This window comes from Neptuniibacter sp. 1_MG-2023 (assembly GCF_030547185.1).
GTDB lineage: Bacteria > Pseudomonadota > Gammaproteobacteria > Pseudomonadales > Balneatricaceae > Neptuniibacter.
The window spans coordinates 460,675-518,345 of record NZ_JAUOQR010000001.1 but is presented as its reverse complement, the minus strand read 5'-3'; the positions used below and the strand labels follow the sequence as shown (position 1 = coordinate 518,345).

Annotated in this window: 52 protein-coding genes (2 of these 52 only partly in view); 32 read left to right on the top strand and 20 right to left on the bottom strand. The window is 42.2% G+C overall.

Annotation, left to right across the window (positions count from 1 at the left end; translation table 11 throughout):
• Positions 1 to 1,072, top strand: partial view of a PhoX family phosphatase gene (locus Q4492_RS02405; RefSeq protein WP_303415644.1) — the 3' portion only. The gene continues 851 nt to the left of window position 1, outside the view; 1,072 of the gene's 1,923 nt are visible here — the last part of the coding sequence; its start codon lies beyond the left edge, outside the window; the stop codon is at positions 1,070 to 1,072.
• A gap of 133 nt (positions 1,073 to 1,205) precedes the next feature.
• On the opposite strand, the gene Q4492_RS02400 is transcribed toward Q4492_RS02405, so the two are convergent.
• On the bottom strand, positions 1,206 to 1,973 hold the full coding sequence (locus Q4492_RS02400; RefSeq protein ID WP_303415643.1) for an SDR family oxidoreductase: 768 nt from the start codon (positions 1,971 to 1,973) through the stop codon (positions 1,206 to 1,208).
• A 406-nt stretch (positions 1,974 to 2,379) separates the two neighbouring features.
• On the opposite strand from Q4492_RS02400, the gene Q4492_RS02395 reads away from it, so the two are divergent.
• The 9 genes from Q4492_RS02395 to Q4492_RS02355 all read left to right on the top strand — a co-directional run bounded on the left by Q4492_RS02395 (position 2,380) and on the right by Q4492_RS02355 (position 11,429).
• Positions 2,380 to 2,865, top strand: coding sequence for an FxsA family protein (locus tag Q4492_RS02395; RefSeq protein ID WP_303415642.1), 486 nt, complete (start codon positions 2,380 to 2,382; stop codon positions 2,863 to 2,865).
• A 155-nt stretch (positions 2,866 to 3,020) separates the two neighbouring features.
• Complete coding sequence (groES, locus tag Q4492_RS02390; protein WP_303415641.1) at positions 3,021 to 3,308, top strand: co-chaperone GroES; 288 nt, start codon at positions 3,021 to 3,023, stop codon at positions 3,306 to 3,308.
• A gap of 82 nt (positions 3,309 to 3,390) precedes the next feature.
• Entirely contained in the window at positions 3,391 to 5,040 is a 1,650-nt protein-coding gene (groL, locus tag Q4492_RS02385; protein ID WP_303415640.1) for a chaperonin GroEL, read from the top strand.
• 145 nt (positions 5,041 to 5,185) lie between these two features.
• The gene (locus Q4492_RS02380) at positions 5,186 to 6,052 is read left to right on the top strand and encodes a hypothetical protein (protein WP_303415639.1); all 867 of its coding nucleotides are present in this window, start codon (positions 5,186 to 5,188) and stop codon (positions 6,050 to 6,052) included.
• Positions 6,053 to 6,159: 107 nt separating this feature from the next.
• A complete protein-coding gene (thpR, locus tag Q4492_RS02375; RefSeq protein WP_303415638.1) occupies positions 6,160 to 6,720 on the top strand; it encodes an RNA 2',3'-cyclic phosphodiesterase in 561 nt (186 codons plus the stop codon).
• A gap of 52 nt (positions 6,721 to 6,772) precedes the next feature.
• Complete coding sequence (gene yegQ / locus Q4492_RS02370; protein WP_303415637.1) at positions 6,773 to 8,149, top strand: tRNA 5-hydroxyuridine modification protein YegQ; 1,377 nt, start codon at positions 6,773 to 6,775, stop codon at positions 8,147 to 8,149.
• A 23-nt stretch (positions 8,150 to 8,172) separates the two neighbouring features.
• Positions 8,173 to 9,021, top strand: a complete 849-nt coding sequence (locus Q4492_RS02365) for a prenyltransferase (protein ID WP_303415636.1) — start codon at positions 8,173 to 8,175, stop codon at positions 9,019 to 9,021.
• 317 nt (positions 9,022 to 9,338) lie between these two features.
• Positions 9,339 to 10,844 (top strand): fumarate hydratase, encoded by a 1,506-nt coding sequence (locus tag Q4492_RS02360; RefSeq protein WP_303415635.1) that lies wholly within the window; start codon positions 9,339 to 9,341, stop codon positions 10,842 to 10,844.
• A 204-nt stretch (positions 10,845 to 11,048) separates the two neighbouring features.
• Positions 11,049 to 11,429, top strand: coding sequence for a cytochrome c family protein (locus Q4492_RS02355; RefSeq protein WP_303415634.1), 381 nt, complete (start codon positions 11,049 to 11,051; stop codon positions 11,427 to 11,429).
• Positions 11,430 to 11,520: 91 nt separating this feature from the next.
• Here Q4492_RS02355 and Q4492_RS02350 read toward each other — a convergent pair whose 3' ends face one another.
• The 5 genes from Q4492_RS02350 to Q4492_RS02330 all read right to left on the bottom strand — a co-directional run bounded on the left by Q4492_RS02350 (position 11,521) and on the right by Q4492_RS02330 (position 17,854).
• Complete coding sequence (locus Q4492_RS02350) at positions 11,521 to 11,841, bottom strand: hypothetical protein (protein WP_303415633.1); 321 nt, start codon at positions 11,839 to 11,841, stop codon at positions 11,521 to 11,523.
• 226 nt (positions 11,842 to 12,067) lie between these two features.
• Positions 12,068 to 14,719 (bottom strand): EAL domain-containing protein, encoded by a 2,652-nt coding sequence (locus Q4492_RS02345; protein ID WP_303415632.1) that lies wholly within the window; start codon positions 14,717 to 14,719, stop codon positions 12,068 to 12,070.
• Between the two features lie 96 nt (positions 14,720 to 14,815).
• Positions 14,816 to 15,391: an alpha-ketoglutarate-dependent dioxygenase AlkB gene (locus Q4492_RS02340; RefSeq protein WP_303415631.1), complete on the bottom strand. Its 576-nt coding sequence runs from the start codon at positions 15,389 to 15,391 to the stop codon at positions 14,816 to 14,818.
• A 54-nt stretch (positions 15,392 to 15,445) separates the two neighbouring features.
• Entirely contained in the window at positions 15,446 to 16,324 is an 879-nt protein-coding gene (locus Q4492_RS02335) for a ribose-phosphate pyrophosphokinase (protein WP_303415630.1), read from the bottom strand.
• A gap of 3 nt (positions 16,325 to 16,327) precedes the next feature.
• Positions 16,328 to 17,854, bottom strand: a complete 1,527-nt coding sequence (locus Q4492_RS02330) for a thymidine phosphorylase family protein (protein WP_067868652.1) — start codon at positions 17,852 to 17,854, stop codon at positions 16,328 to 16,330.
• Positions 17,855 to 18,023: 169 nt separating this feature from the next.
• Here Q4492_RS02330 and purU point away from each other — a divergent pair, with 169 nt between their 5' ends.
• From purU to Q4492_RS02310, 4 genes are all read left to right on the top strand, one after another.
• Complete coding sequence (purU, locus tag Q4492_RS02325; protein WP_303415629.1) at positions 18,024 to 18,878, top strand: formyltetrahydrofolate deformylase; 855 nt, start codon at positions 18,024 to 18,026, stop codon at positions 18,876 to 18,878.
• A gap of 149 nt (positions 18,879 to 19,027) precedes the next feature.
• Complete coding sequence (locus Q4492_RS02320; protein ID WP_303415628.1) at positions 19,028 to 19,435, top strand: CBS domain-containing protein; 408 nt, start codon at positions 19,028 to 19,030, stop codon at positions 19,433 to 19,435.
• A gap of 70 nt (positions 19,436 to 19,505) precedes the next feature.
• Positions 19,506 to 20,435, top strand: a complete 930-nt coding sequence (locus Q4492_RS02315) for a DnaT-like ssDNA-binding domain-containing protein (RefSeq protein ID WP_303415627.1) — start codon at positions 19,506 to 19,508, stop codon at positions 20,433 to 20,435.
• Positions 20,353 to 21,147 carry a replication protein P gene (locus Q4492_RS02310; protein WP_303415626.1) on the top strand — a complete coding sequence of 265 codons (795 nt, stop codon included), beginning with the start codon at positions 20,353 to 20,355 and terminating at the stop codon, positions 21,145 to 21,147. Before Q4492_RS02315 ends, Q4492_RS02310 begins: the two co-directional genes overlap by 83 nt.
• A gap of 23 nt (positions 21,148 to 21,170) precedes the next feature.
• Here Q4492_RS02310 and Q4492_RS02305 read toward each other — a convergent pair whose 3' ends face one another.
• The 7 genes from Q4492_RS02305 to Q4492_RS02275 form a co-directional block, all read right to left on the bottom strand.
• On the bottom strand, positions 21,171 to 22,496 hold the full coding sequence (locus Q4492_RS02305) for a sigma 54-interacting transcriptional regulator (RefSeq protein ID WP_303415625.1): 1,326 nt from the start codon (positions 22,494 to 22,496) through the stop codon (positions 21,171 to 21,173).
• Positions 22,493 to 22,987 (bottom strand): hypothetical protein, encoded by a 495-nt coding sequence (locus tag Q4492_RS02300; protein ID WP_303415624.1) that lies wholly within the window; start codon positions 22,985 to 22,987, stop codon positions 22,493 to 22,495. The genes Q4492_RS02305 and Q4492_RS02300 overlap by 4 nt, the downstream gene beginning before the upstream one ends.
• The gene (locus Q4492_RS02295; protein WP_303415623.1) at positions 22,980 to 24,389 is read right to left on the bottom strand and encodes a HAMP domain-containing sensor histidine kinase; all 1,410 of its coding nucleotides are present in this window, start codon (positions 24,387 to 24,389) and stop codon (positions 22,980 to 22,982) included. Before Q4492_RS02295 ends, Q4492_RS02300 begins: the two co-directional genes overlap by 8 nt.
• Before the next feature lie 276 nt (positions 24,390 to 24,665).
• Complete coding sequence (locus Q4492_RS02290; protein WP_303415622.1) at positions 24,666 to 25,010, bottom strand: hypothetical protein; 345 nt, start codon at positions 25,008 to 25,010, stop codon at positions 24,666 to 24,668.
• Positions 25,011 to 25,043: 33 nt separating this feature from the next.
• Positions 25,044 to 25,334 (bottom strand): EF-hand domain-containing protein, encoded by a 291-nt coding sequence (locus Q4492_RS02285; protein WP_303415621.1) that lies wholly within the window; start codon positions 25,332 to 25,334, stop codon positions 25,044 to 25,046.
• Positions 25,335 to 25,625: 291 nt separating this feature from the next.
• Positions 25,626 to 26,483 carry a fumarylacetoacetate hydrolase family protein gene (locus Q4492_RS02280; protein ID WP_303415620.1) on the bottom strand — a complete coding sequence of 286 codons (858 nt, stop codon included), beginning with the start codon at positions 26,481 to 26,483 and terminating at the stop codon, positions 25,626 to 25,628.
• A 237-nt stretch (positions 26,484 to 26,720) separates the two neighbouring features.
• The gene (locus Q4492_RS02275) at positions 26,721 to 27,314 is read right to left on the bottom strand and encodes a TetR/AcrR family transcriptional regulator (RefSeq protein WP_303415619.1); all 594 of its coding nucleotides are present in this window, start codon (positions 27,312 to 27,314) and stop codon (positions 26,721 to 26,723) included.
• Positions 27,315 to 27,377: 63 nt separating this feature from the next.
• Between Q4492_RS02275 and Q4492_RS02270 the strand changes: the two genes are divergently transcribed.
• The gene (locus tag Q4492_RS02270) at positions 27,378 to 28,385 is read left to right on the top strand and encodes a hypothetical protein (protein ID WP_303415618.1); all 1,008 of its coding nucleotides are present in this window, start codon (positions 27,378 to 27,380) and stop codon (positions 28,383 to 28,385) included.
• Here the strand turns inward: Q4492_RS02270 and Q4492_RS02265 are convergent.
• Positions 28,375 to 28,872 carry a DnaJ domain-containing protein gene (locus tag Q4492_RS02265; protein WP_303415617.1) on the bottom strand — a complete coding sequence of 166 codons (498 nt, stop codon included), beginning with the start codon at positions 28,870 to 28,872 and terminating at the stop codon, positions 28,375 to 28,377. The genes Q4492_RS02270 and Q4492_RS02265 overlap by 11 nt on opposite strands.
• A 260-nt stretch (positions 28,873 to 29,132) precedes the next feature.
• On the opposite strand from Q4492_RS02265, the gene Q4492_RS02260 reads away from it, so the two are divergent.
• Positions 29,133 to 30,860, top strand: a complete 1,728-nt coding sequence (locus tag Q4492_RS02260; protein WP_303415616.1) for a hypothetical protein — start codon at positions 29,133 to 29,135, stop codon at positions 30,858 to 30,860.
• Positions 30,861 to 30,948: 88 nt separating this feature from the next.
• On the opposite strand, the gene Q4492_RS02255 is transcribed toward Q4492_RS02260, so the two are convergent.
• Positions 30,949 to 32,721, bottom strand: coding sequence for a lysophospholipid acyltransferase family protein (locus Q4492_RS02255; protein ID WP_303415615.1), 1,773 nt, complete (start codon positions 32,719 to 32,721; stop codon positions 30,949 to 30,951).
• Positions 32,722 to 32,860: 139 nt separating this feature from the next.
• Between Q4492_RS02255 and dinB the strand changes: the two genes are divergently transcribed.
• The 3 genes from dinB to Q4492_RS02240 all read left to right on the top strand — a co-directional run bounded on the left by dinB (position 32,861) and on the right by Q4492_RS02240 (position 36,166).
• Positions 32,861 to 33,925 carry a DNA polymerase IV gene (gene dinB / locus Q4492_RS02250; RefSeq protein ID WP_303415614.1) on the top strand — a complete coding sequence of 355 codons (1,065 nt, stop codon included), beginning with the start codon at positions 32,861 to 32,863 and terminating at the stop codon, positions 33,923 to 33,925.
• Positions 33,926 to 33,959: 34 nt separating this feature from the next.
• The gene (locus tag Q4492_RS02245) at positions 33,960 to 34,526 is read left to right on the top strand and encodes a nucleoside deaminase (RefSeq protein ID WP_303415613.1); all 567 of its coding nucleotides are present in this window, start codon (positions 33,960 to 33,962) and stop codon (positions 34,524 to 34,526) included.
• 86 nt (positions 34,527 to 34,612) lie between these two features.
• Entirely contained in the window at positions 34,613 to 36,166 is a 1,554-nt protein-coding gene (locus Q4492_RS02240; RefSeq protein ID WP_303415612.1) for a SulP family inorganic anion transporter, read from the top strand.
• Positions 36,167 to 36,287: 121 nt separating this feature from the next.
• Here the strand turns inward: Q4492_RS02240 and Q4492_RS02235 are convergent, their stop codons facing one another.
• Positions 36,288 to 36,620: a HopJ type III effector protein gene (locus Q4492_RS02235; protein WP_303415611.1), complete on the bottom strand. Its 333-nt coding sequence runs from the start codon at positions 36,618 to 36,620 to the stop codon at positions 36,288 to 36,290.
• Between the two features lie 225 nt (positions 36,621 to 36,845).
• On the opposite strand from Q4492_RS02235, the gene Q4492_RS02230 reads away from it, so the two are divergent.
• Positions 36,846 to 37,103: a hypothetical protein gene (locus tag Q4492_RS02230; protein ID WP_303415610.1), complete on the top strand. Its 258-nt coding sequence runs from the start codon at positions 36,846 to 36,848 to the stop codon at positions 37,101 to 37,103.
• Between the two features lie 43 nt (positions 37,104 to 37,146).
• On the opposite strand, the gene Q4492_RS02225 is transcribed toward Q4492_RS02230, so the two are convergent.
• Positions 37,147 to 37,392, bottom strand: coding sequence for a TIGR02647 family protein (locus tag Q4492_RS02225; RefSeq protein ID WP_067982331.1), 246 nt, complete (start codon positions 37,390 to 37,392; stop codon positions 37,147 to 37,149).
• 297 nt (positions 37,393 to 37,689) lie between these two features.
• Positions 37,690 to 39,729, bottom strand: a complete 2,040-nt coding sequence (gene metG, locus Q4492_RS02220; protein WP_303415609.1) for a methionine--tRNA ligase — start codon at positions 39,727 to 39,729, stop codon at positions 37,690 to 37,692.
• A gap of 381 nt (positions 39,730 to 40,110) precedes the next feature.
• Between metG and Q4492_RS02215 the strand changes: the two genes are divergently transcribed.
• The 8 genes from Q4492_RS02215 to Q4492_RS02180 all read left to right on the top strand — a co-directional run bounded on the left by Q4492_RS02215 (position 40,111) and on the right by Q4492_RS02180 (position 50,293).
• Positions 40,111 to 41,349: an HDOD domain-containing protein gene (locus tag Q4492_RS02215; RefSeq protein ID WP_303415608.1), complete on the top strand. Its 1,239-nt coding sequence runs from the start codon at positions 40,111 to 40,113 to the stop codon at positions 41,347 to 41,349.
• A 117-nt stretch (positions 41,350 to 41,466) separates the two neighbouring features.
• Positions 41,467 to 42,555, top strand: a complete 1,089-nt coding sequence (gene trmA / locus Q4492_RS02210) for a tRNA (uridine(54)-C5)-methyltransferase TrmA (protein WP_303415607.1) — start codon at positions 41,467 to 41,469, stop codon at positions 42,553 to 42,555.
• A gap of 220 nt (positions 42,556 to 42,775) precedes the next feature.
• The gene (locus Q4492_RS02205; RefSeq protein ID WP_303415606.1) at positions 42,776 to 46,231 is read left to right on the top strand and encodes an acyl-[ACP]--phospholipid O-acyltransferase; all 3,456 of its coding nucleotides are present in this window, start codon (positions 42,776 to 42,778) and stop codon (positions 46,229 to 46,231) included.
• Between the two features lie 115 nt (positions 46,232 to 46,346).
• Positions 46,347 to 47,498, top strand: a complete 1,152-nt coding sequence (gene apbC, locus Q4492_RS02200) for an iron-sulfur cluster carrier protein ApbC (RefSeq protein WP_303415605.1) — start codon at positions 46,347 to 46,349, stop codon at positions 47,496 to 47,498.
• Between the two features lie 157 nt (positions 47,499 to 47,655).
• Positions 47,656 to 47,835, top strand: coding sequence for a hypothetical protein (locus tag Q4492_RS02195; protein WP_067866407.1), 180 nt, complete (start codon positions 47,656 to 47,658; stop codon positions 47,833 to 47,835).
• Between the two features lie 151 nt (positions 47,836 to 47,986).
• Entirely contained in the window at positions 47,987 to 48,553 is a 567-nt protein-coding gene (gene dcd, locus Q4492_RS02190; RefSeq protein ID WP_067866405.1) for a dCTP deaminase, read from the top strand.
• Positions 48,554 to 48,571: 18 nt separating this feature from the next.
• Positions 48,572 to 49,216 carry a hypothetical protein gene (locus Q4492_RS02185; protein WP_303415604.1) on the top strand — a complete coding sequence of 215 codons (645 nt, stop codon included), beginning with the start codon at positions 48,572 to 48,574 and terminating at the stop codon, positions 49,214 to 49,216.
• Between the two features lie 270 nt (positions 49,217 to 49,486).
• Entirely contained in the window at positions 49,487 to 50,293 is an 807-nt protein-coding gene (locus Q4492_RS02180) for a hypothetical protein (RefSeq protein ID WP_303415603.1), read from the top strand.
• Between the two features lie 17 nt (positions 50,294 to 50,310).
• Here Q4492_RS02180 and Q4492_RS02175 read toward each other — a convergent pair whose 3' ends face one another.
• Positions 50,311 to 52,338, bottom strand: a complete 2,028-nt coding sequence (locus Q4492_RS02175; protein ID WP_303415602.1) for an HD domain-containing phosphohydrolase — start codon at positions 52,336 to 52,338, stop codon at positions 50,311 to 50,313.
• Positions 52,339 to 52,398: 60 nt separating this feature from the next.
• Positions 52,399 to 53,031 (bottom strand): transglutaminase-like cysteine peptidase, encoded by a 633-nt coding sequence (locus Q4492_RS02170; protein WP_303415601.1) that lies wholly within the window; start codon positions 53,029 to 53,031, stop codon positions 52,399 to 52,401.
• A 302-nt stretch (positions 53,032 to 53,333) separates the two neighbouring features.
• Here Q4492_RS02170 and Q4492_RS02165 point away from each other — a divergent pair, with 302 nt between their 5' ends.
• From Q4492_RS02165 to Q4492_RS02150, 4 genes are all read left to right on the top strand, one after another.
• A complete protein-coding gene (locus tag Q4492_RS02165; protein WP_303415600.1) occupies positions 53,334 to 53,462 on the top strand; it encodes a hypothetical protein in 129 nt (42 codons plus the stop codon).
• Positions 53,447 to 54,628, top strand: coding sequence for a transferrin-binding protein-like solute binding protein (locus Q4492_RS02160; RefSeq protein WP_303415599.1), 1,182 nt, complete (start codon positions 53,447 to 53,449; stop codon positions 54,626 to 54,628). The genes Q4492_RS02165 and Q4492_RS02160 overlap by 16 nt, the downstream gene beginning before the upstream one ends.
• A 151-nt stretch (positions 54,629 to 54,779) precedes the next feature.
• Positions 54,780 to 56,054 carry a lipopolysaccharide assembly protein LapB gene (locus Q4492_RS02155; protein ID WP_303415598.1) on the top strand — a complete coding sequence of 425 codons (1,275 nt, stop codon included), beginning with the start codon at positions 54,780 to 54,782 and terminating at the stop codon, positions 56,052 to 56,054.
• Between the two features lie 681 nt (positions 56,055 to 56,735).
• Positions 56,736 to 57,671 carry the 5' portion of a hypothetical protein gene (locus tag Q4492_RS02150; RefSeq protein ID WP_303415597.1) on the top strand. Its footprint extends 267 nt past the window's final position, so the window shows 936 of its 1,203 coding nt (coding positions 1-936); it begins with the start codon at positions 56,736 to 56,738; its stop codon lies beyond the right edge, outside the window.

The following is a 57,671-nucleotide window of genomic DNA, read 5'->3' as shown; positions in this document are numbered from 1 at the left end:
CAAGCATGATGAGCGCTTTGATTTGTCTCAAAATCCGAATGAGCCAAATCGTCACGGCTGGGTTGTAGAGATTGACCCAATGGATCCAACGTCTAAACCACAAAAGCGTACGGCTTTGGGACGCTTCAAACATGAAAATGCGGCGCTAATGATCGACAGCAGCGGCCATGTGGTTGTTTATTTAGGTGATGACGAGCGCGGTGAGCATCTGTATAAATTTGTTTCTAAAGACAAATATATAGCCAACAATAATCCGCATAACCGTCGTCTACTTGAAGAGGGTACTCTATATGTTGCTAAATTTATGGCAGCTGATGGCGAGTTAAAAGGTAAAGGTCAGTGGATAGAGCTTACTTTCGGTAAAAATGGGTTAACACCAGAGAATGGCTTTAACAGCCAAGCTGAAGTATTGATTCATACCCGTTTAGCCGCCACTCAAGTGGGTGCAACAACCATGGATCGTCCTGAATGGGTAGCAGTGCATCCTAATAAGCAAACCGCTTTTTGCACGCTTACCAATAATAAGAACCGTGGTAAAAAGGATAACCAACCTGTAGGTGGTCCGAATCCTCGCGAAGATAATAAATATGGGCAGATTGTTCGTTGGAGTCCAATGAATGGCGATCATACTCAGTCTGCGTTTAATTGGGATTTATACCTGATAGCGGGTAACCCAACATTGCACTCAAGCGGTTTGTTGGCGGGTAGTAATAATATTAACCCAGACAATATGTTCAATAGCCCTGATGGCTTGGGTTTTGATGAAAGTGGTCGTTTATGGATTATGACCGATGGTAAATACTCCAATAAAGATGACTTTGCAGGTATGGGCAATAACCAAATGTTATGCGGTGATCCAGAGACCGGTGAAGTGCACCGGTTCCTAACCGGCCCCGTTGCAGCAGAAGTGACAGGGTTAACATTTACACCTGATTATAAAACTATGTTTGTTGGTATCCAGCATCCAGGTGAGAAGTTGAAAGGTTCGCATTTTCCAGAAGGTGGAATGAGTAAACCGCGTTCAACTGTTGTTGTTATTACCCGTGATGATGGCGGGGTGATTGGCGCTTAATTAGGCTTCTAAAATTACTGTTAATAAAAAGGGCCGAAAGGCTCTTTTTTTGTAAAAGTTAAATGGTTTACCTTAAAAATTAGGTATAAAAAAACCGGCAATAGCCGGTTTTTTTTGTTCTAATTGCTCGGAATTAGATGCGTAGACCGCCATCAACTTCAAAGCAGCGGCCGCTAACGTAGTCATTTTCAAAAATGAAAGTAACTGTTTTAGCGATCTCTTCTGGTTTACCTAGACGTTTAGCTGGAATGCCGGCAGCGATTTTTTCAAGTGCTTCAGGCTTCATGCTCATTACCATCTCAGTACCGATGTAGCCTGGTGCAATTGATGCAGCACGAATCTTATAGCGGGCAAGTTCTTTAGCCCACGTAACAGCCATAGCTTGTGCGCCAGCTTTTGTTGCCGTGTAGTTAGTCTGGCCCATATTACCTGAACGCGATATTGAAGAGATATTGATGATACAGCCTTCAACACCTAAATCGATCATCTGAGCAGCGGCTTCACGTGCACATAGGAAAGTACCTGTAAGGTTTACATCTATAACCAGGTTCCACTGATCCATAGACATCTTCTTAGCAACTTTACCTGTTTCACGATCAACTTTTAGGAATAGGCCATCACGGGTAATACCCGCATTGTTTACTAAACCGTTGAGAGAGCCGAAATCTGCTACTACTTTAGCGAATGTTGCTTCAACTTCGTCTTCTTTTGCAACATTGCAAATGTAAGCACGAGCTTCAACACCTTCTTCCATGCAAAGGCCTACAGTTGTGTCTAAGTCTTCTTGGCTAAGATCAATTAATGCCAATTTGGCACCTTGAGAAGCTAGTTCAAGCGCCATCGCGCGACCAAGACCACGGCCACCGCCGGTTACAACAATTACTTTATCTTTGAGTTCCATTGAGGATTACCCTTACTTCGGTTTGACTCTGAATGTTATTGTGCATTGCGTCATTGTGCAGAATTTAAACTTATAACGCTTTTGCAAAAATGTCCACATTTAGCCTGTATGATTCATCTATCAATAAGTTTTATATACTTTTGACTGTGTATTTTTGAGCGATTACGCATCTGCTAAGTGTCTGTTTTTTCTTTTAAATACCGCACTGCGGTGTAACTTTGTACTTTCGTACTAATGCTGTTTTTTATTTATGAATATTTCATGGCTTAACAAAACTTTATGATTTTAAATGCTGATAAGGCTTGAAAAAGCAGGCTTGTGCCCATAGAAATAAGGCATATCACCGCTGACGTTGTCTTAATTTTCCCCACTGTTTAGTTGTGTTTTTATTTGCTATGAGGCGCCCATGAGATTTCTTTTTTTACTGTTTATTATTATTCCAATTATTGAAATCACAGTGCTTATAAATGTAGGTGATGCTATTGGTGCTTGGAATACAGTAGGTTTAGTGCTCTTATCAGCCTTTATTGGGGTGAATATGCTCCGTTATCAGGGGCTATCAACACTGCTTAGAGCACAGCAACGAGCTAATCAGGGAGAGATCCCAGGTCAAGAGATGGTTGAGGGAATTGTTTTGGCCGTTGGTGGTGCTTTACTTATTACGCCGGGGTTTGTCACTGATATTATAGGGTTTAGTTGCTTGCTACCTTTTACCCGTAAAGCCTTAGCTGCAAAATTAATGGGGCGTTTCACTATTATTGCCTCACAAGGACATACATCAGGCTCAGCGCAGTTTTATACCAATGACCCTTTTGAGCCTCCCCATGCCCCAAATAGTTCATCTCTGAAAAAGCATGATGTGATTGACGGCGAGTTTGAACGTAAAGATTAGTTTGGACTATAGGAACTTTTTTTCAATAAAGTGTTGAATTCATTTTTAATGCCCCAATTTAGCTATTCAAAGGGTGATTCTGTAAATGCATGAATTACTCTATTTCCTAACATAATGTTGATTTTGGTCAGATAGAGATCAGGAGAAAAAACAAAATGAAAATTCGTCCACTTCACGACCGTGTAGTTGTTCGTCGTAACGAAGAAGAAGCCACTACTGCGAGCGGTATTGTGCTACCAGGTTCTGCTCAGGAAAAACCTAACCAGGGTAAGGTTATTGCTGTAGGTGAAGGCCGACTTCTAGATAACGGTGAGCGTAGTGCGTTAACTGTTCAGGTTGGGGACACAGTGCTATTCGGTGGTTACGCTAATACTGTCAAAGTAGAAGGCGAAGAGCTGCTTATTTTAAGCGAAGGCGAAATTTACGGTGTACTAGAAGACTAATCTTCCAGTTTAACTTTTCGCAGGTATCTACGTTCAGTAGAACGTTTTTGTTTAAAAAATTTTTGAATACAGGATTTTCAAGATGTCTAAAGAAGTATTATTTGGAAACGATGCACGCCAACGTATGCTTAGCGGCGTAAATATTCTTGCTGATGCAGTTAAAACAACGCTAGGTCCAAAAGGACGTAATGTTGTACTAGATAAATCATTTGGCGCACCAACCGTAACTAAAGATGGTGTTTCTGTAGCTAAAGAGATCGAACTAGAAGATAAGTTCGAAAACATGGGCGCTCAGATGGTTAAAGAAGTAGCGTCACAGGCAAATGATGTTGCTGGTGATGGTACGACTACTGCGACTGTTCTAGCTCAAGCTATTGTTAATGAAGGCTTGAAATCTGTTGCTGCGGGCATGAATCCTATGGATCTTAAGCGTGGTATCGATAAAGCAGCTGCAGCAGTAGTTGAACAGATTCAAAAAATGGCAGTGCCATGTGCTGACAGTAAAGCGATTGCTCAGGTTGGTACTATCTCTGCAAATGCTGATCTTCAAGTGGGCGAAATCATTGCTGAAGCAATGGATCGCGTAGGTAAAGAAGGTGTTATTACCGTTGAAGAAGGTAATGCACTTGAGAACGAACTTGATGTTGTTGAAGGTATGCAGTTCGATCGTGGTTACCTATCACCATACTTCATCAACAATCAGGAAAGCATGTCTGTTGAAGTTGAACAGCCTTTTATTCTGTTAGTTGATAAGAAAATCTCTAACATTCGTGATCTTCTTCCTATTTTGGAGCAGGTAGCGAAAGCATCTCGTCCTCTACTTATCATCGCTGAAGATGTTGAAGGTGAAGCGCTAGCAACATTGGTTGTTAACAATATGCGCGGCATCGTAAAAGTAGCTGCGGTTAAAGCGCCAGGCTTTGGTGATCGTCGTAAAGCAATGCTTGAAGATATCGCTATCTTAACGGGTGGTACTGTTATTTCTGAAGAAGTGGGTTTGACACTTGAAGAAGCAACATTAGAGCAGCTAGGTCAAGCGAAACGCGTATCTATCACTAAAGAAAATACAACGCTTGTTGATGGTGTTGGTGCTGCTGATACGATTGAAGCTCGCGTTAATCAGATCCGTGCTCAGATGGAAGAAACGTCTTCTGACTATGATCGTGAGAAGCTACAAGAGCGCGTTGCTAAACTAGCTGGTGGTGTTGCAGTAATTAAAGTTGGCGCAGCAACAGAAGTTGAAATGAAAGAGAAGAAAGCACGTGTAGAAGATGCATTGCATGCTACTCGCGCTGCTGTTGAAGAAGGTGTTGTTCCTGGCGGTGGCGTTGCGCTTATTCGTGCTATGGATATGGTTAAAGACCTTAAAGGTGATAACCATGACCAGAGTGTTGGTATTGAGCTTGCGTTCCGTGCATTAGAAGCACCGCTTCGTCAGATCGTTGCTAACTCCGGTGATGAAGGTTCTGTTATTGTTGCTAATATTCGTGAGAAGGGTGAAGGTAACTTTGGTTACAACGCTGCTTCAGGTGAATATGGTGATATGATCGATATGGGTATCCTTGATCCAGCTAAAGTAACACGTTCTGCTCTTCAGGCTGCTGCATCTGTTGCAGGCTTGATGATCACAACAGAAGCGATGATTGCTGATAAACCATCTGAAGGTGGAGCAGCTTCTATGCCAGATATGGGCGGCATGGGTGGTATGGGCGGTATGGGCGGTATGATGTAAATCATCCCCTTACTGTACTAAATAGCTAATAGAGTCGTCTGTTAGCTATTTATAAATACTGAGCCCCGCATTTTGCGGGGCTTTTTATTTGTGCGTAAAATAGGCTTAAAATCTAACTTTCTATGCAATGGGTGAATGGATAACCATGAATCGTGATGATGATATTAATGTGCCAAATATGGGGCCAGCGGAACCTTTAGACGAGAGTCGTTCTCCCCAATCTGCATCGCCTTCTCAAAAAGGGAACTCAGCGGCACCGGTGGTTGAAGTTCAACGTTCAGGGGGCTTTTTGCAGGCGTTAGTGAGCATAGTCCTAATTGCTGCGGTATCTGCATTAGGTTACTTTGGTTTTGATATGTACGATGCCCAAAAGCAGAAAGAGGCAACATTTACTCAAGCCCAAAAACAGATCGAAGAATTAAGAGAGCTTTTGAAGCAAACAGAGCAGGGTGCAGAGCAGTCAGGCCAAGCGATTCAAGGTAATGTTTCGTCTTTAGAAGAGAGTCTTAAGCAGAAAGATAAACAGCTCGATTCCGAAATTGCTAAATTGTGGGCGATTGCTCATCAAAAGAATGCACCTCTTATTAAAGAGCATAGTGATCAGATTAAGACGCAAGCAGCTACAATTAAAACTTTACAAGCGACGGTGGCGAGCCAAGCTAAAGAGTTAAAAGCATTATCAAGCTTAAAGTCAGAAAGCACTAAGTTAAAGCAGTCGGTTAATGCTGAAGTAGAAAAAATTAATAAACTGGTCACACGTATAGAAACTGAAGTAAGAACCAGTAATGAGATGAATCAAGAACAGCAAGACGAGGTGATTAAAGCTCAGAGGTCACTGTCTGATCGTGTTACGAAATTGGAAAGCAAAAGCACTGATGGTTTAGAGCGGCGAGTAAAAGTTAATGAGCAGGCTGTACGAGCGTTTGATGGGACGCGTAGGCAGTTGAATCAAGACCTGCTTCAAGTGAAGCAAAAACTTAATAATATGCAGCTACTATTAGAGCAAAAGTAGTGTTCTGGTCAATGTTTGATCAAAAGGTTGCCTTCAAGGGTTTGCTAAGTGTGGCCCTTGAAGGCAAAATACACGATTATTCCTAGATAGAGATAATTTTATCCTCCATGAAAATTCGTGCTTTCTTTGCACTAACGCTACCTGATTCAGTTGTACGTTGGTTGGCTGATCATGCTGATACTCTGTGTGTGTATGATAAAAAGACAGAAGTCAGCTGGGTAGATTCTGATCGTTACCATTTAACATTGTGTTTTCTCGGGGGGATTTCGCTGGAGCAGGTAGAAGAGCTAGAGCGTTGTGCGCGAGAAAAGCTTGCAGATTTCAGCTCTTTTCAGGTTCATATCAATGCGGCTGAATACTATCGTGTCAGTCGTAGCTTAGCTTTGATTGCTGCTCTTCCTGATGTGAATCAGGAATTAGAATCTTTACATGATTTGATGGTAGATGTTGCTGATGCCGCGGGTGTTAACCATACAGATGAAGATTTTAAGCCTCATGTTACCTTAGGGCGATTGCCTGGTATTAATAAGTTTAAAACACCTGAAAGCTGGCCGGTAATTGATATGTTTAGTCTTGCTGATTCAGTTGTTCTTTTCCAAAGTAAGCCAGGAGAAGATGGCTCTATCTATACACCACTATTTGAGATCCCTTTACAGGATCTAGCTTAATTAACGATTAGGCTAGATCGCTTTACTCGACTTAAAGAAAAACCACTTCATTATGCGTACTCCAGAACTTTTGTCTCCAGCGGGGACACTAAAAAATATGAAATATGCGTTTGCCTATGGTGCAGACGCAGTATATGCCGGACAGCCTCGTTATAGTTTGCGTGTTCGCAATAACGACTTCAATATGGAAAACTTGGGCGAAGGTATCGACCTTGCGCATCGATTGGGTAAAAAGTTTTTCCTCGCCAGTAATATATTGCCTCACAATAGCAAGTTGAAAACTTATATTGATGATCTGCGTCCTATCATTGCCATGGGGCCGGATGCATTGATTATGTCTGATCCTGGGCTGATCTATCTGGTTAAAGAGCACTTTCCCGATGTGCCGATTCATCTGTCGGTTCAGGCTAATACGATGAACTGGGCTGCGGTTAAGTTTTGGCATGCCATGGGTGTTGAACGGGTAATTCTGTCACGTGAGCTATCCCTTGATGAAGTGGAAGAGATTCGCCAGCGTTGTCCAGAGATGGAGATCGAGGTGTTTGTCCATGGTGCGCTATGTATAGCCTATTCAGGACGTTGCTTATTATCGGGTTACATTAATAAGCGTGATCCAAACCAAGGGACTTGTACTAACTCCTGCCGCTGGAAATATGATGCTCATGAGGCGAAAGTGGATGAGTCCGGTGATGTAGTTCCAGTCGAACAGTTTGACCCTAAAGCTGACATGCTCGCACAGGCGAATAAACCTGCTTTAGGAGAGGGTGAGCCAACTGACCGCATCTTCTTGCTGCAAGAGGAGACTCGCCCTGGTGAGTTTATGCCTGCTTTTGAAGATGAACATGGCACTTATATTATGAACTCTAAAGACCTTCGTGCCATACAGCATGTACATCGTTTAGCTGCGATGGGGGTGGATTCATTGAAAATTGAGGGGCGAACAAAATCCCATTACTACGTTGCACGAACTGCCCAAGTTTATCGTAAAGCGATTGATGATGCGGTTGCGGGTAAACCTTTTGATATGAAGCTGATGGATGAGTTGGAAAACCTTGCCAGCCGAGGCTATACGGAAGGTTTCTATCGTCGTCATGTGCATGATGAGTATCAAAATTACGAAACTGGTAATTCGGTGGGTGTTCACCAGCAGTTTGTAGGTGAAATTATGGGATACGATAAGCAAGCAGGCATGTTGGAAGTGGATGTGCGTAATCGCTTCTTAAAAGGCGATACACTTGAGTTGATGACCCCGCAGGGTAACCATAAATTTAAGTTAGATGAGATGATCGATAAAAAAGGTAAGCAAGCCGATGTTGCGCCAGGGTCTGGTCATGTAATGAAGATCCCTATGGCGTTAGATTGTGAGCCTGAATATGCCTTGATAATGCGTGATCTTCCTAATGCTCCAGAATACAGTAGTCAGAAGTAACGAATTTATCATTAGACAAAATTATGCTTGTTGAAAAATACCGATTTAGCCGAGCGTTGCGGCCATTTTCATTTAGTGTGGCCTTAATTGTTTGTCTGACAGGTATTATGGCGGCCTATCGAGAGGGTTTTTCTGACCCTCTCAACGCTTTCCTTATTCTTTCTGCCGGTCTGTTATTGCAGGCAGGTGTGAATTTAATTAATGATTTTACGGATTTATCTCTTCTTAATAAGATTCAGTACGCTGGAGCGCATCGGCAGATCATAAGAAACTTCCAAATGGGTTTGGCGTGTTTTTTATTAGCAGGCTGTATAGGTTTGTATCTTGTTTATCTCTCAGGGCCCTTTCTATTAGTGTTAAGTGTTGTTGGGTTTGTTGGGGCACTTGGCTATACCTTAGAGCCTATTAACTATAAACGCCGCGGTTTAGCCGTTTTTTTTGTGTTTTGGTTGATGGGTGTATTAATGGTGCTCGGTGCTTATTTTATTCAAGCGAAAGTGGTTACAGCCGATGTGTTTTTTCTCTCAATTCCGGTTAGCTTATTTACTTCGTTGCTGCTGTTGAGCAATGAAATAAGAGATTATGAAGATGATCGGGATAAAGGTATTCGAACTTTATCGGTGAGAGTTGGTTACGATAAAGCGATCTTAATTTATAAGATGATTATTGCTGCGATCTATCTCATCACCATTCTGCTGGGTCTAACGGATATATTGCCGTGGAGCTACTGGTTATTGCTTACCTTGCCCATTGTTATTTTGCCTTGTCGCTTTTTACACAAAAAAGGGGGCGCTCGCCGTCAGTTAACACCTGAGACGGGGAGGGGGTATCTTATTTTTGGGCTTTTTTACTGTTTTTTGTTAGCCTTGTAGCTTTATAAGTTACTATTTTAATTAGGCTTTTTGTTTTGTCTGAACCATAGTTTATTACCTTTTAAGCACCTAAAGCCGACTTCGTTAGATAACAATTGCAGATATGCTAAATGGTTAACTAATACCAATGCCCGACACCGTTTATTGGTACTTTTGGTGTATACTCTGCAGCAGTTCAAGCTTTCCCGAGAGAGAGCACTAATGGGTGATGATGTTAGATGGAGCAGCTAGGTGAAGATAGCCACTCAAACTCTTTTTAGTCTAATATTTTCAAAACTCATCCCTTATGACAATAAAGCCATATATGGAGCCCCCGCATGAGCGTAATCCGTCAAGACGATTTCATTAGCAGTATTGCTGATGCTTTGCAGTTCATCTCTTATTACCACCCGCTTGATTTCATCAAGGGTGTACATGAAGCTTATCTAAAAGAAGAAAATCCAGCGGCAAAGGATGCGATGGCGCAGATCCTTATTAACTCTCGCATGTGTGCTGAAGGTAAGCGTCCAATCTGCCAGGATACCGGGATTGTAACCGTGTTCTTGAAGGTAGGTATGAATGTTCAGTGGGATGCTGACATGAATGTAACGGATATGGTTAATGAAGGTGTACGTCGCGCCTACCTTAACCCTGATAACGTGCTACGTGCTTCAATTTTGGCAGACCCTGCGGGTAAGCGTCAAAACACAAAAGATAATACGCCAGCTGTTATTCATTATGAGATTGTGGATGGTGATAAGGTTGATGTTCAGGTTGCAGCTAAAGGCGGTGGCTCTGAAAATAAATCTAAAATGGTGATGTTGAATCCATCCGATAGCATTGTTGATTGGATTGTTAAAACCGTTCCTACTATGGGCGCAGGTTGGTGCCCACCGGGTATGCTAGGTATAGGTATTGGTGGTACGGCAGAAAAAGCAGCGGTTATGGCTAAAGAGTCATTGATGGGATCTATTGATATTCACGAACTCCGTGAACGTGGACCTCAAAACAGAGTTGAAGAGCTACGTCTAGAAATTATGGATGCGGTTAATAACTTAGGTATAGGTGCTCAAGGCTTAGGCGGTTTAACAACCATCATGGATGTTAAAATTATGGACTATCCAACCCATGCTGCTTCCTTACCTGTTTGTATGATTCCTAACTGTGCCGCGACACGTCATACACACTTTACCTTAGATGGAACAGGTCCCGCTGTTCTAACACCTCCAAATCTTGATGATTGGCCAGAAGTGACATTCGAAGTGGGTGCAACAACTCGTCGTGTTAATTTGGATGAGATCACACCTGAAGATGTTAAAGAGTGGAAGGTTGGTGAGACTGTATTACTTAATGGCAAGATGTTAACTGGACGTGATGCAGCCCACAAGCGGATGGTGGAGATGCTTAATAATGGTGAAGAGCTACCTGTCGATCTGAAAGGGCGCTTTATCTATTATGTAGGCCCTGTTGATCCTGTAGGTGATGAAGTGGTTGGCCCTGCGGGTCCGACAACATCGACACGTATGGATAAGTTCACTCGTCAGATCCTAGAAAGTACCGGTTTATTAGGTATGATCGGTAAGTCTGAACGTGGCCCTGTTGCGATTGAGGCGATTAAGGATAACGAAGCGGTTTATCTAATGGCTGTTGGTGGTGCTGCTTATTTAGTATCTAAAGCTATTACTTCATCCAAAGTGTTGGCATTCCCTGAGATGGGAATGGAAGCTATTTATGAGTTTGAAGTTAAAGATATGCCGGTCACTGTTGCTGTTGATACGTCAGGTGAGTCTGTTCATACAACAGGTCCAGCTAAGTGGAAAGATATTATCGCTAAGCAAGTTTAACTTTTCGTAAGTTATTCTTTTAAGAACGCAGTGTGTAGAGGGAGTCCTTCTACGGCTGCGTTTTTTTATGTCTGGTACTTGTCGAGTTATTTAGTCCTCATTTTTTTATTAGATGATCATTTCATGTTTGAGATCAACGGTTGTGTAAGAGAATAAAACATATACTTACGCTTAATTGTTTTATTCATTTTGAGGGGAATGAAAATGAAAATTAAAGTAGCTCTAATGGGGCTTGTTGCATCGCTATCTTTTTCTTCAGTTGCTGTGGCAGAAGATGCTGAGGCAATGATGCAAGCTGCAGGTAAAGATATCTTCACTAAGTGTTCTGCTTGTCACTCTTTAGATACAAGTAAAAATGCTTTTGGTCCAAGTTTGATTGGTGTAGTTGGTCGTGAAGCCGCTTCATTACCACGCTTTGCTTATTCTGATGCACTACGTAACTCAGGCATCACTTGGACAGAAGAGAATCTACGTCAGTGGATTGCCGGTAACGACCAGTTTGTACCAGGTACACGTATGCGCCACGTAGAAATTACAGATAAAGCAGAGCAGGATTACCTGATCGCTTACTTAAAAACCCTGTAACCCATCTCTGCATATAAATCTATCAAGCTACCAGTGAAAGCTGGTGGCTTTTTTTGTGCCTTTTTTCCATACGTGCTGTAACAGATATAGGTTAGCTTACATCCATTAGCCTTTTTTGCTCAGCAAGGTAGCGGGGCATAGGCCCTTTATCCTCGTAGATCTCTTCACCATCTTCAATTCTTATTACTTTGTTACCCGGAACATAGGGCATTTTAGCTTCTAATTCATTGAGGGCTTCGTGAAGGAGTGCTGCAACAATATCTGCTTTTGGTAAGTTGTACATAGTGGCTAAAGCTTTGAGTTTTACTGAATCAGATTGGTATATAGATAGTGTTTCCTCTTGGCGACCGTTGATTTTTCGAGCTCTATTTTCCCACTCGTGTAAAAGCGCAGATAAGCTTTCTTTGCCCATTGTTTATTCCCCATCATGAACATGTCATCCCTTATTAGTGTAGATGTAAGGCTGAGTATTTCCAGAAAAAAAAGCAAACAAGGGTTTGAAAACAGAGGAAAAGGTGGTTTTTTATGAAACCCAAGAAGATAACCATCGGCATGATTATCTTTGATAAAGTGGCTTTAGGGTTTTATCCCATATTGAATGGGAAGATAGCAGGTATAAAATCGGTGTTACGGGGTGGTTAGCTATCTAGAGAGACCAGACGCTTATTTTCACGGAGTAAGGTGCTAAATTCCTCCTGATTAATCGGTTTGCTGAACAAGTAGCCTTGTAGTTGATCGCAGCCTTCTAATTCTAGAAAAGCCCGCTGTTCAGGTGTTTCTACGCCTTCTGCGCACACTGTAAGATCGAGTGTGTGCCCAAGCAAAATAACGGCTTTGGCAATGGCCTCGTCATTCGCATCTTCAGGTATATCTCTGACAAGAGATTGATCAATTTTAACTTTATTGATTGGTAATTGTTTTAAATAGCTAAGAGATGAGTAGCCCGTGCCAAAGTCATCTAGCGCTAAGTGTATGCCGAGCGCTCTAAGCTGATGAAAGGTTTCAATCGATGCGGCTTTATGTTCGAGTAGAAAGGTTTCTAGGATTTCTAGCTCGATCATCTCTGCTGGTATTTTGTATTCCTGTAATAAGTCACTGACTTTATCAGGTAGATTTTGTTTGGTTATTTGATCGCTTGCTAAGTTGATCGCAAGTCTGAAATTTCTTAGGCCTGCCTGTCTCCACAGAGCGAGTTGCTGAAAGGCTTCTTCTAAGACCCAGTTACCAATGTGCTTCATCAACCCCATCTCTTCAGCAATATTCAGAAACTGAATCGGTGGGATAAGGCCCATATCAGGATGCTGCCAGCGTATGAGTGCTTCTGCGCCAACAATGTTATTACCGCTGCGGTCCATTTGCGGTTGATAAAATAACTTAAACTGATTTTCTTTTATCGCTTTGCGAAGCTGGGGCTCCAGCTTGATCCACTCTTCCGCGCTTTCGGATAATTCCGGCTGGAAAAAAGCATAGTTATTGCGGCCTAAATCCTTTGCTTGATTGAGGGCAATATCGGCATTTTTAGTTAACACATCAATATCCTCACCGTGATCTGGCGAGAGGGCAATACCTATGCTTGCTGTAGTGAAGTAATCATTGTCATTCAATATAAACGGCTGTTCCATCGCGGTAACAATTTTGTCTGCGACGGCTGAGGCATCCATAGTATCTTCAAGTTCTTCAACAAGAATGGCGAATTCATCTCCGCCAATTCGAGCCACAATATCGGCTGGATTTAATGTATTCGTTAGGCGCTCGGTTACTTGTATTAGAAGCTCATCTCCATAAGTGTGACCTAAGGAATCGTTGATGTGTTTGAAACGGTCTAAATCTAGGTGCAACATTACTACTTTTTCATTCTTCTTTCGGTGCGTAATGGCGTGATCTAGTCGGGCGCTAAAGAGTAAACGATTAGGTAGATTGGTTAGAGTGTCATGATGGGCTAAATGGGATAGTTTAGCTTCAGATGCTTTTATACTGCTAATATCTGCAAGTACGCTGACATAATGGGTTAGTTCATGGCTGACGGGATCGAAAACGGCATTTATATTGACTAAATGGGGAACCACTTCACCATCTTTACGTTTGTTCCAAATCTCACCTTGCCAATGCTTATCTTTCTTTAAGGACTCCCAGATAGATTGGTAAAATTTTGGGCTGTGTTTGTCTGATTTTAAAATAGTAGGGCTTTGGCCAATAAGTTCTTCACGGCTATAGCCAGAGATAGTAGCGTAAGCTCTATTTATATCGACAATTTCATTGTTTTTGTCAGCTATCATGATGCCATCGTTAGTGCTAGAAAAGGCTATGCCTGCCAATCTTAGTTGTTCAATCGATGACTTTTCAGGTGTGATATCTAACAGCACACCGTTCCAAATTTGATCGTGACCGGATATCTGTTGACCTGGAAGGGATGAGCCGCGAAGCCACTTTAGTTCTCCCCCCTGTTTGTGAAAAAGTCTAAATTCATGGGACCAAGGTTGTGAGTGTTTGCTTGCATCGATGATGCTTGTCCATAGTTGAGCTTGGTCTTCAGGGTGAACTTGGTTCCAAACAAGGTCGAAGTTTTCATAAGCTTCTTCCAGTGTGATACCTGTGATTTTTTCGATACCTGGACTGAGATAGGTGAAATTTTGTTTTTTATCAGTGGTTAAGTGATATTGATAAAGCACACCAGGCATTGCTTGGGTAATATTTTGTAGGAGACTAGAGGTATGAGTTAATACTTTCTGTGACACTGCTCGTTTGAGCACAATACCAATGATGTTAGCTGCCGCTTTCAGAAGTTGCATATGAAAGGGGTTAGGTTTTCGTGGTTGAAAAGAAGAGATCGCTATAGTGCCATGTACTTTGTTTGCATCTAGCAGGATGGGGTGAGACCAACATGCGCGTATGCCAAACTTTTTGGCTACATGACGCAGATTATTCCATCGAGAATCATTGTCAATATTTATACTAAGTACAGGTGTGCCTAAAAAAGCGGATGACCCACAAGAGCCTTCGCCAAGGTTGGCTTTTAGGCCGTTAAATGCGTCAATGGCTTCGCGAGTAAAGCTAGGGGCACAGGCCACATTTAACGACTCATGTGCTGCATCAAAAAGCATAATGGATGCGATACAATCAGGTACAGATTGTTCTATAAATTGACAAATAGCATCGAAGATTCGTTCAGGAGGAGTGTCCTGTACAACGTATTCTAATACCTGGCTTTGGAGCTTTAAAATAGTATTAAGCTCTTGGGCATTAGGGTTACCAGTAATTTCTGGATTTTGAGTGTTGGAGCAGCTATTCATTGGCCAATCTTAATTATTATTATGGATCCGTACATAATACCAAGCGGTTGCACTTTACTATAGCGGAATAACCTTATTTATTAGTCATAGATCTATTTATGTTTTTGATTGAATCTGTCTGAACGTTAAACTTATCCGCGGATTTTTACAACTGAGCCTTTTTGGAAGGGCGTGTTGGCACTGTTGCTGGAGTTGCGGCCCCATCCATAATAGAGAGCCGTTTTCGAGTATCAGTTGTTGTTTTATATTTTTGTTGGTTATATCTCTAAGTGTAAATGTTCGCGATGCGCCTAAAGATACGCAGGCAATAGTAGGGTTTTTACCTAATTCAGGCTCATTATCTCGATGCCAACCCATACTGTCGTTTCCATCACGATAGTAGTTAAGTAGCACTGAATTAAAAGAGTGGCCTGTTAGTTTCTCAATACGCCCCCTAATTTCAGCGACTATAGGGTGCCACTCTTCAGTGTTAAGTCTGAGGTTTGAGTAGGTGTAGTTGATACCTTGATCACCCATAAAGGTTTGTAGCCTAGGAATGCTGACAGTTTTTCCAAACATGTGAATTGTATCTTGTCGCCAAGCAATCTGTTCGATTAGGAGCGATAAGAAGGTGCTAGATTCTTGTTCAGAGATAAAATTATTTTTTAGCCAGTAGTCAGGTTGAAATATCATACTCTTTAGTGGGTAATCCTTGGGAATAGCTTTATTCGTTTCATCATTACTGATTCATAGATGCTTAGATATAGCATGTGAGAGTGCGTCACTGATATCTATTTGATTACTTAGATGAGGGATAGAGTTGCAAGTGATGACCTTAGCTTTTGCCGTAAGTTCTTCGTATGCGTTATTAGAGAATAAACCGTGCACACCAATGCAGATAGGTGTTGATAGACCTGCTGAATGTAAATGCTGAACTGTTTGCAGCATTGTTTTTCCACTGGAGATTATATCGTCGACCAGAATAGGGGTATGTTGTTGCCATTGCTCCACATCGGGGAGTGAGACCTCCACTTGATAGTCACCTTTACGCACTTTTGACAGTACTTGGAAGGGCGCATTAGCCAGTTGAGCAACATCAGACACCCACTGTTCACTTTCACTATCGGGGCCGATCAAAAGAGGTTGTTGGATATTATTTTTGATCCAGTTGGCAATCATTGGCGCTGCGTGAACTACATGGCCCTCTAAACTGTAGATCTCATCCAGTGAGTGATAGCGATGGAGGTGAGGGTCTAGGGTGACGAGCCAATCAAAATGAGTAGATAGCAGTTGAGCAAAGGGGCGAGACGTAACACATTCACCGGGCTTAAAGCGTTTATCTTGCCTCATATAGGGCAGGTAGGGTGTCACTAAGCCTATATGCTTAGCGCCAAGTTCCTTGAGGGTGTTGGCTAAGAAGATAAGGTCTAGTGTTTTATTATTAGGTTGATATAAATTGCAGAATACAATGATCGAGCGATCTTTACAGTCACTTAAAACGCGCAAATAGCTTTCCCCATCCGGGAAGAGTCTGGTATCTAGCTCACCCAAATCAGCCTTCAATCTATCTGCGACTTTGTTGGCCAATGGCGTATCGGAGTTCAGATTAAATAATAGTGGTTTCATGGGTTAGCCTTTTGGTTTTTCTATCAGTTCAATAACATCTAAGTGGTCTTCTAAATATTCTACGGCGTAGCTTAATTCACCTGAACTTTCGGCATGAATGGTTAAAAGGGGTTGATTGTGGATAACAGGGTCACCAATTTTGCAGTGTAAATCTACACCAGCGGCTAAGTCCGCTGGTGCTCCGGCAAGTTTGGCGACTTTGGCGAGTTTTCTATTGTTAATGCATTTTACCGTCCCGTGGGTATGGGCGATGAGTTCATACCGGTACGGAGCAATAGGAGGTGACTTTAAGGCGCCTTGGGCTAAACAGATCGCTTGAAACTTCTCCCAAGCAGCACCTGAATCCAAAATACTTAAAGCTTCTTTTATGCCTTCACCGGGGGGAAGGTCTTTCGCCATTTCTAGCATAGCCCCAGCCACTTCCACTGAGCGTTGTCGGAGATCTTGTGGCATTGAGGGGGTGTTTTGTAATACATCGAGGATGTCTCTTGCTTCAAGCGATGGGCCTATACCGCGTCCAACCGGTTGCGAACCATCGGTAAAGAGTACCCTGATTGTTAAGCCTAAGGTGGTTGCTACCGCTTTAAAATTATTGGATAAAATTTCTGCCGCTTCACGACTTCTTACTTTTGCGGTAGGGCCGACAGGTATATCAATGACTACATGGGTCGCTCCAGCAGCAATCTTTTTCGACAGTACTGATGCGATCAGCTGGCCCTCACTATCAATATCCAGTGCGCGCTCAACTTGAATCAAAAGGTCATCGGAGGGTGATAGCTTAACTGAGCCACCCCAGGCAAGACAGGCACCTTCTTTTTCGACCACAGCACGCATAGATTCTAAACTAAGATCAACATTTGTTAATGTTTCCATCGTATCCGCAGTGCCCGCAGGGGAGGTGATCGCCCGGGATGATGTTTTAGGCATTATGAGCCCAGCGGCAGCTAAAATAGATACTAGAATCGGGGTGGTGCGGTTTCCCGGAAGTCCGCCTACACAATGTTTATCAACAACTAAAGGTAGGCCCCACTCTATTTTACTGCCGGAATTTACCATGGCTTTAGTGAGGTCAGTGATCTCGCGGATATTTAAATTATCACCACCACATGCAGTGATAAAAGCGGCTAAATGTACATCCGCATAGCGTCCGGCGACAATATCATCAATGATCTCTTTTAGTTGTTCTCCGGACAGTTCCTTACCATATACCTTAGCTCTGATATATGAGAGTGATTGCACGGGCTTCGGATGGGATAGCCATACAGATACGTTTTCTTCGAGTTCCATCCGTTTCCAAGCGGATTCTGAAAAGCCAATCTCTCCGGGGCTCAAAAGATCGCCTGTCACCATATGTAGCGTAGCGATTAAATGTTTATGGTCTGTATGAACAAGTACGCGAGAGAGCGCAGAAAAACCTTCTGAGCGGCATACAGGGCTATCTTGTCTTAAATAAATGGTGAGCTCTTGATGGGTGTCTAAGCCTAAGCGACAGGCTTTTAAAGGGTTCATTCTTTCTGGTGTGTAATTCATTTAATCGGTCTCCCTACTTCATTCAGTATATGAGGGAACGCTTGAATGGAAAAGTATTGTTAAAAAATCAAAACAGTTGCTACTTTTTTGGTGTTTATAATAATTACAATGCACTGATAACTGCTGCTAGAATATCCACTCGATTTTTGTGCTGTGGAGTTAGGGATTAATGGAACGTAAATTCAGGTTGGTGTTATCGTGCCCAGATAGGGTAGGGATTGTCGCGATGGTCAGTAATTTTATCTCCAGCCATGGCGGTTCTATTTCTGAAGCTAATCAACATTCTGATAGTAGCTTAGGCTGTTTTTTTATGCGTGTAGAGATCTGCGCTACGACGCTGCCATATTCCCTCGAAGAGTTTAAAGAGGCTTTTACTCCTATAGCCCAGTCGTTCAATATGAATTGGGAAGTAACTGATTCAGCTCAGCCAAAGAAAGTCATTCTTATGGCCAGCAAAGAGTCACACTGTTTAGCTGATCTGCTCTATCGTTATCATGAGGGAGAATTAGATTGTGAGATCGTATGTGTTATCTCCAATCATGATGACTTAAGAAGTATGGTTGAATGGCATAAAATTCCTTACCATCATGTGCCTGTTGATAAAGAGAATAAACAACCGCACTTTGATAAAGTCAGTAATCTTATTCGGGAGCACGATGCTGATGTTGTCGTGCTTGCTCGTTATATGCAGATTCTACCTACGGATATTTGTGCGGCTTATACGCATCGAATTATCAATATTCATCATAGCTTCCTGCCTTCGTTTGCTGGGGCTAAACCTTATCATCAAGCCCATGAGCGCGGTGTTAAGCTAATTGGTGCAACTTGTCATTTCGTGACGGAGGAGTTGGATGCAGGGCCAATTATTGACCAAGATGTGATTCGAATTACTCATCGTGATACGCCTGAGGATATGGTGCGTTTAGGTCGTGATGTGGAAAAAACTGTACTGTCGCGAGGTTTGCGTTGGCACTTAGAAGACAAAGTGCTTGTACATGGTAATAAGACTGTTGTATTCAATTAAGCTGATCTTGATCAGTTCTATTTTGTTGCGGCTTGAACGCTTAGGTGTAAATATAAAGACAGTGTCGGGCATATTTCGCTATGAGAGCGATAGGTTTCCCGGTTTTATGATATTCGGTAATTGATGTCTATTACCTTGGAGGAATGCTAATGTTGAGATCCGTAAAAGCTCAGGATTATATGTGTACTGATTTGATCACTTTTACGCCTGAGACTGATCTTTTTGAAGCGATCAACTTGCTACTTGAGAATCATATTACCGGGGCACCGGTTTTGGATACCAAAGGTAATTTGGTTGGTTTGATGTCGGAAGTCGATTGTCTAAAAGCCATTCTCACGTTAACGTATCATGAAGAAGAGATGGGCGGCACTGTGGGTAAATATATGTCTGAAGAGGTTTACACCATAAACCATGATGCGGATATTATTAAAGTGGCAGAAGAGTTTATTAATAATAAACGTCGCCGTTTACCTGTGGTAAAAGATGGTAAACTGATCGGCCAGATTAGTCGTCGTGATGTTTTACGTGCAGTAGAGAACTTCGCTCAAAACGGTTGATCATTTAATGTTATGTCTAAAGCCGTGGCTTAGACTGCGGCTTTTTCATTTGTAAGGTCAGTTCTATTTAATGAATTACTCTTTTCCTGAAACACCTATTGTGCTTTATCCCTCTCTTATTCATAAAGTAGGTGTTGAAGCTGCTGTATTGCTAACGATTTATCAACAGCGTTTACAGCTTGAAAATCTGCATAATGCCACTTCCGAATTTATCCTTTCCCGTCAGCAATGGTTACGGTTAGCACCCTATTGGGATGAGGAAAAATTGGCTCAATTAACCAGTGTATTAGTCGCGGAAGCGTATGTAGATGTCGCTTTTTCTCAGGATAGCCGCGTACGTGTAAAATTTCTTCCTGTAGAGGAGGATGGGGCCGATAGCACATCAGATGTTGAGATGGTGAGTCGACTCCCTGTCGTTGAAGAGCGAGCCATTGCACCGCCTAAAGAGCTTACAAATAGAGACCGTTATGCGGCGAGTGAGCCGATAGAATCACAGCAGGATACGCCTTACTACCCTGATGCTGCGGTCAGTACTTATCAAACAACATCGACCCCTAATGCGGGGCCCGCTCCTACCTTTGGTGGTAGTATTGGGTGGGCCAAAAAAGTACGACAGGGTGATGAACTACAGGCTTTATTTCAGCAGCATGAGCAGCGTAATAAGCAGCTACATGGTATGGAGTTGGGCTGGCAGCCATCGGAAAACTTGTATGCGCTTTTACCAAGGCACAATATTTCACAGCAGTTTGCCTTAAACTGTTTGGATGAGTTTGTTCTCTATTGGTTAGATAAAGATCGTAAAGAGACAAACTGGGATCAGAAATTTTTAGGTTGGGTGAAGCGAGAGTGGGTTAAAAAGCAAACCCAAGATGGTCGCCAACAACGCATCAATAACGAACAAAAAGCAGGTTTAAGCCATGAAGACCCCCGCCGAGATACTCGCGAGAAGCGAAAACGGGTTACCGCAGCAGTCATGGACATCAAAGACACAGACTGGTGATGATCAAGCACAGCAAGCGAATCGCGAGCTGAGTGTTGAAGTTAAAACCTTTGTAAATATGATCTTTGCCCGATTTATGGCGATCTATGGGCATAAGTTTAAAAGCTGTTTTGAAACTCAAGATGAGATCCGTATAGCAAAACGGGAATGGGCACTTAGCTTAGGTGGTTATACTGAGAATGAGCTGGTGGCTGCGATTGATTACTGTAAAGAAAATAGTGCATGGATGCCGACTATTTCTGAATTCATTAAAGTTTTAAGAAGCTTGACGGGAGACTATGGCCTTCCCATGGCTAAACATGCTTATGAAGAGGCGTGTAACTTTTCTGACAGCGCTTCCCATCATCAGTGGACTCACCCTGCCATTTACCATGCAGGCAAAGCGACGGGATGGTTCCGTCTACGTACAGAAGATGCAGCGGATGTATATCCTGATTTTCGATATAACTACGATGTTCTTTGTCGTCGGGTAAGAGCAGGGGAACAGTTGGATAACCCCGTTCCTGTCGCATTACCTGATAAAAGCGATGATTCACTCTTTAGGTTTATCCAATCTTGGGGAGAGGAGCATCAGTTAAAACCTGAAATCGCGAGTAAGTGGTTATTTTATCTGACTAAACCTAAAGGTTCTAAAGTACGAGAGCGCTTTAAGGCACTTGCACAAGAGGATGCAAATGCTATGGGTATTAACCTGCCGGAGGATTATCAGTAATCGCGTTGGATTAATGAAATGGATTAGTCACCATTTTTGTAATCAGCAGCTTCCAGCGCATGCTTTTTCAGTAACTTGTAAAAATCGGTTCGGTTGCGTCCGGCGATTTTCGCAGCTTGGGTCACATTGCCTTCAGTTATCTGCAGTACTTTGCAGAGATACCTTTTTTCAAATTCAGCTCTAGCATCATTAAAGTTAGCAATGACCTGTTCTTGATTAGCTAATGCGCGGTGGATAGCTGTATCAGAAATGATTGGGGTTGTGCTTAACGCCGTGACCTTTTCAATAATATTTTCGAGCTGGCGAACATTACCGGGCCATGAGGCTTGAGCAAGTACTTGTAGGGCTGCACTTGAGATGTTTTTGACTTTTGGGTTGTGCCGTAGGGCCGCTTGTTCAACAAAATAACGGGCGAGAGGAAGAATATCTTCAGGACGGTCTTTTAAGGGGGGTAAGTGCAGATTGACTACATTTAGTCGGTAGAACAAATCCTCCCTAAAACTATTATCTTGCATCGCTTGCTCAAGATCTCGATGCGTCGCTGAAATAACACGGACATCCACGGCAATGGTTTCAGTGCTCCCAACTGGACGGATCTGGCGTTCTTGCAACACCCTTAATAGTTTTACCTGAAGCGGTGTTGGCATATCGCCGATTTCATCTAAGAATAAGGTGCCCCCATTCGCGGCTTGAAACAGCCCTTCATGTTTGTTGACTGCGCCAGTGAAGGCTCCTTTACTGTGCCCAAAGAGTTCTGATTCCAGTAGTTGTTCTGGTAGTGCGCCACAGTTAATGGCAATAAAGGGCTTTTTACTACGTGGGCTCGCTTTATGAATAGCATTGGCCAATAGCTCTTTACCACTACCGCTCGCCCCGGTAATTAATACACTAACATCGGAAGCGGCTATCTGTTCTGCTTCTTGGAGTAGCTGCTCCATAGTATGACTACGGCTGATAATATTATTACGCCATTCTCCTTCGCTTCGACTGGTGCTGGCTAAGGCGGCTTCAATATTTTGCATTAGCTGGTCGCGATCAATAGGTTTAGTTAAAAAACCAAACACTCCTTGTTGCGTAGCGGTGACGGCTTCAGGAATAGACCCGTGGGCGGTAATAATAACAACGGGCAGTTGTGGATAGGCACGCTGAACTTGCTTGAACAGTGCTAGACCATCCATGCCTTCCATTCGTAGATCAGTAACCAGAAGGTCAATCTTATCGTTTAACACCTCTAGGGCCGCTTCTGCACTTTCGGCACAACTAATCTGGTAGCCACTGGCCTCTAAACGCATTGATAGAAGCTTTAGTAAAGATGCGTCATCATCGACTAAAAGGATATGAGGTTTCATTCCTGAATCTCTTTGTCTTTACTTAAATCAGTTTCTATCTGAGTTAAGGCATCTATTTTAATCTGCAATGTTTTGTTTTCTTGTAATAGGTTGTCTTGCTCAGCTCTCATCCACAGTAGGGCTGAGGTTAATTGATCTCTTAAGTCGAAATATCGATCGCCTGGGCAGGCTTTATCAGGATAAAGCACAAACTTGGCGTAATAGCGTTTTGCTTGTTGGAGCTGTTCCTTAGAGGACAACGGGGTTGAGAGCAGCAAAGCAAGAAGCGTCTGATCTTTATCTCGGATAGCATTTTGCATTATTCGGCTACGTCGCTCAGGGTTTTCTAAAAAGAGCTTCTCTATTTTTTGTAGGCGGTCGAGATTGGCGGGCTCAATTCGACAGCTTTTTTGTTCTGAAATAGTTTCTACTTCAATACTCGGTTTTGTTTCGTTCAATTCGCAGCCTTGTAAGATGAATAGGCATAGAGTAATAGGAAGATATCTAATCATTAATGGGGTGCTCCGAAATGGGAAGGCAAACGCTAAAACCAACGCGGTGATTTTCATTCTTTGCTAATTTTACAGTTGCGCCTAAGGACTCGGCTGCGTCATGGACAATACTTAGGCCTATACCTGAACCTTTTACTGGTCCTTGTCGCCTATTTTGGCCTTGATAAAAAGGTTCAAATAGCAAGGGAACATCTTTAAGAGGGATAGTGGGGCCATCATTTTCTACGTTAATAAGACAGTGTTCATTTGTTTGGCTAATACTCAGCGTGAGATCACCTTCATTACTCCCATATAGCGCAGCATTAGAGACTAAGTTGCTTATAATTCTTACCAACATAGCACGGTCGGTGACCCATTCATGCTCTTCCTTAGGAAGGCTAAGGTGTATCTTTTTCTGCTCAAGTAATAATTTATAAGGCTCGATCGCTTCAGTTAAGACTGGAAGTAGTTTGACGCGATGAAAATTAACAGATTCGTTTTGATGTAAACGGCTGTAGTCTAACAGCTGTTCTATTAATGACTGTAGCTGCCTTGAGTTACTTTGTAGTAATTGAGTGACTTCCATTTGGCTTGTATTTAGTGGCCCAGTGATCTGATCTGCCAATAGGTCGGAGCCTTCCCGTAAAGTGGTTAAGGGCGTTTTTAATTCATGGGACATATGGCGTAAAAAACGCTGCTTCTCATTTTCTACTTCAGCTAAGCGTTCGGTGAGCCAATCAAGCTGTTGTTCTAATTCGACTAGCTCGTCAGGGCCTCCTACCATTGCTCCTGTATATTCCTCACCTGTACCTAGTGCTTGTATTCTATCTGCAATGCGGCGAACCGGGCGAATAATGCTAAAACTAAAAAATAGGATCAGCAGCATCTCTATAACTAATAAAATGATCGCAAGTGTACTTAGCTGGGTTTGTGTATGTTGAGCGGTTGAGTTGAGCGCTTGTAATCGCTGGTCAAGAATAAGGTCAACCTGCTGATTTATCTCGCGTGTTAATCCGAGTAGGTTATTAGCGTCTTCTGACTGATATTGTTCAATATTATCTAAGAGTGTACTGATTTGGTTAAGCTGCTCAACTTGGGTCAGTATGAAGCTGTGGATCGAGAGTTGTTCTCGGTAATCAAGCAGGTTTTGAGTTAAGCGTTGTTTTATTTCTGGCTTGGCGAGAATCTGGTATTGACGGGCAGAGCGAGTAATGTCTTCGGCTAGGCCTTCTAAGCGTTGCCCACGGCGAGTGACTTCTAGTGCTTGTTTAGCAAGTACGCGCCCCTCTGCTGATTGTTCAACAAGGGCATCTGTTGCATAGTAGATCAAGATACCAAAAGGTGTGACCACTACTAAAAAGGAAAGTAACACTAACTGTTTTAGTGAACTTAAGCGCCAGCCGCGCCGGTTATGATTTGGCATTTAATAGAGTATTTGATTTAACAAGTGTATGACTATTATCCATGAATAGAGCTTTAATTGGGTAGTATTTCTATCTATTTTTGCTAATTAACGATGAGTTAAAAAAAGGGGGGGCTAGGAACCCCGTGGAGGGCTCCTAGCCTGTTAAGTAGAGCTGGCGGCTATGTTTGTGGACATGGATGCTCTACTCAACCGTTACCAGAAGGAGGAGGAATAACTAACTGAGGCTGTCTCGGAATCAGTTTAAGTTATCCCCCCACACACTAGTGAACCCGTTTACAACGTTTGTAGAGAAGCCATTACTATGTAAGTAGGGGCTGGCGTTGCATTAACCTGAAGTTGAGAAAACTCATCAGGGCTTAGGAAGCCATCTTTATTGGTATCGATTTTATCGAAACCTTTCACAAGAGCGGGGGATACTTGCGCTTCTTGTGGGCTTACTTTGCCATCTTTGTTTCCATCTAGTTTTTCAAAAATACTAGGCGCTTTAGGCTGTTCATTAGTCATCACATCGGGCTGCGCATCATCCGATTGGATTTTTGCAGCAATTGCTGTGTCAGCGATGCTTACTGATGATGAAATAACTAGTAGAGAAGCAAGTGCCCATGCTGTTACTTTCATAATGATTCTCCCAGAAAACTTATGATTGTCCGATTATGATTTTTTGTGTGGACGAGTGAATTCTTCAGGGCTTAAAAAACCATCGCTATCGGCATCGATTTTATCGAAACCTTCAACAAGTTTAGGATAATTTTTTGCTTCTTCTTGGCTGATCTTGCCATCTTGGTCTACATCAAGTTTGTTAAAAACTTTTTTCTCTGCAGGCTGTTCACTTGTAGTAACTTCAGTTTGAGTTTCTACCGCAGTTGTTGGTGCTTCTTCTGCTAGTGCAACAGTTGAAGAAGTAGCGATTAGTGAAGCAAGTACCCAATTAATTGTTTTCATGATTTATCTCCTAGATAAAATATGGCGGTTCGAAAGTTTAAAATCGAACTAGATATATCAATACTTGTGCCATGTTTTAAAAATCATTTAAAAACAATCGGTTATGTTGTGTTTTTGGTTTTTTTGGAAAGGCCTGCCTAAACTTAGTATGTTTATCACTTCAATACTGTCTCCATTTGCAGACAGTAATTGAGTGACTAATATACTTATTTATATAAAACAATAAGTTAGAAGGTTTCCAAATGGAGACACCTATAAATAGTGGCTGTGATAAAGCGTTGTTTAGACGCTTTAATAGAGCGGAGTAGTGGGCTCTGCAATGATGTTATTTGATAAACGTCCAATATGTTCAATTTCGACGGTGACAGTATCGCCTGGCTTTAAGTAGCCTCGTGGTTTCATCGATACTCCTACACCAGAGCATGTGCCCGTCGCGATAACATCACCAGGCATTAATGTGCAGACTGTCGAGAGTGTTTCAACTAGGGCATAGCAATCAAAGATGAGGTGTTTTGTATTGGAGTGTTGTCGTAACTCCCCATTGACCCATGTTTTAAGGTCTAATGCGTGAGGATCTATATTATCGGTTGTTATCCAAGGTCCCATAGGGCCATGGGTATCAAAGGATTTTCCTAAAGTCCATGTAGGGGATTTAATTTGCCAGTCACGTACTGAGATATCATTAACAATGGTATAGCCAGCAATAACATGCTGAGCTTGTTTGTAAGGAACATGTCGGCATCGTTTCCCAATGACGAAAGCTAGCTCGCCTTCGTAATCAAGTTTATTGGAGACTGAGGGGCGATGGATGGCCGCGTTGTTACCAATAATACAGCTGGCTTGTTTGTTGAAAATAGTGGGGAATTCAGGCGTGTTTAAGCCTGTTTCTGCAATGTGGTCAGCATAATTAAGCCCAACGCCAAGAAACTTTTGAGGATTAAGAACGGGTGCAAGTAGTTCTGCCTCTTCTTGGGGGATATCGGCTTTACCTGCGTACGAGAGTAGGTTTTCTTGTAGGGATTTCCCACCGGATAGGAAATGACACATATCTTGAGGCATTAATGGGTTTAACCATGCAGGAATGATCTTTCCTTGATAGAGAATGCCTACAGAAACACGGTTATCGTGCTTAAAAGTGACTAGTTTCATAGGATGAGCCCCAAGAGAACAGTTATTCAGTTGTAGAGTTTATTATATGGGTATCAGAATAATTTAGTTATCTAACGGAAGGTAGGTAACTAAAAAATATTTCTCAGTGATGGGGTCATCTGGGTTTTCTGAGTGGATATAGGGGCGATAAAAGCAGGATGGGTGGGGCATTGGAAAAGGTCGTGTAGTCTGATCAATTATTCAATCAGACTACATAAGTTCTGAGGTTGCCCTTAATCAATGATGTGAATGGGTAAGGGTTAAAAGAATATTACTAATTACCGCTTCATATTTTTTATGATTAGGACGCTTGCTGCTTAATACCCGTAACCCCCAAATATTGGTCATGAGATAGGTCGCTAGGTCTTGGGCGTTTTTGTGTGGATCAATCTCACCTAGTTGTTGCGCTTTGCTAATCGTGTCGCAGAAGCTTTGCTCGACTTGATCTAAATAAAGGCTCACCCGTTCTCTAATTTCATCATCCTCGGTGGCCAGTTCTAGCATGGTATTAATCATAAAGCAGCCTTTGCCTATCTGATCTTTTTCTAGTTCCTCACAGAATATAATAAAGAAGGATTCTATATTCTTTAGAGGGGATTCAGATTTGCTAAGCACAGCAGCGATACGCTCAATACTACGTTTACTGTAAGTGTCGAGTGCTTCCATAAACAATCCGCGTTTACTTTGAAATGCACCATAAAGTGAACCGGGTTTTAGTTGAGTCGCTTTGACTAAATCTGTAATGGAAGAAGCGTTGTAGCCGGTTCTCCAGAACACGCCCATCGCTTTTTCTAATACATCCGTGCGGTCGAACTCTGCTGGCCTTGCCATTTTTTGCCCTCCATGAACTATTGGCTTATTATCGGCATTCATTCTATCTCAAGCAATACCCATATGATTTTCTTTAAAAATATAACGTTGAAGCATCAATTTATCATTGTTATCGCTTGTCTGATTGTATCGGGCTGTAAAACGACACCGTCGGATTTAACGGACGAAGATCGTCCTTTGTTTCGTCGGGGTATAGTGTCTTTGCAGGATGGCGAATTAAAGTTTCAAGCTTGTTATGTCAACAAAGAAGAGTCAATTCAAGATCATACTAACAAATTAAAGAAACGCTTTAGCCAAACGGGGTCACCTGTTTTTTATGTTGAGTTAACTGGAGATCACGTTGTTCCTGGTGAACCTTGGCAGGTTCATCAAGTTCATTTGATGGGTGGGAACCAATCTACATGCAGCTATGAACTGTCAGATAATGAATACCGGGCTGCAGGGGATGGCCCTTTATGGATTGCTGACATTAGAAGTGATGGCCTCTATGTACAGGATTATGGGCGACTATCTCAATTGATCTTTCCTAAAGCACCACCGATTAATTTAGGAAACGGTTTTGAGTGGAGTAGCCATTTGGAAGGGACTGAAGCTTTTACGGTCAGTCTAACCCTGGAAAAACAGTGGTGTCGGGATCAGTATGATATTGAATATGAATACACTAGCCGAATGGTATTGAACGGCAAGCTGTTTACAGGTTGTGCTCGGCAAGGGAACTTAGAGGTAAGAACTTTACCGGGGTTATATACATCATTATTAACTGGCGCTAATGGATTAAATCGATTTGTATCCCTTGATTTATCGTCCGATCAAACTGTTTTGTTGACTCAGGATTATCGAAATAGCCAGCCCTTGATTGTACAGAAAGGAACATGGAAGCACCTTAGTGCAGGGAAAATTGTAGTTCATCTGACCGAAATTGATGGCCGCGAAGGTAATGAATTGATTATCTTTCGGCGTGATAAGCGAGGCGGCTTAGTCGTCAAAGGGTATAGTTCTACTTATGGGGCTGATGGCCTTAGGCTTGAGCGAGTGGGACCTGAGCGAGTACATCGTCGATTTAACCGTTAAGCAGCGTGTCTTTCGCTTGATTTATTTTGGCTGCTAAATAATCGCTGCCTCCTCGATCTGGATGGTTTTTTTGCATTAGACGGCGATGGGCCGCAATGATCTCATCCTTAGAGCAACCCGGCTTTAAGCCTAAAATCTCATAAGCCTCACGTACCTTTTGACTATTGCCGGATGGGTCTTGGTTGGCTGAGCTTCGATTATTATTGTTTTGACGCTTTTCTTTTCGATGTTTATTCCAGATATTCAGAAAAGGAAGCACTTTTAATAGGTTCGGAACTAAGTGGCGAGCAAAAGGCAGTAAAGCGGTAAAGGCAACAGCGATCCAGCTTAAGCGCCCAGTGATCGCCATCAGTAGAACAAAAAGAGCAATGAGAGTCAGAATAATCATGATGACCGCAGGTAGTTTTTTCTTCTTAGGTAGTGAGCGTACCCATAGAATCACTAAAAGTGCGATGCCAATTAATAAGACCAAACTGACTGGATTCACAAATTCTCCTTATTGGATGATAGTTATTTGATAACTTATGTTTTAATAACCTGATCTTAGGCTCATTACCTGCATGATAAACGGCCCTGAATAGGGGAGCAAACCTTAGATTGAGTGTATATTGCTGTGCTAGGTTATAGATCTGAGTCACTATGTGTATATTTTTATACCGACTAGCCTCGATTTTTCTAGGCTAAATCGGGACAGCTTTAAAACGATCAGTTAAGATTCTTACAAACATTAAAATGGAGCTTTAAACGGTGCGTAAAGTTATTATTGCCGGCGCAGTCATTGCCGCTGGTGCAGTTGGTTATATGGTCAATCAGCAAGGTGAGTCAGATTCTTCAGAATATTCTCCTTTAGCATACGTGCCTGCGGATAGTGTGATTTTTTCAGGTCAGCTTGAATCATTTCCTCTTAAGGATTACCTGAATTCAACAATGTTCCCTCAAGCAAAAATTCCGGATGATTTGCTTGAAGAACTGGATGATGGAACAGATCCTAAGGAGCGCTTTTTTGCAAGTTTAGTTAAGTCTTATTTTGAAGCTGCGCATTCAGTAGAAAGTTTTCAGAAAACGTTCGGGCTTCCTGATCAGATAAAAACGTTTGTTTATGCTGTCGGTTTTATGCCAGTTGTGCGTTATCAAGTGACCGATGAACAGGGCTTGTGGGCAGTTTTAGATAAGGCTGAACAGGAGAGTGGTTTTAAGCATGAAGCGCGTACATTAAATAAGTTGGCATATAGAGCGTATAGCTTTGAAAATAACGCTGAGGGTGAGAAGTTTGAAGTGCTTGTTGCTTATGAAAATGGCTGGGCGACTTGGACGATTAATACGCATGTGAATACTGAGTCGGACGTTGAATTGGCTTTAGCGCAAACCAAACCAGCAGCTTCGTTGCAGGACGCTGGTATTTTGGAAGATATTCAAACGAAACATGGCTTTATTAATGCAACCCTTTCTTATCTTGATCATAAAGGGCTAGTCACTGCATTCACTACGGCGGATGGCAATAGATTGGCATCTATGTTGACTAAAGCGATGGAGATGGAAGGAAAGGGGACGGATCTAGATAGGGTTCGCACCGCTGAATGTCAGGCTGAGATGGGAGCGATGGCAGCTAACTGGCCGCGCACAGTAGCAGGTATACGTAGTCACGATGATTTGAAAATCACCTCTGAACGGAGCTATATGAAGGCTGCGTTAGTGGTGGAAAGTAATAATAAAGTTGTGCTTGATGCGCTTACCTCTATGCAGGGTTTTATTCCTTCTTATCTTAGTGATGCGCAAGTGTTTGGGATGGGCTTAGGGCTTGATGCGAATAAGTTAGGTCCCGCATTATCATCAATCTGGAGCAACATGCTTGAGCCAAGCTATAAGTGTGAACCTTTATTGGAGATGCAGGCGGATATTCAGCAAGCCAACCCTGCTGCTTTAGGTATGTTTACCGGTATGGCGCAAGGAGTTAAAGGTGTAGCGGTTGGGGTTCAAGATTTCTCTATTTCTATGGACTCTTCATCGCCTAAGTTAAACTCTTTAGATGGTATCGTCTCTTTGAGTGCAGAGGATCCAGCTGTTCTGTTTAATATGGCTAAAGCTTTTGTTCCACAATTGGCACAACTGCAATTGCCTACAGATGGAAGCCCTGTTGATCTATCGACAATTATGCCTCTTCCGACCGAGGTTGATATTAAACCTATGTTGGCTTTAAAAGGTAAGCACTTGGTTGTTTATAATGGAGAGAAAGGAAAGGCGATTGCTGATCAGTTAGCAGGTGAAACTGTCGAAAGTAATGGCCTATTGAGCTTCTCTGTTGATTATAAAAAAATGTTTGAGCCGATACTGCCTATTCTAGAGATGGCAGGTGATCCAGAAGTCACTGAGCAGCTAGACGTATTGAAAAATATGGATATGCGAGTGAAGATGGATATTAATCTGAATGAGCAGGGCATTTTAATTGAGAGTGAAGCGGATATTAAAGCACCTTAGCGCTAAGGTGTAGCTTTACATTCTGAATCTAAAAAGCCCCAAGTGTTTGCACTTGGGGCTTTTTTATTGGTGCGAGCTTTGATCGCACTTATAGCGTTTCTGCTACGGGATCTTCGCCTATATAACGTTTTCGTTTCTTTGCCTTCACGAACTCAATATCGACTAATACAAGCCCATCAATACAGTAGTTAAAGTCGGCATCAACACCAAAATCAAGGAAACGCACGCCTCCCTCTTCACAGAGTTCACTATATTGTTTGTAGAGCGTTGGTACACTAACGCCTAAAAATTCCAGTTGTTCCTTTAGGACTCTAAAGTCAGCTTTGTAATTGTCACCACTAAACATTCGATCCATATTATTTAGAGCTTCTTGATCTAAAACATAAGGGGAGAATGAATGGCCAAGGTCTTCGCTATCATTAAAATAGTGGCTATAAAACCATACAAGCATATCTTTAGCGACTCTTGGGTAACTGTTGCTCAAGCTTACAGGGCCGAACATATAGCGTACTTCAGGGTGTTTTCGTAGGTAAGCACCGATTCCATACCAGAGGTAATCTAAACTGCGTTTTCCCCAGTACTTAGGTTGGATAAAGCTTCGGCCTAACTCTATTCCTTGCTCGAAATAGGGCTTCATCTGTTCTCCATATTTGAACAGGGTTGCACTATAAAGGCCGGTATTTGTTGCTGTTGGATCCATTTTTCCCGCTTCAGCAAGACGGTAAGCGCCTGCAATCTCTAACTCATCTTCATCCCATAAAATAAGGTGACGATAGTATTGGTCATACAGGTCTAAATCTTTTTTATCTCCAGTCCCTTCGCCGACACAGCGGAAAGCGATCTCCCGCAGACGTCCTATCTCCTGAATAACTGCTGACTCTGCTTTGTAATCAAAGAGATAGATCTTTTTTCCATCAATGGTTTCACCTAAGAGTTCGGACTCTCTTAGTTCCTGTTTTAGGTTCTGGCGATTTTGAGGATGGGCGATCGTTTTTTCCGTTAGAAAAAGGGGCTTTTTATTTTTTGCTATACGATAAAGGTGTTTTTTCAGGAGTTTAGTTTTTTCAGCTGTGGATACAGGTACCGCATCTATTTGACTGAATGGAATGGGCTCACCTACACGCATTGGGATAGTGACCGAGCGCTTATTAAACATCTCTCTAGCTAGCATTAATGTTGAGAGGGTTTTGTTAATGTAAGAAACGCTATAAAACAAGGATGAGTTTTTTCCACCGATAAAAATAGGAAGTACAGGTGCGTTAGCTTTGCGGGCAAAACGAATAAATCCGCTGTTCCACTTATCATCTTTAACGCCTGTTATGCCTGCTCTTGAAACTTCGCCAGCGGGAAAGACGATAATTGCTTGTTCTTGATGAAGGGCCTCAACAATACGTTCTATATCTCTTTTACGCGTGCTTTTGCCTAAGTTGTCTACAGGGAGAAACAAGTTTTTTATAGGGTCGAAGTTCATAAGAACATCATTAGCTACGATCCTTACATCGCGTCTAACTTCGCCGACCATTTTAAGTAAAGCGAGCCCATCTAAGGCCCCCAATGGGTGGTTAGCAATAATCACCACTCGGCCGGAGGATGGAATATTGGCTCTATCATGGTTGCTGATGCTGTAACCAAAATTGAAATATTCCAGAACCCGTTCAATAAATTCAAACCCTGTTGCATCTTTATTAATGTCGAGAAAACTATTTATCTCATTTTCATGAACCAGTTTTTTCAACATAAATAGAGCAGAGCGTTTAAACGGCGCCGGCTTATCAATAAAAGCAGGGTATTTGCTTACAAGAGCTTTCTCTACGTTAATAGTTGGCTCTTTAATGATGAGGGTATTTTCACGTGTATTCATAAGGTGAAAAATATAGGTGAGTTAGGTGACTAACTCTTTACAGAAACGTGACGGTTTTGTGACGACTGAAAATAGATTTTCAGCTTAGGCTATTTTTTATTACAATGCTGTATATATAAACAGTATCTTGGTGGTATTTATGCAACGTAAGATCATTCACTGCGATTGTGATTGTTTCTTTGCGGCAGTTGAGATGAGAGATAACCCAGAATTAAGATCCATTCCCATGGCAATTGGTGGTAGTGCTGATCGACGAGGGGTGATTGCTACCTGTAACTATATTGCTAGGGAGTTTGGAGTTCGATCAGCGATGTCTACCGCTCAGGCATTAAAGTTGTGTCCAGCTTTACGGGTCGTCCCAGGAGATATGGCTAAATATCGTCAAGTTTCCCAGCAGGTGATGAGCATCTTTCTTGAATATAGCGATATTATTGAGCCGCTCTCACTAGATGAAGCATTTATTGATGTTACAGGATTAAATCATTGCCAAGGTAGCGCAACGTTAATCGCGGATCAGATAAGAAACCGAGTAAGAGATGAGGTAGGGATTACTATTTCAGCCGGGGTTGCGCCTAATAAATTTTTAGCCAAAGTGGCGAGTGATTGGAATAAACCTGATGGTATTTATGTTGTTCACCCTCGTAAAGTAGATGAATTCGTATTAAACCTACCGGTTAAAAAAATATCCGGAGTTGGTATGAAAACCGCCGAGAAGCTCAAAAAAATGGATATAGAAACTTGTCGAGATCTACGTGCGAAATCCTTGGTTGAATTAGTTGATAGGTTTGGAAAGTTCGGCCAACGTTTATTTGACCTATCTCGTGGTATCGATGAGCGTCCAGTTAAACTCAGTCGAATAAGAAAGTCGATTAGCGTGGAGCATACTTATTCTCAGGATCTTTTAGATCTTGATAGCTGTATAGCTCAATTGCCTATGTTAATAGAAAAGCTAGTTTTACGTTATAAGCGCTTACAGGAGACTCGGTCGATTGCTGGGATTGTGGTGAAAGTTAAGTTTTGTGATTTTGTCCAAACGACAGCAGAGCATCAGGTTGCTTGTCCGAACATTTCCCATTTTCGCCAGCTATTAATGGATGCTTTCAATCGAGGTCAACGCCCGGTCAGGCTGATAGGGGTAGGATATAGATTAACGGAAAGCACCAAAGAACAACCTTTGCAGCTAAGCTTACTAGATAAGTCTTAATTTTTAATTGAAAGCTTTACAAGGTGGTGGCGCGATGAGCACTGACAACAATAATATCGAGAGTTTGAAAATTCGCTTAGCTACTTATGCGCCTGAATACCGATTAGGGGAACATAAATGGGCGTTTCGTTGTTGTGAATTAGCGCTGGAAGCTTTGGAAGAGGGAAACTATGGCGTTGGTGCTGTTTTGGTCGATCGGGATAATAATCTGTTAGCTGAGGCGGCTAATCAGGTGTTTAGTGAAGGGTTTAATTCATCCGCGCATGCGGAGATGAGAGTTCTTGATCAGTTTGAAAATATGTTTCCTGATTATAAGGATCGAGAAGGCTTGCAGCTGATCTCTTCGTTAGAACCTTGCCCTATGTGCTGCGGTCGGATTTTAGCCTCAGGGATAGGTCAGATTATTTTTTTAGCTGAAGATAAAGCGGGTGGAATGATGTCGCATTGCAATAAGTTGCCAGCTGCGTGGGATAATCTTGCTCAACTAATTGTTATTAAATGCTTTAATAAAGAGAAGGAACTTTCTATCTTAGCCTCAGATATTGCATCTGCACAGATGCAAGGTCTGCGGCAGAAACTTATGTTAACTATTCGTTCTTGATACCTGAAATTAGCCCGTAGATTTGTTATACTCGCGCGCTTTTCAAGTCTGGTTAAAAAAGAACCAGTATATGGCTGAGGTGGTAAATGATTCAATTGCTTGTGTCGCGGACACAATCACTTAAAAGCGATGTTTTATCTGGATTAACCGTTGCATTGGCGCTTGTGCCTGAAGCTGTTGCGTTTGCTTTTGTAGCCGGTGTCGATCCTTTAGTAGGCCTTTATGCCGCTTTTATGGTTGGACTTATTACCGCTGCTATTGGTGGTCGTCCAGGAATGATTTCGGGTGCGACGGGTGCTCTTGCTGTAGTGATGGTGAGCTTAGTCGCTGATCATGGTGTGGAATATCTCTTTGCAACTGTTGTATTAATGGGGATATTTCAAGTACTGGCGGGTGTTTTTCGATTAGGTAAGTTTATCCGTTTAGTACCACATCCAGTTATGTTGGGGTTTGTAAACGGACTGGCTATTGTCATCTTCCTTGCACAAATGAAGCAGTTTCAGTTTATGGATGATGATGGCGCTATTAAGTGGCTGCAGGGTGAGCAGATGTTTGTGATGCTTGGCTTAATTGCCTTAACGATGGCGATCATTCACTTCTTACCTAAGTTTACGCGTGTTATTCCATCTACACTTGCCGCTATTCTTGCGGTCACCCTACTTGTAATCGGCTTAGATCTTGATGCGCGCACAGTGCAAGATGTTCTAGCTGATATGACAGGTAACGCTGACGCCACTATTGCTGGCGGTCTACCCCAGTTCCATATTCCGATGGTGCCATTAACCTTGGAGACATTTCAGATTATTGTGCCTTATGCTTTGATCTTAGCTGCTGTTGGTTTGATAGAGTCATTGTTAACATTGACTTTGATTGATGAGATCACAGAGACGCGTGGTCGTGGTAATAAAGAGTGTATCGGCCAAGGTGTGGCGAATGTCACAACCGGATTTTTTGGTGGCATGGGTGGCTGCGCAATGATTGGTCAAAGTATGATCAATATTAATTCGGGCGGTTTTGGCCGTGCATCAGGTATATCTGCTGCTCTTTTCTTACTTGCTTTTATTCTGGTGGGTTCGGGCCTTATCGAAGTTATTCCTGTTGCAGCGCTGGTCGGTGTAATGTTTATTGTTGTTATTGGTACATTTGAGTGGGCTAGTTTACGCCTGTGGGGAAAAATCCCGCGTTCTGATTTAATTGTCGTTATTGCTGTGACTGGGGTTACGGTTTGGCAGGATTTAGCGATTGCCGTTATTGTCGGTGTCATTATTTCTGCCTTGGTTTTTGCTTGGAAACATGCAAGCCATATGTCCTTTGAAGTACGTGATGAATACGATACTAAAGTTTATTTTCCAAATGGACCGCTTTTCTTCGCTTCTATTCAAGCTTTTCGCGATCAATTTAATCCGAAGTTTGATCCTCCGGAAGTGATTGTAGATTTTGCAAACTGTCGGGTTATGGATCACTCCGGTATTGAGGCAATAGAGTCTTTAGCGGAGCGTTATGATAAAGCTGGTAAAGAACTTAGCTTTCGTCATTTGAGTCCTGAATGCCGTGAGCTGCTTAATAAAGCAGGCAGCTTTGTAGAAGTGAATATGATTGAAGACCCAAGCTATAAAGTGGCGGATGATCGTTTAGCCTAAGCGCCTTCGGCTATAAGCGCTTGCTGGTCTAAGTTGTAAAAAGACCCTCATCGTTGGATAACCAATGATGAGGGTCTTTTTATATGGATGATCAGCTATTGAGATTAGCTAAGTTTTTATATTAGCTAAGGGCTTCGCCAGAGAAGTGAATACCTGTCCAGCCGGTCTGCATAAAGTTGCGAATATTTCCATGATCATCACCATCAGGTGTCTTTAATACATCTTGGTAAAAGCGGCCAAAGCATTTTAGAGTGCTTGTTTCATCTAGGTTATTTAGCTTAGCAAAAGCAAAGATTTTGCAGCTCCCTTCATTTTGCCCAGCATCATTACTGATCGAGCCGTTGTCAAATGCGGTAGGTGTATAGCTATAGTTACTTTCGATCACTTGCATAGTATCTTCAAAATCCAGCTCTGAGCCGGTTGCAAGCGTGCTTATAAAGTCATTCAACGTCATTAGGGTGTAATCCTCTGTCTTAATCTTCTGGCGGCAAATGATCTTAGTGATATTGGTCAAATATGCAATAGATTGATAGAGGTCAGTTATGACAGGATTATTACTCGTGTTTGGTCGCTATTCACTTCGAATCTATAATTTTCAACTAGACTGAATGTGAGGGAGGGAGTTAAGCAGTCTGCTTTCCGGTTGAAGGATTGATTACTTTTAAGCGAGGGTAGCGTCATGTTAACTTACAACGAATGTCTTGAAATGAGTGGACTCTCTGTTGGTGAAGTCAATGCCATCGCTGAGCATGAACATGTTGACCCGATGATTGCTATGGCTCTAGGTAATTACTTAGTCGAGCATGAAGGTGAGGACAAGATCAAAAAGATTATTCTTGATGATATTGCTCATGCAGAGCGCAGTGGAGATTATGCTCATGCAAGCTTGCTCCGGCGTGTAATGGAGCATTTTTTGGCGATTCACTCGCCAGCATAATATTGATTAACAGAGGGCCTAATAAGGCCCTTTGTTTTGTCTATTAGAGTCTGCTTTCTGTTATTAGAATTGTAAGTAAGGTTTGCGTGCTTTCTGCTGCATCGTGGCCTAGTGGTGTTAGGTAGCCACCGTCGTGTTGAGTAATCAATCCTTTGTCAAAGAGTCTTTGTGTAGCGGCAATAACCTCTGGTTGAGCAGAGGAGTGGACTTTGATTCCTTCTTGAGTGGTGTTGAGGTTGAAAAGGTTTAACACATTCAATTCCTGCATGATTTCTTCGTTGTATGGCATATGCGCTCCTGAGTTATTCACGGCAAGATATTTGTGGCTGCAACTATATAAAGTTGCTTACAACGACGTACTTGTGAACAGCATAGACTTAATTTTATCTAAATATAAGCCTTCAATAATCAAGAGTTATATTTATCTATCTCTTAATAGGATGCTTAAGTCGTATTGCATTTGAGAGTGGCGCTGAACAGTAAGGGGTAAGCAGAAGTGGGCTGGTTTGCTCTGTAGAAATAAAAAAAGCCTACAAATCACAGAGGTGGATTTATAGGCTTTTTAAGTGGAAGATCTAAGCTTGGGTTATTTGATGCGCATACCTGGTTGTGCACCGTCATCTGGACTTAGTATCCAAATATCTTCGCCGCCAGGCCCTGCCGCCAACACCATACCCTCAGATACGCCAAACTTCATTTTACGTGGGGCTAAGTTAGCAACCATAACGGTTAGTTTCCCTTCCAGATCTTCTGGGTCGTAAGCTGACTTAATACCGGCAAAGACATTGCGGGTTTCTCCGCCTAAATCTAAAGTGAGTTGCAGAAGCTTATTAGCGCCTTTAACGTGTTCAGCTTTAGCTATACGCACGACCCGTAAATCAACCTTGGCAAAGTCTGGGAATTCGATTGTTTCTTCGATGGGTTCATCGGTTAAAGGTGTTGACACCGCTGCAGGTAAAGCCTGAGCGGCCGCTGCTTCAATGGCCGCTTTTGTTTCATCAATTATTGCCGTAATTTTATCTTCATCAACGCGCTGCATTAGCGGTTTGAATTTATTGATTTTATGACTATGCAGTGGCTCTTTAATGCTATCCCAAGTGATATGGTCGATATTCAAGAAAGCTTGTGCATCTTTAGCAACTTGAGGTAGGACCGGCGCTAAATAAGAAACAATAACGCGGAATAGGTTGATGCCCATGGAGCAGCAATCTTGTACTTCCTGTTCTTTGCCTTCTTGTTTAGCTAAAACCCAAGGTTCAGCGGCATCAATATATTGGTTTGCTTTGTCTGCAATGGCCATGATTTCACGCATAGCCTTGCCAAACTCGCGTTTTTCGTAGGCATCAGCAATCAGATCGCCAGCGGCAATTGCTTCATTATAAAGCTCAGGCTCGGTTAGTTGTGCAGACATTTCACCGTCAAATTTCTTTTTGATAAAGCCTGCACAGCGAGAGGCGATATTGACGACTTTGTTGACCAGATCCGCATTGACGCGCATACGGAAATCTTCAAGATTTAAATCGATATCATCTATGCCAGAGCTTAACTTGGCTGCAAAGTAATAGCGTAGGTACTCTGGACGAAGGTGGTTTAGATAGGTCTCAGCCATAATGAAGGTGCCGCGCGACTTAGACATTTTTTGTCCATCTACGGTTAAGAAACCGTGACAAAAAACACCATTAGGCTTACGGAAGCCAGCGCCTTCAAGCATAGCGGGCCAGAAAAGAGTGTGAAAATAGGCTATATCTTTACCGATAAAGTGATAAAGCTCTGTTTCTGAGGCTTCTGACCAGTATTCATCAAAATCTACGTTGTTTTTATCACACCAGTTTTTAAAGCTAGCCATGTAACCGATGGGGGCATCTAGCCATACATAGAAGTATTTACCTGGGGCATCTGGTATTTCAAAACCCCAATAAGGTGCATCTCGAGATATATCCCAATTCTGTAGACCTGATTCAAACCACTCATTTAGTTTATGAATCATCTGCTCTTGAACGTGGTTATCTACCCATGAACGAAGGAAAGTTTCGAAATTTCCTAGCTTAAAGAAGTAGTGTTCAGATTCTTTTTCAATGGGTTTTGCACCAGACACTGCAGAATAAGCATTTTTAAGATCAACAGGGCTGTAGGTTGCGCCACATTTCTCACAAGAATCCCCATACTGGTCTTTCTCGCCACACTTTGGGCAGTCCCCTTTAACAAAGCGATCAGGCAGAAACATCTCTTTTTCAGGGTCATAGGCTTGAGTGATCGTTTTTTTATCAATATGCCCACCGTCACGTAACGCGGTATATATGTGAGATGCGAAGTATTTGTTTTCATCTGAGTGGGTAGAGTAGTAGTTATCAAACCCAACCATAAAACCGGAAAAATCCCGTTGGTGTTCAGCACTAACTTTGTCAATCAGCTCTTGCGGTGAAATACCCATTTGATCGGCTTTCAGCATGATAGGTGTGCCGTGAGCATCATCCGCACAGACGTAAGTACATTGATTGCCCCGGAGTTTTTGGAAGCGAACCCAAATGTCAGTCTGTATATATTCAACTAAATGGCCTAAATGAATGGGACCATTAGCGTATGGAAGGGCACTAGTAACAAGAATCTTACGTTTGCTGTCAGTCATGGGCTGCCTGAAAACCTGAAATCATTGAAATAAGGAGGCCAGATTCTACGCTTTTTAGTTGATTATATGAACCATTATGAATGCAGATTGTATAGAGAGTTGGAGAATAAATAGCTGACGAAGGGGGTGTGCAAGTTATTCATGATATCGCGTTTAATTATTTTAGTGTGTTTGTGTGATGAAAGCTTATGTTTGACGTTTTTTAATAAATAGCGATTGTGTTAGACTGAGTGGCTGTTTATTGTACAATTTAGTGTGGTTTTTATTCTGAATAGTTTTCATGTAGCTGTTTAGTTTCTGGACACTTAGCTAATACCCAGCTAAACATATACAGAGAGAGAGTATCATCAAGGAAGGATGGGTTAATTGGATGGTTTTTTTATGGACGCGCAGATGACATCCCAAGTATTGCAACATTCAGCTGTTTTTTGTCAGGTATGCCCTCAAAGTGTGCGTTTGGGTAGGGCTATATCTGATACCACCGATTGGAATACTGTTTCAGTCAAACGCTTAGATGAGTTATTGGCGGTTCTGGATAGTAATCCAGCCGATGTGCTGGTATTGCCTTTAGGTGATAATCCGACACAATCACTTGAATTACTTGCAAAAGTAGTTGAAAAACATCCTAGTGTTATTCGAGTAGTTTTATCTGGTTATTTAACGCCTTTGCAAACCGCAAGAGTATCTGAGTTGGCGCATCACTCGTTATCTTTAGACTGTAGTCCAGATGAGCTGATCGAGGATATATCCAACAGTATTCATATAGCAGGATTGATCAATAAACCGGCAGTAAAAAATTACATTACCTCGTTACAAACCCTGCCAGTATTGCCGGATGTGTACGATAAGTTAAATAAAGCGTTAAGCTCTGAGCGCTCAAATGCCCGTGAAATTGCACAAATACTCGAGCAAGATCCAGTGATGACTGCTAAAATCATGCAGTGGGTTAATTCAGCCTTTTTTGGTCTAAGTCGTGATATTAATAGAATTCAGGAAGCGGTAACTATTCTTGGTGTCAGAATGATTCGTGATTTGGTACTGACATCCCATCTATTTGATGCTTATCCGCAAACCGATGTTTGGAAAAGCTTTTCGTTTAAACAGATTCATCAGCGTTCGATGGCCGTCGCTCGTGCTGCTCAACATATAGCGCGTTCAGTGAAAGCTGACCGTCATGTGCAAGCCCAAGCATTTTTAGCCGGTTTACTGCATGATTTTGGCATTTTAGTTCTCGCCAGTCAGAACCCTGCCGAATATCATCGAATCATTAGTAAAGCGAGTTTAATGGACCAGCCGGTTTATGCAATTGAGAAGCTCGAGTTAGGTGTTACTCATGCAGAAGCGGGCGCGTATATGCTTGCCTTATGGAAGCTGCCTCCTAAAGTAGTTGAGGCTGTATTATTCCACCATTTTCCCAAAGCTAACCCTGAAAATGGTTTTACACCATTAACTGCTGTCCATGTGGCGGATGCGTTATTACCACCTGCCACAAGTGTTGTGGGTTGTGATATGTCCAGTCGTTTGAGTATGGATTATATCAAGCGAATTGGGATGGAGACGGAACTAGATCATTGGCAGTTAATTACAGCCGATTATCAGGCACAAGTTGGATTTGTTTAATCCTGCTGCTTCCTATTTTTAATGTTTTGCCTGAGACTTGCATACTGTTAAAATGCGCCCACTTTTTCGTGAGCGCATTTTTTTGTGCTTAGTTAGTACTTATTTTTAGAGGCACGCATGTCAATCTCTGTTGTCGCACCTGAGCTATATGAAACTCAACTCGCTGATAAAAAAGCAGGGGTTATTAAGCTGTTTTCCTGTTTTGATCTACCTGATATTGAGGTTTATGAATCGCCGCGTAGTCACTACCGTATGCGTTGTGAATTTCGTGTTTGGCACGAAGAGGATGATCTTTTCTATGTGATGTTTGAAAAGGGCAACAATAGCGTACGTATTCGTATAGATCATTGCCCCATGGTCGCTAAGCGTATTCACGATATGATGTTTAAGTTGCTTGAAGAGATACGTCCAAGTGAAGTGCTGCGACGTAAGCTATTCCAAATCGATTTTTTAAGCACGTTAAGTGGCGAGCTATTAGTCACACTACTCTATCACCGCCCTTTAGCCGACGACTGGATTGAAGAAGCTAAAAAACTTAAAGAGAAATTTAATATTCAGTTAGTAGGACGCTCTCGAAAAGCAAAAATCTTGCTGGATCAGGATTTTGTGATAGAGACGTTGGATATCAATGGTCGAGATTATATATACAAGCAGGTAGAAAATAGTTTTAGCCAGCCGAACGGCGAAGTTTGTCGTCATATGATCAAATGGGCCCTTGATGCGACCCAAGGGGCTGGAGGTGATATGGTCGAGCTATATTGCGGTAATGGTAATTTTACTTTGCCGATGGCTCAAAACTTTCGCCGTGTCGTAGCGACTGAAATTTCAAAAACCTCTGTTCGTGCTGCTCAATATAATATTGAGGCTAATGGTATTGAAAATGTAGATGTTGTTCGTATTAGTTCGGAGGAATTTTCCCAAGTTCTAAGTGGTGCGGTGGAAAAGCGTCGAACTAAAGATCTTGGCTTGGATCGTTGTGATTTTACAACGGTATTGGTTGATCCGCCTCGCTCAGGTTTGGATGATGAAACGGTTAAGCAAGTACAGTCCTATGAAAATATTCTCTATATATCCTGCAACCCTGAAACATTGAAGTTAAATCTGGAAACCTTGACTCAGACCCATGAGTTAAAGCGTTTTGCTATTTTCGATCAATTTCCCTATACCGAGCATTTAGAGTGTGGTGTCTATCTTACACGCAAATAGTAGGCAGACTTAGAGCACAACCCATTAGGTTGCAATATACGATACTTTTCCAATTAAAAGCCGGTTTTTAGCCGGCTTTTTATATAGTTCTCTACAGCGGGAGCCGTTCATATGATTCTCAAGTCATAAGTGGTTCTTTATTCCCATAAAACTGTCGTAATTCCTTGATCTAAGTATGGTAAGCACCGTAGCATGAGTTTGGAATAGGCTGGAGCATCCCATGAAAGAGCTATTAAAGTTAAACGGATTTTTTGCATTTATATGCGTCGCATTTATTAATGCCTTTGTCGACCTTGGTCATAAAATAATTATTCAAAATACGCTCTTTAAGGCCTATGACGGTGATTTACAGATACTGTTGACCGCCGTGGTTAATGGTTTGATCTTACTTCCCTTTATTTTGCTTTTTACCCCGTCGGGATTCTTAGCTGATAAGTACCCTAAAAATAAGGTGATGCAGCTATCTGCGTGGGGCGGCGTTGTTATTACTTTGTTAATCACAACCTGTTACTACTTAGGGCTTTTTATCCCTGCTTTTGGGCTGACTTTTGTACTTGCGCTGCAAAGTGCTTTTTACTCGCCCGCTAAATACGGATATATAAAAGAATTAGTCGGCGCGAATAACCTGAGCGAAGGTAATAGCTGGGTTCAGGCGGTGACTATGGTCGCCATTTTAAGTGGTATTGTTGTTTTCTCACTACTATTTGAATTGAGTTTGGATGGCGCGGTACAGCTTTCACCGGAAGAGAGTTTAATGTCATGCGCACCCCTAGGTTGGCTTTTAGTTGCTGGTGCGGTTGTTGAACTCTATTTAGCGTATCAGCTGCCTGAACTACAGAAAACCGATAAGAAAGCGGTTTTTGATACTAAGGCTTATCTAACGGGTCGAGCTTTAAAACGCAACCTTGGCTTACTTAAAAGCAAACGTCCTATCTGGTTGTCGATTATTGGACTATCTATTTTTTGGTCAATTAGTCAGGTGATGCTGGCCGTCTTTCCTGCGTTTGCCGAAGAACATATGGATCAACATAATACCTTCGTGATTCAAGGCATCATGGCGTTTGCAGGTATAGGGATAATGCTGGGCTCTATCTTGGCTGGGCGGTTTTCTAAACACTATATCAATGTCGGTTTAATTCCTGTTGGGGCTGTGGGTGTTGCGGGTGGGCTGATTCTTTTGCCTCAGCTTGATTCTATGCTTATGCAGGCGGTTGTCTTCTTTTCGATTGGCCTATTTGGCGCATTAATGTGTGTGCCATTAAATGCATTAGTACAGTTTCATGCAGGTGAAACTGAAACTGGACGGGTATTGGCGGGTAGTAATTTTATTCAGAACCTTATGATGCTGAGTTTCTTGTCTCTAACGGTGCTATTTGCGTGGAACAGTATTGATGGACTCTGGTTGCTTTGGTTACTGGCCGCGTTGGGGGTTGGGGGAGCTATCTATGCGATTGTCACCTTGCCTCAGGCATTTATCAAAGTCTTAGTAATGCTTTTGTTTCGCCGGAAATATAATCTTCAGGTACTAGGTTTTGAAAACTTACCTGAAGCGGGTAAAGGGACGTTGCTATTAGGTAATCATATTAGCTGGTTAGATTGGGCAATGATCCAGATGGCCTGTCCTCGCCATATTCATTTTGTCATGGAGCGCAGTATATATGAGCGCTGGTACCTCCGTTGGTTCTTAGATCTATTTAAAGTAATCCCTATCTCTCAGGGTAAAAGCCGCCAAGCGCTTGAACAGGTACGTGAGTTAATTAGTAGTGGCGAAGTCGTGTGCTTGTTCCCTGAAGGCGCGATCAGCCATATAGGACAGCTAGGTGAGTTTAGACGCGGTTTCGAGAAAGCCTGTGAGGGTGCGGACGGCGTCATTGTACCTTTCTATATGCGTGGATTGTGGGGAAGTCGCTTCTCCCGCTCGACCGATAAAATGAAAACCATCCGCCGTAACGGTTCTAAACGAGATGTCATAGTCGCTTATGGTCAGCCAATGTCGATTGATAGTTGTGCTGCTGAGGTTAAGCAAAAGGTGTTTGAGTTATCCATTCGCACCTGGGAGCAATATACAGAAACCCTTGAAACACTTCCAAGTGCCTTTGTTCGTAGCATGAAAAATGCCGATGGTGGTTATGCGATAGCCGATGTGGATGGTGGGCCGCTGAGTCACCGGAAGTTATTAACTGCCACGGCTTTGTTTAGAAAAAGAATGGTACGAACAGAAGGGAATAATATTGGTTTGTTGGTGCCAACGTCGAGTGCTGGTGCTATCGCTAATATGGCTGCGTTAATGGCAGGAAAAACCGTAGTGAATATGAACTTTACTGCACCTGTAAACTCTCTGAAATCCGCGCTAGAGCAAGCGGATGTAAAGACTATTGTTACCTCGCGTCGGTTTGTGATTAAGCTGAAAGCACGTGGCGCCGATCTATCTGAGTTATTTGAGGGACGAGATCTGTTGTATATGGAAGATATTAAAGAACAGATCAGTAAAACTGAAGGACTACTAACTTTAGGGTTAGTATCGCTGATGCCGACTTCATGGTTACAATTTTGGTTGTGTCATAAAGCACATGTGGATCAAACAGCGGCCATACTATTTTCTTCCGGTAGTGAGGGGGCGCCTAAGGGTGTGATGTTAAGTCATCGGAATATCATGGGAAATCTTCGTCAAACGGCTGATGTTCTCAATGTACGTGAAGATGATTGTATTATGGCTACTTTGCCTTTATTTCATGCGTTTGGCCTAACGGTAACTTGTTTTATGCCATTGATTGAGGGAATGCCGGTTGTTTGCCATCCCGATCCAACTGATGCGCCTAAAATAGGTAAAGGTGTAGCACGTTATAAAGCAACATTGATGTGTGCCACCTCCACCTTTTTGCGTTTATATACACGGAATAAGCGGGTTCACCCACTTATGTTCCAGTCGCTTCGAGCTGTAGTGGCCGGTGCAGAGAAACTTGATTCTGCTGTACGAGAGGGATTCGAGAAAAAATACCATGTACCTGTTGTCGAAGGTTATGGCTCTACAGAAACCACTCCTGTCGCAAGTACTAATTTACCTGATGCTTTAGATACAGACTGGTGGACAGTACAGGTGGGAAACAAACCCGGTACGGTTGGTATGGCCTTACCCGGCTCGACTTTCCGTATAGTGGACCCGGAAACCTTAGATGAACTCCCTATAGGTGAAGATGGGTTGATTTTGATTGGGGGTACTCAAATCATGCAGGGCTATTTAAATAATCCAGAAAAAACAGCCGAAGTGGTTGTCGAGATGGATGGAATTCGTTGGTATAAAAGTGGCGATAAAGGCCATTTAGATGAAGATGGATTCTTAACTATTGTCGATCGCTATAGTCGTTTCGCTAAGTTGGGTGGGGAGATGGTGAGTCTTACTGCGATAGAGGGCGAGGTGCGTCGTATATTAGAGCTGACAGAACAGCCTTTGGTCGCGGTGAATCTGCCTGACTTGAAAAAGGGTGAGAAGGTGATTCTTCTCATCGAAGAGATCGATGTTGATGATGTGCGGGACCGTTTAGTGAAAGGTGGAATGGCGCCGATGATGATACCGTCAGATGTCTATAATGTTGAGGCCGTCCCTGTTTTAGGCAGTGGTAAAACAAACTTTAGTGCGGCCCGAGAGATGGCGGAGGCTATGGCTCGCCCCGCATAAACAAAGCGGCGAACATACTTCGTTTTAGTAGGTATTGCTTAGTTTTATATAATTCCTAGTAATCTACTTGGTTATTATGGGTTATACTGTGAGTCTATATAATTAGAAGGTCATAATGAGTTTTTTTAAACAGTTTTTTAACCGACATTCTAAAGCTCAGAAAGCGGAGAGAACCGTGTCAAATATTGAATCTAAAGTCACTGACTTATTAGCGGAAATCGATGATCCGTTGATGGGGACGGATCTTATTACTGCGCACCATGTTAAAGAAGTGTCTCTAACCTCTGGTAAATTAGTTATTGCCATTGAGTTTGTTTATCCAAGTGAAGGTGTTGCAGCAACTTTTAAACAACGCATCAGTGAAAAAATGTTGGCCTTGGATGAGGTGTCTGAATGTGAGGTGATCTTGAGTCATCAGATTGCCTCCAATCAAGGGCAAAACCAGCTTCCTTCGATGTCAGGTGTTAAGAATGTTATTGCTATCGCTTCAGGTAAAGGGGGTGTTGGTAAATCGACCACGGCGGTTAACTTAGCGCTGGCGATGGCTGCTGAGGGTGCAAAAGTAGGTGTTCTTGATGCTGATATTTATGGCCCAAGCCAAGGCATGATGCTCGGTGTAGACGAGGGAGTTCGCCCTTCTCAACATGATGAGAAGCATTTTAACCCTATTGAAGCGCATGGCTTACAGTCGATGTCGATGAGTTATCTAATCGAAGATAATACGGCGATGGTATGGCGAGGCCCAATGGCGGCAGGTGCGTTACAGCAGTTGTTAACGCAAACACGCTGGCATGATCTTGATTACCTGTTTATTGATATGCCACCTGGCACCGGTGATATTCAGTTGACGTTATCGCAAAAGGTACCGGTTGCGGGGGCGGTTATCGTAACAACGCCGCAGGATATTGCTTTGCTGGATGCGAAAAAAGGGATAGAGATGTTCCGTAAAGTCGATATTGATGTACTCGGGGTCATTGAAAATATGAGTACTCATATATGCAGCAACTGTGGCCATACTGAAGCGATCTTTGGCGATGGCGGTGGGAAAGAGATTGCAGAGCTCTACGATACGGAACTCTTAGGTCAATTACCATTAGCCTTATCTATTCGTCAGCAAGTTGATTCAGGAACACCTACCGTAGCCGCTGATCCTGAAGGGGAATATGCGCTAATCTATCGGGAGGTTGCTCGTAAGTTAGCAGTAAGGTTGGCTACAAAAAATACTAGCCATGTTGCCGTGCCTACCATTGTTGTTTCTGACGATTAATGTCTGTTCTGCAGGTTAAGATCGGCGTTTTTTTGAATGTTTATGGCTTGATTGAGATCAAAAAATAACCAGTTATTTTGTTAGTCTTTAAAATATTGTCTACACTGATAGTTCGACGATTAGACGGATCATATAAAAATAAATGAGGGATGTTGTTATGGATTATAGAGAGACAGCAGATATTAGAGAGATACAGGTAAAGCCTTCAGCACCTTCCCGTAGTGATATGGCGAGAGAGCTTCGAAAACAAGCTGATAGCTTGAGAGATGAAGGCAATACAGCGGCAGAGTTCTGGCTTGCTGATCAATATGAAAAGACGGCTAACCTGCTAAATTAATTTTATTTAATTAGATATTGTTAATAAATAAAATAAACGACCCCTAGAGGGTCGTTTTTTATATGTGGCTCGTGTGATTGATCTTTGTTCATCTCTATTAAAAAAGGTACAATATGCGGCTAGAAAATTATTAACTACTGGATAGGCCAATATGGGCATTAAAGCTGATCGTTGGATTCGTCGTATGGCGGAAGAGAAGGATATGATTTCACCTTTTGAACCGGGTCAGGTTCGTGAGGTTAATGGATCACGTATCGTCTCTTATGGAACATCTAGTTACGGCTATGATGTACGTTGTGCGAATGAGTTTAAAATTTTCACCAACATCAACTCATCCATTGTCGATCCTAAAGATTTTGATGACGGTAGTTTTGTCGATGTTCAATCGGATGTTTGTATTATCCCGCCAAACTCATTCGCGTTAGCGCGAACTGTTGAGTATTTCAAAATCCCTCGCGATGTATTAACCATCTGTTTAGGCAAAAGCACTTATGCCCGTTGCGGTATTATTGTTAATGTCACGCCATTGGAGCCTGAGTGGGAAGGCCATGTAACGTTAGAGTTTTCTAATACCACCCCGCTACCTGCAAAAATTTATGCCAACGAAGGGGTTGCTCAAATGCTGTTTCTTCAGGGAAGTGAGGTTTGTGAAACCTCATATAAAGATCGCGATGGTAAGTATCAGGGTCAGACTGGTGTTGTGGTTCCTCGTACTTAACTTTGACTGTATCTATAAATGATTTTAAAGCACGAAAAAATTAGTTTATTTTGGGACCAGCTCCAAGAAACCATTGAGCAACTTCTATCGAGTAGAAGTGATGATCGTTTTGAGGCGGAGCCGTTACTAAAGCAATACCGTGAGCAATTACAAAAGATTGATAGCAACCTGACGTTTCATTTTCAGAGCGATGAGGATGAAGAGGGGGCTTTAGAGATGGTTTTTGGTTGTGATGGCTTTCCTGAATCAATCCATTCTGTGTTAAGTGTCATAGGCGCAGCGCCAGAATTGACCGGAATAGAATTTAAGGCCTTTAATAATCGCTACGACCCTATTCCATTATCGGTGAATATTGGCGATGAGTTCTGCGAAATTCATGATTTTTGGTGTCGTGTAAATGTTGTAAATAATCGCATGCACTTAGAGATCTATTTGGAAAATGCGCCAAAAGTTTTGGACATGGATCCTAGGGTAGAAGCGGTTATGATCTATCTAGATGCATTGATTGGTGAGTATGAGCTGATGACTCGTGTGTGGGCGCTGGATTGGTTTGAAATACCTAAATCGCCTGAAGATTATGGTTTAACTAAGTTGGTTGATTTACGTGATTATTTTGACGAAGTTAAACAAGGTGCATCTCCTATAGGGATTACGTTACATTAATCTATTTCGAGACCAACGATAAATGTGAAGTGCTGACGCAGTTTGATCATTAGTAATGAGCTTCTGCGTCTTAGTTTCTCAGTTGTCTGAGAGAATATAAACACTGCCTTCTTCATCTTCAGTTTGTTTTTCGCCCGCTTTGAATAAAGTACGCATTTGTTTCCCTTCCTTGTCTTTTTTAGTTGCTTCCTAAGTAACAATCGACCATTGTTTTATTAATCTTAGCTTTTTAAGTTAAATTTTTATCATTTTCTTGGAATTAGGCGTTATATGAGCGGATTGCTAACAGCTTTACTCGAAGAGGTTCGTATTGAGTATATATCGCGTATGCAGGCTACTGCTTGTAATGAGCCTTATTTAACTGCTGAGCGTTTATGTCATGAGCGGCTCTTTCTTGATGCAGACTTTTTAGCTGAAATTATAGAGCAGGATCCAACACTTCTCGCAGCTCGTGCTGGTGATTTTATTATGAATAAACAGGCGAGCGAAAATCCCTCCGTTGGAATTATTGTTTGTAGCAATATTTTGGCGGCTGCTTTAGAGGGCTTATTAGCTGTTGCTGTAGATCGTGAATGGCTGGAAACTGATGATAAAGGGCATATTTTAGTTGATGATGAAGAGTTGCTAAAGGATAGTCAGTATCCGATTAATATTGATTACAGCCAGTCAGAAACGGCAAAGCGTAATATTAGTATGGGAGGGGCGAGTAAGCTGTCTCAGATATTTTCTGCCGCAGAGTCCGAATATCTAGACTCATTGCAGCAAAGTACGCGTGACCTCGATCCTTATCAGCGGGCGCTTGATATATCATCTAGTTATTCAGTGTTTGCACCAGAAGATATCTCCCCGCTTGTTGCCGAGAATCCAATGCTGCTTGGTTTAAGGCCTGAAGATATGATGGATGAAGATCTGTTTGATGGTGATCCTCCAGCAGGTTTGATTATTAGTGCCCACTTAACCCAGATGTTGCTCCAGCATATGCTTGAGTTAGGCGTAGAGCAGGGTGTGCTAGTGCTGGATAGTAGTGGTCATATTATTGTGCCTGATGCACCTAAAGCCCCACCGACTATCCATTAAGAACTTAGTAGACAGCTTTATAGTATATCGAAATCGATTTTGTTTTCCGCTACATGGAATAGAGATGCAACAACTTGGCGATCATAACGCTTACCTGCATCTTTGAGAATGATCGCTAATGCCGTTTCTACTGGTAAGCTCTCTCTATAGGCTCTAGGACTAATCATAGCGACAAAATCGTTTACTGTTGTAAGTATTCGCGAGTTGAGTAAGAGTTCATCACCAGATATTCCGTTAGAGCCAGAGCCGTCTAAGTATTCATGTTTCTGGAGTATTGTTTCTAATACCGGCCCGTCAAATTCAATATTTTGTAGTATTTCACGAGTATGTTGGACCTCATTTTGGACAACTTCTCTCTCTTGATCTGTTAAAGGCTCTGTTTTTGTTAACAGGCTCTGGGGGATAGATAGTTTCCCTAAATTACAAAGGTTTGCTGCAATTTCAAGAGAGGCTCGGTCATTTTCCTCAAGCGCCATAGCGTCAGCAACCGCAAGTGCTATTTTGGCGGTTTTTTGCGAATGGTTGGCTGAATAAGGGTCATGTAGGTCAATCGCGTTCATCAACGATTGCATGATCTGACGAAGTAGCTGAGTTTGTCGCTTTTGATGCTCTTCAATTAAAGTAATATCGTGGAAGTGGAGCATTACCGATGCTGTGTCACCGTAGAGCATAGGCACTAAGCTAATTACAAAAGTACTGAGGGTTCCTTGGAGTTCTAATGATCTTTTATAAGATCCATCTTTTTGACTTTCAAAACATTCTTCTATCAAAGGGGACAGTTGTTCAGCGTAATGGCTCCCTAGTACGGAGTTTAGGTTTTTGCCTTCACTATCGTCAGGGTTAATTGAAACTTTACTGGCTAGTGCATGGTTGATAAATACAAGGTTAATATCATTATCAACAATCATGACCATATCGGTCACATTGTTATTAATCGCATCAAGCAGGCTTGTTTTTTCTTTTAAGGCTAGAGCGGTGGTTCGCAACTCTTCGTTTGACTTCTGCTCCTTCAAAAGGTGTCCGTACCAACCTGCAGCGACTAGCATTGCTAACAGCGCGAGTGTGCCAAGCACTAACATCATTTGTAGGTTTGCTTGTTCCTCTGCGCTTTGCCCTAGGGCATCGTTACGGTCTACTTTAATAATGAGTTTAAGGTTTGTGCTGGCAATATTCCGGCTAACAGCTAATACATCTATGCCTCGATAATCTTTCGCCTGAATGAATTGTCCTGGCGCATTGAAGGCAAGCGCTGCTGCACTTTGTCCATTCATCGGAATGACTTTTGTCAATGCTGAGCTTTTATCTTGGCGTAGAGGGCTTGCGTAAACTAAGCCTTCGTCTTTTTGTTGTAGTAGTGCAGATTCTAGGGATTGTAGCTCGACACTATAATTACGGAGCAAGCTGTAGAGTTCTTTTTCAGCATTTTTTATCCCGACTAAATAACCAATGATCTTTCCTTCAGCGCCAAATTGCGGCAGCCCAGTGATAGCGCTAACAAAGGCGATTTGACTTGTTTGGTTTTCATTCATCCATATGCGGGTGGCAGAGACTACTCCCGCTGATAAATCGGATTTAATAGTGTCGTGAATTTCGTTATTAATAGGGGCTAAGCCCGGGGTAGCAGCAATGGGTTTTAAATTAGCGTCGTACAGGGCAAGGGAGCTATTTGCGATAATCCGAAGATTGGCGTTTACACTACTTCTCATTTTATCAGTATAACCTTCACGGTTAGCGGCTGCGATAATAAGGTTTCTAAGGTAATCAATTTGTGCCGTTTTCTCTTGTTCGGCTGATGTTTTACCTGTTAATCGTTGAAGGTATAACCGAACGGAATTGTTATCTGCAATCTCTTTAAGAGGGGCTTCTGTAGAAAACATCCACCTTGTTACGCTTAAGCTTTGATTATCAGCGAGCGCCGATAAGGTTGTTTGCCAGTGCTGGACACTCTGGGTTTGTTGATTCTCAGTGAAACGGTTGATTAACAGCATACATATCATAAAGATAAGTGTGAGGCTGATAACGCCAGTGGTTAAAATACGTTTCATGCTGATAATCCAAAGTGTGTGAGTAAATTATTTTATGCTAGCTAGATACTAGCAGTAATCTTAATAAACCGGCATATGTAGCCACCAGCGTTTTTCATTAACTGTATAAAGAGGGGTGTAATGTTTGATGCTTCGATGGGAAATAACTTGTCGACTTTGATTGTCTAGAATTAATTCATCACCACCATATTTTACCGCTAACACCGCGTGGCCAATGCGTAAGTTGGTATCTTGTAATACCACTATGCGTAGCTCGTCGTTGCTAAAGCCTAATAGTCGTAAGGAGAAAAATTTAGTTAACGAGTAATCTTCGCAATCGCCACTACGAGATAGAAACTCTCTTACCACTGCCCAGTAATCCTCTTTTCCGTAATTATCAATATCTTGAATATAAGGTTGGCGGTTTGCATATTGATTTACCCGTTCGAGTTGCTGCCTTTTTGGAAGTCCTTTGATGCTATTAAGAAAATTATACCAAGGCTTTAAATTACATAAGCCTGATTCTCTGCATATCTGTTCTGGTGTATCTTCTCTTAAGTGTCGTTCCATATAGCTGAGCCAATCGGGCAACTCACTTAATGAGCGCTGCGGTAGTTCTTGTGAACCAAAAAGGCCTGCATAGGTCGGGGATGACCATGTTAAGGGGATTAATAAAATGACTCCAATTATTAGGAGTGAATAGGACGCTCTCATCAACAGCGATCTCAATATATATGCAGATTGTGTAAGCATATCTAACTAGGCCAAAAATTCCACTGTTCATATTTTAAACTTTGTGAAGTGGCCAATAAGTGAGGATGCGAATATCGTTTGGGTTGTGTTCTTTATGATCTGTACAGATAGTCTTGAAATGTACTAATAAGATGAAAAAAATACAATTTGTTTTGGGCCATTTTTGATACCTTTTTTGCGGTTAAGAGCTACTCTTTAGTTAAGAGAAAAAGATAGATATAGATTAAGGGGCTGGATGTTACAGCGCTTTAAGGAGGTGTGTCATGGACTTCAAAAGAATTGCTTTAGCAGCGTTGGTCTCTTCTGTTGTTGCGTCTTCTGCTTTTTCAGATCAGCAGCAAGGAGAGGAACAAGACTCTGTTCATGAGTGGGGGCCTTGGGCTATCCGGTAACAACAGCTGCAGGGCCTGAGATAGCTGTAAATCCTTTGCTTCTAGCAGGTGGTGCAGGGCCTGAATATGTGTTTTTTGATCCAGAAATAGCAGGTCCCGGGGGAGATGATCCATTAGTGAATGGTTGTCAGCCTGGAATGCCTTGTGGTTACGCGACTTACTATCTGCTTATGTCTGGTTCTGAAGATAATGTAAGGGCCCCAGAACAAGGCTATCGTTCCAGTGGTTTCTTTGTTCGGCGAGGTGTATCCAGTTTGACACCTGTTGTGGCGGGTTTTTCAATGGAAGGTTATACCGACAGTGAGCAAAGAATAGGGCGTTACGATGCGCTAGGATTTACTGTTGCATCGAATAGCGGTGATAGTCGGTACGTTGATCTATCATCTTTGCCACTTGATGAGCGTATGTGGCTAGGTTCTATGGTCGCTCATTATGGTTACGATGATGATAATTTAAGATTAGATGGACTAACCGATACATCTATCAGGTGCTTAGGTAATTGTCAGGGACGCTTTGCTCCATATATGCGGCTGGATTATGGGCATTTAGGTGGTTTGGAAGGTAGTAATTTGTCCCATGGGCTCTGGTTTTCTAGCGCCGGTGGTCAAGAAGGTGGAGGTACTCAGACTTATTTGGGTAGTTTTGTGTTTGGTATTACATCTACACTGGATGACTTGACTGCTCTACAGGCTGAGCTGGATGCTATGAATAGTTTTTCTGAACTTAGTAGTAATCTGGTCGCTGAGTATAGAGGGCATAGTGCTTGGGGAGCAGGTGTGCAGCTGAGTGTTAATTTCTCCAATCAAACTTGGGGCGGCTCTTTTAATGGAGGGCAAGATGGACAGGTTATGGCGTATGCCAGTGAAAATGGCACTACTATCGTGGGGCAGGTTGGTTTTAACATAGATGGCGGTACAATAAATGGTGTTAATTTAAATGCGGATTCTAATGCATTAAGTGCCTTGGATGGCACAGTCTCTGGGAATGTGAATGCTAGCTTTTTTGGCGACAATGCAGGTGAAATCGGTGGTGTTGCTGATATTGTGAAAACACAAACTGTCACTCAGCCTAGCGTCGTTTCTGAAAATATAGCGGGTTATACTGATGCTGTTTATGTAACAACCTTTAGTGCAAACCTTCAAATACCTAAAGAGAAAGGTATTTAGTGAAAAAGTATTATATTGAATTGTTCGACTAAAAGGCACTTTATTAAAGTGCCTTTTTTGTTGTGTGAAATATACTCAGTAGTTATACTCGCAGTTAATAACGCTAGCCTATTAACAAATAGCGTGCATATTAAGGAAGGGGAGTTTGAAGATGAGGAATTACAGCGGGATTTCTGTGCTGTCTGGTGTTGTATTGTCAATGATGGCGAGTTCTGTCGTGGCAGAAAACAACACGGCAGAGCAGTTTGATCCAGAGCAGTTTTTCAAACAGGGAATGGAGGAGCGTGAAAAAGGTGCTCCTTATAGTGCTATAGAATCATTTCAAACTATTCTTAGTAACCAGCCATCATTACATCGTGCTCGTTTGGAATTGGCTGTGGCTTATATGCAGACATTGCAGTATCGAGAAGCTGAAGAGCAAGCGCAAGAGGTTTTAGATGATCCGCAAACCCCTGCGAGCGTGCGCGTATCTATATTGGCATTCTTAGCTCAGTTGAAAAGAGATGAAGAACAGTTAAATCCACAGCATGACCATAAGTTTAATTTGTCAGCGGGTGTGTTGTTTGATAGCAATGTAAATGTAGGCCCTTCGAGCTCAGTTGTTAATGTTAATGGGACGCCATTTACTATTACAGGTGGTTCGCCAGTTAGTGATAATGCTTTAGTGGTTAGTGGTAGTTATGATCATAGTTATCGCACAGGTAAAACGTTCCGTTTAGGGCAGAGTACCGGTATGTTGTTTTGGCAGAGTGGGGCATCTGTTTATCATCGTGGTTATGATACTGAAGATGATTTTGATTTAGATGTGTTGTCATTGCGTACAGGACCTGCGGTTATTACCAATAAAAAATGGCGAGGCAATGTTGCGCTGCAGGTAGATCATATTCGTTTGGGAGGAAATGATCTTGCTAATTATCTTGGCCTTCAGCCGTCGATGACATGGTCGTTTGATAGCAGTACAGAATTGACGCTTGATGCTGAATTTACGGATCGTAATTTCCAGGAAGCTAGCGATCAAGGTCGTGACTCTGATTACTACTCTGTTGGGATAGCGCTAGGTAAAGGGTATAGAAATAATACGGTTGGTGTTCAGGCTGGGATTGAAAGTTTTGAAAATGATGCTAACGAAGCTGAATTTTCTAACAATGGTTGGGAAGTGTTTGCTGGTGTGAATTGGCAGGTTCAGCCTATGACGAGCTTATTCAGCCGAGTATCTTATAATGAGTCTGATTTTAAAGGTATTGTGACCGGTGTGGGTAAAGTTAGGGATGATGAGCAGATTCAGTTGATTATCGGTGGTAAACACACCTTCGCTAACGAATTAGAGTTGTCTGCTGTATGGATGAGAGTAGAGGCTGATTCTAATGTTGAACTATATCAGTATGATCGTAATCAGCTATCAATTAATTTGGCTAAAAAGTTCTAATTTCTAAATACAGTATCTAAGAATAAGGGCCTCTTTTTAGAGGCCTTTTTCATTTTAAGGTGTGGGGCTGTTTAGGGAATTCCATTGCTATAGCGATGAGCTTTGATATAGCGTTCAATATTTTGTTAGTAGGACGTCTTTCAGGCTAGTGGTGGTAAAAGTAGTAATATAGATATTCTTATCTTTAGGTAATCAACGACTGGTAAATAGACGTTATTCAACTACAATTTATATAGGTTGAGTGGAACTGTTTTATTGCTCTAATTAGTCGTTTTAGATTCATTCATCGTCTTTGTTGAAGGGAAAGTGTAGCTGATTTTTTATCAGCGACTATATTATGAATACGGGGCGTTAATGTTTGAATTTTGTAAGGCGCTGCTAAATACTTGGTAGTGGAATTGTAGGCTCGACCGGAGAAAATTTAAGTTATAGCCCCTAATGGAGTCGTTGCTGTTTATTGTGGTGGTGTTATATCCGCTAAAGGGGCATGTTTGAAAAAGGCTATTTTGGTGGGTACTTCTTTTATTCTTTTATAAATGTATCGATAAAAAAGTTACCTGTACCTTGGTACAATTACAAACATGGTTTATATGTATAAAATATGAACATATAACGTATTCATTACCCGCCTGTGTTTAAACACTAGGAGCTGGGTCGCTCATTAAGATAAGGGATATAATGATGTTTAAGCGAAATCTAGTTTCTGTATCAATAGCTTCAATTCTTTTAACTTCAGCGTTGTCGGTTTCAGCTAATACAGGTTCTTCTGATGAAGAAGAGGATTCTGTAAGATCTTGGGGCCAGTGGGCGCAAAATTTTGCAACTGCGGCAGGTGGTGAAATTAATACAGCGGCCTTAGGATTAGCGTTTGCTGGTGTAGGTCAAGGTGAGACTGGTCGTAATGGGCAAAATGAACCTGGATTTAATGTACCAGTAGATCCAGTAGATCCAGTAGATCCAGTAGATCCAGTAGATCCAGTAGATCCAGTAGATATTGCGCTATGCGAAGCTGGTGCAGTCTGTGGGTTTGTTACTATTCGAGAGTCTAGCTATTCTCAAAATTCGGCCCCTACGTCTCAAGGTGAACAAAGTAGGCTTCCAGTACCGCCAAGATTTGCTGTTGGTGATGTAGGTACTTTTACAGCCGATATTTATGAAGCAGATGCAGATCGTCCTCTTTTGCAAAGAGTGTTGTTTCCTCGTATTGCTGGTTCTTTTGATGTGCAAGGCAATGAAGGCTATGAGCTAGTGGTTGATGAGGCTACAGGTACGTTCGGTTATGGCTGGGGTGGCTTAGCTAAACTGGAAGGTAATAGCTATTCTGACGTGTTTTTCTCTAACTTCTTTCCTTTATTAGGTGTTGCAGAGGGTACTTGGTCTAGCAGTACTCTATCTTCATCTGGTTTTGATACTGCTAATGGCGCTGTTTGGGCGGGTATTACAACCTCTCTGGATCAGTTAAATGATTATATTGGTTCTAATGGTGTGATTGCCTCTTATAGCGGTATTACAATGGGTGGAGGTACGTTCGCGGCATCCATTGATTTTGGCAATAATACATGGAATGGTGCTTGGAATAATGGCGATGTTCAAGGTGATGGCTTTGTTCGTACAACA

What these genes read in the sequence shown, in the direction of transcription:
- Q4492_RS02400 (WP_303415643.1), bottom strand. Translation starts at nt 1,973, where the DNA reads ATGGAACTCAAAGATAAAGTAATTGTTGTAACCGGCGGTGGCCGTGGT.
- Q4492_RS02395 (WP_303415642.1), top strand. Translation starts at nt 2,380, where the DNA reads ATGAGATTTCTTTTTTTACTGTTTATTATTATTCCAATTATTGAAATC.
- groES (WP_303415641.1), top strand. Translation starts at nt 3,021, where the DNA reads ATGAAAATTCGTCCACTTCACGACCGTGTAGTTGTTCGTCGTAACGAA.
- groL (WP_303415640.1), top strand. Translation starts at nt 3,391, where the DNA reads ATGTCTAAAGAAGTATTATTTGGAAACGATGCACGCCAACGTATGCTT.
- Q4492_RS02380 (WP_303415639.1), top strand. Translation starts at nt 5,186, where the DNA reads ATGAATCGTGATGATGATATTAATGTGCCAAATATGGGGCCAGCGGAA.
- thpR (WP_303415638.1), top strand. Translation starts at nt 6,160, where the DNA reads ATGAAAATTCGTGCTTTCTTTGCACTAACGCTACCTGATTCAGTTGTA.
- yegQ (WP_303415637.1), top strand. Translation starts at nt 6,773, where the DNA reads ATGCGTACTCCAGAACTTTTGTCTCCAGCGGGGACACTAAAAAATATG.
- Q4492_RS02365 (WP_303415636.1), top strand. Translation starts at nt 8,173, where the DNA reads ATGCTTGTTGAAAAATACCGATTTAGCCGAGCGTTGCGGCCATTTTCA.
- Q4492_RS02360 (WP_303415635.1), top strand. Translation starts at nt 9,339, where the DNA reads ATGAGCGTAATCCGTCAAGACGATTTCATTAGCAGTATTGCTGATGCT.
- Q4492_RS02355 (WP_303415634.1), top strand. Translation starts at nt 11,049, where the DNA reads ATGAAAATTAAAGTAGCTCTAATGGGGCTTGTTGCATCGCTATCTTTT.
- Q4492_RS02350 (WP_303415633.1), bottom strand. Translation starts at nt 11,841, where the DNA reads ATGGGCAAAGAAAGCTTATCTGCGCTTTTACACGAGTGGGAAAATAGA.
- Q4492_RS02345 (WP_303415632.1), bottom strand. Translation starts at nt 14,719, where the DNA reads ATGAATAGCTGCTCCAACACTCAAAATCCAGAAATTACTGGTAACCCT.
- Q4492_RS02340 (WP_303415631.1), bottom strand. Translation starts at nt 15,391, where the DNA reads ATGATATTTCAACCTGACTACTGGCTAAAAAATAATTTTATCTCTGAA.
- Q4492_RS02335 (WP_303415630.1), bottom strand. Translation starts at nt 16,324, where the DNA reads ATGAAACCACTATTATTTAATCTGAACTCCGATACGCCATTGGCCAAC.
- Q4492_RS02330 (WP_067868652.1), bottom strand. Translation starts at nt 17,854, where the DNA reads ATGAATTACACACCAGAAAGAATGAACCCTTTAAAAGCCTGTCGCTTA.
- purU (WP_303415629.1), top strand. Translation starts at nt 18,024, where the DNA reads ATGGAACGTAAATTCAGGTTGGTGTTATCGTGCCCAGATAGGGTAGGG.
- Q4492_RS02320 (WP_303415628.1), top strand. Translation starts at nt 19,028, where the DNA reads ATGTTGAGATCCGTAAAAGCTCAGGATTATATGTGTACTGATTTGATC.
- Q4492_RS02315 (WP_303415627.1), top strand. Translation starts at nt 19,506, where the DNA reads ATGAATTACTCTTTTCCTGAAACACCTATTGTGCTTTATCCCTCTCTT.
- Q4492_RS02310 (WP_303415626.1), top strand. Translation starts at nt 20,353, where the DNA reads ATGAAGACCCCCGCCGAGATACTCGCGAGAAGCGAAAACGGGTTACCG.
- Q4492_RS02305 (WP_303415625.1), bottom strand. Translation starts at nt 22,496, where the DNA reads ATGAAACCTCATATCCTTTTAGTCGATGATGACGCATCTTTACTAAAG.
- Q4492_RS02300 (WP_303415624.1), bottom strand. Translation starts at nt 22,987, where the DNA reads ATGATTAGATATCTTCCTATTACTCTATGCCTATTCATCTTACAAGGC.
- Q4492_RS02295 (WP_303415623.1), bottom strand. Translation starts at nt 24,389, where the DNA reads ATGCCAAATCATAACCGGCGCGGCTGGCGCTTAAGTTCACTAAAACAG.
- Q4492_RS02290 (WP_303415622.1), bottom strand. Translation starts at nt 25,010, where the DNA reads ATGAAAGTAACAGCATGGGCACTTGCTTCTCTACTAGTTATTTCATCA.
- Q4492_RS02285 (WP_303415621.1), bottom strand. Translation starts at nt 25,334, where the DNA reads ATGAAAACAATTAATTGGGTACTTGCTTCACTAATCGCTACTTCTTCA.
- Q4492_RS02280 (WP_303415620.1), bottom strand. Translation starts at nt 26,483, where the DNA reads ATGAAACTAGTCACTTTTAAGCACGATAACCGTGTTTCTGTAGGCATT.
- Q4492_RS02275 (WP_303415619.1), bottom strand. Translation starts at nt 27,314, where the DNA reads ATGGCAAGGCCAGCAGAGTTCGACCGCACGGATGTATTAGAAAAAGCG.
- Q4492_RS02270 (WP_303415618.1), top strand. Translation starts at nt 27,378, where the DNA reads ATGATTTTCTTTAAAAATATAACGTTGAAGCATCAATTTATCATTGTT.
- Q4492_RS02255 (WP_303415615.1), bottom strand. Translation starts at nt 32,721, where the DNA reads ATGAATACACGTGAAAATACCCTCATCATTAAAGAGCCAACTATTAAC.
- dinB (WP_303415614.1), top strand. Translation starts at nt 32,861, where the DNA reads ATGCAACGTAAGATCATTCACTGCGATTGTGATTGTTTCTTTGCGGCA.
- Q4492_RS02245 (WP_303415613.1), top strand. Translation starts at nt 33,960, where the DNA reads ATGAGCACTGACAACAATAATATCGAGAGTTTGAAAATTCGCTTAGCT.
- Q4492_RS02240 (WP_303415612.1), top strand. Translation starts at nt 34,613, where the DNA reads ATGATTCAATTGCTTGTGTCGCGGACACAATCACTTAAAAGCGATGTT.
- Q4492_RS02235 (WP_303415611.1), bottom strand. Translation starts at nt 36,620, where the DNA reads ATGACGTTGAATGACTTTATAAGCACGCTTGCAACCGGCTCAGAGCTG.
- Q4492_RS02230 (WP_303415610.1), top strand. Translation starts at nt 36,846, where the DNA reads ATGTTAACTTACAACGAATGTCTTGAAATGAGTGGACTCTCTGTTGGT.
- Q4492_RS02225 (WP_067982331.1), bottom strand. Translation starts at nt 37,392, where the DNA reads ATGCCATACAACGAAGAAATCATGCAGGAATTGAATGTGTTAAACCTT.
- metG (WP_303415609.1), bottom strand. Translation starts at nt 39,729, where the DNA reads ATGACTGACAGCAAACGTAAGATTCTTGTTACTAGTGCCCTTCCATAC.
- Q4492_RS02215 (WP_303415608.1), top strand. Translation starts at nt 40,111, where the DNA reads ATGGACGCGCAGATGACATCCCAAGTATTGCAACATTCAGCTGTTTTT.
- trmA (WP_303415607.1), top strand. Translation starts at nt 41,467, where the DNA reads ATGTCAATCTCTGTTGTCGCACCTGAGCTATATGAAACTCAACTCGCT.
- Q4492_RS02205 (WP_303415606.1), top strand. Translation starts at nt 42,776, where the DNA reads ATGAAAGAGCTATTAAAGTTAAACGGATTTTTTGCATTTATATGCGTC.
- apbC (WP_303415605.1), top strand. Translation starts at nt 46,347, where the DNA reads ATGAGTTTTTTTAAACAGTTTTTTAACCGACATTCTAAAGCTCAGAAA.
- Q4492_RS02195 (WP_067866407.1), top strand. Translation starts at nt 47,656, where the DNA reads ATGGATTATAGAGAGACAGCAGATATTAGAGAGATACAGGTAAAGCCT.
- dcd (WP_067866405.1), top strand. Translation starts at nt 47,987, where the DNA reads ATGGGCATTAAAGCTGATCGTTGGATTCGTCGTATGGCGGAAGAGAAG.
- Q4492_RS02185 (WP_303415604.1), top strand. Translation starts at nt 48,572, where the DNA reads ATGATTTTAAAGCACGAAAAAATTAGTTTATTTTGGGACCAGCTCCAA.
- Q4492_RS02180 (WP_303415603.1), top strand. Translation starts at nt 49,487, where the DNA reads ATGAGCGGATTGCTAACAGCTTTACTCGAAGAGGTTCGTATTGAGTAT.
- Q4492_RS02175 (WP_303415602.1), bottom strand. Translation starts at nt 52,338, where the DNA reads ATGAAACGTATTTTAACCACTGGCGTTATCAGCCTCACACTTATCTTT.
- Q4492_RS02170 (WP_303415601.1), bottom strand. Translation starts at nt 53,031, where the DNA reads ATGAGAGCGTCCTATTCACTCCTAATAATTGGAGTCATTTTATTAATC.
- Q4492_RS02165 (WP_303415600.1), top strand. Translation starts at nt 53,334, where the DNA reads ATGGACTTCAAAAGAATTGCTTTAGCAGCGTTGGTCTCTTCTGTTGTT.
- Q4492_RS02155 (WP_303415598.1), top strand. Translation starts at nt 54,780, where the DNA reads ATGAGGAATTACAGCGGGATTTCTGTGCTGTCTGGTGTTGTATTGTCA.